The organism is Enterococcus hirae ATCC 9790, from assembly GCF_000271405.2.
Lineage (GTDB): Bacteria > Bacillota > Bacilli > Lactobacillales > Enterococcaceae > Enterococcus_B > Enterococcus_B hirae.
Genome location: NC_018081.1, coordinates 1520001 through 1577671 on the forward strand (window position 1 = coordinate 1520001; position 57671 = coordinate 1577671).

The following is a 57671-nucleotide window of genomic DNA, read 5'->3' on the forward strand; positions in this document are numbered from 1 at the left end:
TTGCTGGGTAGCTATGTAGGGAAGGGATAAACGCTGAAAGCATCTAAGTGTGAAGCCCACCTCAAGATGAGATTTCCCATTTCTTTAAGAAAGTAAGATCCCTGAGAGATGATCAGGTAGATAGGTCAGGAGTGGAAGTACAGTGATGTATGGAGCGGACTGATACTAATCGATCGAGGACTTAACCACATTGGTAAAGAAAAAAACTCGGTAGAGTTTACGAAATACTTCAAATCCAGTTTTGAGTGAGCAAAAGCAAACTCAATAATGATAACACCACAGTGTGGTGGCGATAGCGAGAAGGATACACCTGTAACCATGCCGAACACAGAAGTTAAGCTTCTTAGCGCCGATTGTAGTGAGGGGTTGCCCCTTGTGAGAGTAGGACGTCGCCACGCGGTTTATATAAACCCCATAAGTTTATCTTATGTGTGTGTTCGTTGTAAAAAACGAACAAGGTGATTCCGGCATAGCTCAGTTGGTAGTAGCGCATGACTGTTAATCATGATGTCGTAGGTTCGAGTCCTACTGCCGGAGTATTTAGACACGATAGAATTTCTATCGTGTTTTTTTGTCTTTATATATTTTGGGCACAGTATAGGACTAGTTAATTTATCAGTGCGATTGAACAATAGGTTTTTCTTACTGGATGCGATTAGTCTGGTATTTCAAAAGATAACTTTTAACAAAAGGAATAGTTTAGGCGGGAACTGAGCAGATGGTTCGCTTCATAGAAAGAAACGTGCTAGCATCGTAAGGTAATGAGAGTTGGAGGTGGAAGGTAATATGTATTTAAAAATCTCTGAAAAAGCGCAGGAAAGATTAGAAAAGTATATCCAAGAAGGTGCCACCATCATTCTTGACCTAGATGATGGTGTGGGTAAGTATTCTAAGATGGGTGTGTGTTCGTTAGATACGAGCTTCCGTCTATTGTTATTAGCTAGCAAACAAGAGAAAACAGACTATCCAATGAAGATTGACAGTGATATGGGAGCCATTTATATCAAAGACTATTCAAAAATGTACATGGATGAAACGATGACGTTAACTTTAGACCCCCGTTTAAATAGTTTTAAACTTGAATCCCCTAGTGGAACTTTGGATAACCAAGTCCCTCTAGTTGATTTACGCCCTTAAAGACATGCAGTTGTGACAGCAGTGTTTAGCACTGAGAAATAAGCTGGAGAATCCAAAAATAGTTCTTCTTATTTTTTGGATTCTCCAGCTTATTTTCGATACTACTTGGAACATCGTAGATCAGAGGATGCGAAAAGAGCGTTTTGATCTGAGCGCTCACTAAGTAGAAACTGCGATGAGTAATTGCAGGGCCAATAAGGATGGGGATCTTGAAACAGCTTCTCATATTATGAAAAATTCAGGCTTATTGCAAGGAGTGGTTGATTGAACACTGTTTACTCGTTATTAGAGTAAACGTAAGATTTATATCTAAGGCTCTAGTCCTTTACGTTTATTTACAACTATCTATTCATTACAGCTTAGTTTTATTAGCTATAAAATCATATAGTATTTAAAAAAATGAAGATAAAAAACAACGTAACCTTATTGTTAAAACAACAGGTTACGTTATCTAAGTAAGCCACTTGCCGGGCTTGAACCGGCGACCTCTTCCTTACCATGGAAGCGCTCTACCAACTGAGCTAAAGCGGCATGATTTCTTAATACAAGTAATAGAATAACGAAAATAATCAATTTTGTCAATATCTAAAACAAAAAAATTTGGTTTCATAGGATGATCATTCTAAATTGTATAAATAACAAATTTTGTGCAGTGATTTTTGTGAAAAAACAAAAAAATATGTAAAAAAAGTATTGCGTTATTTAAGATAAATTGATATTATATACATGTACTTGATTCCGGCATAGCTCAGTTGGTAGTAGCGCATGACTGTTAATCATGATGTCGTAGGTTCGAGTCCTACTGCCGGAGTACTTCAACCACAGCCTCTAAGCTGTGGTTTTTTTGTTATTCTCAAAAACTTTTGAGAATAACAAAAAAGGGTTGTCGTGAGGGGGATTCAGTCGATTTGTTGTAACGATTAAAAGTGAGTCGTTGTATTTCAAACCACTTAAGGGTAGAATTAAAGATATATTTTTGATTGGAAGGATGATTGGATGAAAGCTATTACACCTGAAATGACGAAAAAATTTGCAAAAGGTTTTGAAGAAAACAACAAGCAACAAGCTCTACAAAGAGCGGTAGTAAAAAATGGGATCACCGCTTCTGCTGAAAATGTGGCTGCCCATGTGTCTAATACACCGGTTTTTTCAATTGATTTATCAACGGGAAAGGTTTCAAATCAGAAACAATCTGGTCGTTGCTGGATGTTTGCAGCATTAAATACTTTCCGACATAAATTGCTCAATCAATTCCATTTGAAAGAATTTGAATTATCACAAAACTATACGTTTTTCTGGGACAAATATGAAAAAGCTAATTATTTTTATGAAAATATTATCGCAACAGGGAATGATGCCTTAGATAGCCGAAAAGTAGCCTTTTTATTAACAACCCCACAACAAGATGGCGGACAATGGGATATGATCGTTTCCCTCTTCCAGAAATATGGTGTAGTTCCTAAATCTGTTATGCCAGAAAGTGCAAATAGCTCAAATTCACGAGATTTAAATAATTACTTGAATAAATTGTTGCGTAAAGATGCGACGGTCTTACGTGAAATGATTGCTGGTGGTGAAACTGCTGAAGCGATTCAAGCAAAAAAAGAGGAAATGCTAGAAGGAATCTATCAATTTTTAGCCATCTCCTTAGGAACACCACCAAAAGAATTTGATTTTGAATACCGTGACGAAGAAAACAATTATCATATTGACCAACAGCTTACACCTCAACTCTTTTATGATAAATATATTGGTGTAAAACTAGATGATTACGTTAGCATCATCAATGCACCGACAAAAGACAAACCTTTTGATCGTTCTTACACTGTAGAAATGTTAGGGAATGTGGTTGGCGGGAAAGAAGTTCGTTATTTGAACGTAGATATGTCAACGTTTAAACAGTTGGCTATTGCCCAACTGGAACAAGGAGAGTCTGTTTGGTTTGGTTGTGATGTCGGACAATCTTCAACTAGAGATAGTGGGGTCATGGCACTGGATGTTTACGACATGGATGACTTATTCGATGTAGATTTTACGATGACTAAAGCACAACGTTTAGATTATGGTGAAAGCTTAATGACCCACGCGATGGTATTGACGGGAGTCGATCTTGTTGATGGGAAATCAACGAAATGGAAAGTCGAAAATAGCTGGGGAGAAAAAGTTGGCAATAAAGGATTTTTTGTAATGAGTGACGATTGGATGAACGAATACACGTATCAAATCGTTGTTCGCAAAGATTTGTTGTCGAAAGAGCAACTCCAAGCCTTCAATGAAGAACCAATCGTTTTAGCTCCTTGGGATCCAATGGGCGCATTGGCTTAAAAAAACTGATTCTACTCAAAGTATGAAGAAAATAGACGAATTGGTGTTTCAGATTACTGAAAAAGAAAGTAAATGAGGGATTGAAAGAAAGAGAGGTTAGTCTTCGAAATTAGTAGGATTGCTAATTCTGAAAGAAGCCTCTCTTTTTTTGTCTATAAATATGAGCAATGGACTTTTACTGTTGAACAAAGAGTTACTAGACTCATTTTCTTTGTTTTAGATTCTCTGTGATATAATGATAGCTAACAAATAGGTTGGAAAAGCATGTAAGGAGGAGTAGAGATGAATATTCAGTCGGTGTTAGCAGAAATCCAATTAGAAGGCAAAGTGATACCTATCACTGGTGGGGACGTTAATCAAACGTATCGAATTGAAGAGCAAAATAAATCATATTTCTTAAAGCTTCATCCTAATATTGGAAAGTCTTTTTTTGAAGCGGAAGTGGATGGGTTAAAAGAACTAGCTCCCTACGTTCGAGTACCTGAAACTTACATGCTGGGTGAACAAAAAGATGGTGCCTATCTTTTGATGGAATGGATCGAACCTGGCAAAGGAGATCAAAAAGATCTAGCCGTTTCTTTGGCGAAATTGCACAAGGTAACCGCTCCTCAATTTGGGTATCGAAAGGATAACTATTTAGGGACCGTTCCGCAATTCAATCATGTGGAAGAAGATTGGTGGCTTTTCTTCTTTAAAAATCGTCTAGAAAGTCAAATTGCTTTGGCACAAAAAAACAACCATTGGAATCAAAACCGCCAAGAAACATTTATTTCTTTTAAGCAATACGTGTTAGAAAACTTTAGTGATAAAAAGATTGTCCCTAGCCTCTTGCATGGCGACTTGTGGAGTGGTAATGTGTTCTTTGATCAGCAAGGAGAACCAGTCTTCGTTGATCCAGCCGTTTCTTACGGTGATCGTGAGCAGGACATAGCTATGAGCCAGCTGTTTGGTGGGTTTCGTCCAGAGTTTTTACAAAGTTATCAAATGGTCTATCCTTTGGAAAAAAATTGGGAAAAGCGATTGCCGATTTACCAGTTATATTATTTGTTAGCCCATCTAAATATGTTTGGGGAAAGTTATGGTTCACAAGTGGATCAATTATTAGCGAAAAGATAAGAGGAGGGTGTTTTTTTGGCAAAGAGATATACAAAAAAACATGAAGTTTCATATTATGAATGTGACATTAATCAGACCATGACATTTCCATCAATGTTAGGAATCGTGATCAAGACATCGGAAGATCAAAGTGATGCGCTTGATTGTGGTAGTAAATTTGTCAATAGTTTTGGACTGACTTGGGTCATTACCAATTATTCAATGACAATCACTCGTTTGCCAAAAGTAGGAGAGACGATTTCTATAACAACACAAGCCATGGAGTACAATAAATTCTTTTGTTATCGTAATTTTTGGATTCATGATGAAGAAGGCACAGAACTGGTGAAAATAGAATCAGTTTTTGTATTAATGGATTTTGTGAATCGGAAAATGAGTAGTGTCAATGAGGAAATTATTGCGCCGTTTGAAAGCGAAAAAATCAAAAAAATCAAACGGCAAGAAAAAATAGAAAAGATCGAATCGGGCATGATGTTACCTTATCGCGTGCGTTTCTATGATATCGATAGTAACCAACATGTGAACAATGCCATGTATTTCAACTGGATTATTGATGTCTTAGGCTATGATTTCTTGACGACACATGTACCAGAAAAAGTTTTGATCCGTTTTGACAAAGAAGTGGAATATGGCAATGAAATTGAAAGTCATTATGAACAAGTAGAGATGGAACATGGTGTGAAAACAAGACATGAAATCAGAATGCAAGAACAACTCTATTGTGAAGCAAATATCACTTGGAAAAATAAATAAACAGCTAATAGCAAACGATGTTCCAATCGGAAAGAAGTTGTCGCAGAAGTGTCTAGCTCTGGGAAATAAGCAGGAACAACAAGCGGAAAAGAGAGTGGGACAATAGTCAGAAAAAAATCTGATTATTGCCCCATTTTTTTTTTGATTTTAAGGTACACAAAAAGCACACAACCTTGTATGATTAAAGTGCCTAAACAAAAATCAAAGGAGTGTGCCTTATGTTTAAAAAATTATACCATCAACCAAACAACTTTACCACTAGATGTAGAACATTATATTCCAGAAACGGATGTTGCCTTTGCGGTTCACTCGTTAGTAGAAGCAATCCCGCAAGCGCTCTTCAACCAAATTGAACAACAGCTGGGACGTCCAGCCTATCACCCCAAAATGATGTTGAAAATTCTTCTTTATGCCTACACGCAACGTGTTTTTTCTGGCAGAAAGATCGAATTTTTATTAGACGATAGTTACCGTATGCGTTGGCTAGCCAATCATGAACAAGTGAGTTACCGCACGATCAATCGATTCAGAAGTCAGGAAACGACAGCTCAGCTTCTAGCAGAGGCTTTTTGTGTTGTTTCGCCGTCAACTGATAACCAATCAAGTGTAGATAATGAAGCCATCTTCGTTGACGGTACGAAAATTGAAGCAGACGCCAATAAGTTCAGCTTTGTTTGGCGTAAAGCCACCACTCGGTATGAACGGTTGTTAGATGAAAAATCAGAAGCTTTTTATCAAACGCTTTATCAAGAGGAAATTCTTCCTTGCTTAAAAGAAGAAAGTCAATCCGATGGATTGACGAGCGGACCAGTTAGAAGAAGTCGCTCATCATTTAGAAGCTGAACTCCATGAAACACAAGTACAATTAACACATGAAAAAATGCAAAGAAAAGCAAAAGTMMAACTAAAAGAAAAAAARRAAGAATAGTATAAAAATATCTCCGACAGGTACAAACGGATTATCTGCCAAGAAAACAAAAGTATGAACGGTATGCTCAACTATTTCAAGAACGAAATAGCTTTTCAAAAACAGATACTGATGCCACCTTTATGCGGATGAAAGACGATTATATGCGAAATGGACAGCTCAAGCCAGGTTATAATTTACAAATCGCCACCGAAAATCAGTATGTTTTGAGCTATGAATTATTTCCAAATCCCACAGACACCAAAACATTGAATCCATTTTTTAGACAGTTTTTTAGACCGACATAAGGAGTTACCGGAGTACATTGTGGCAGATGCAGGGTATGGTAGCGAAGAAAATTACATGTATATCAACGATGTTCTACATAAAACTCCCTTAATTACATATGGCAGTTATCACAAAGAAAATAAAAAGAAGTACAAGGATAATCCGTTTAACGTGGAGAATTGGCGTTATCTTGAAGAACAAGACACCTATATTTGCCCAGCGAATCGTCCGGTACCGTTCAAAAATTATAGTCGCAGAAAAGATAAAGGTGGCTTTATTCGAGATTTCAAAATCTATGAATGTGAGGATTGTCGGAACTGTTCAGTTCGTCGTCAATGTACGCGTGCGAAAAGTGAACAAAAGCGAAAAATTCAAGTAAATAATAATTGGCGCTATTTCAAAGCAGAATGCAGAAAAAAGCTTTTAGAGGAGAAAACTGGTTCGATTTATCGGAAACGAAAAATGGATGTCGAACCCGTGTTCGGACATCTAAAGGCTCATTTGGCGTTCCATCGTTTCCATTTGCGTGGGAAACAAGGAGCAACGATTGATATTGGTTTGGCACTGATGGCATTAAATTTAAGAAAATTAGGAAAATATATGGAGAGGAAAGTGCGCAAAAACAGAAAAAATAAGTTCGATTTTGACAATAAACATCAAAATCGAACTTATTTTCTTTTTGAGAAAGAACTATTGTCCCACTCTCTTTTTTGATTGATTGCCGAAGTGCTGAATAATAAAGAATTCTTTAGGTGTTCATACTTTTGGACATTCTAACATGGAAATAAGACTTTTGGATATCCAGTAATAGGTAAGGATCGATAACCTTCCATGATTGAAAAAAGAATGCGCAAAATTGGTTCAATTGCTAAACGAACTCTGGATTTTTTTAGAACGGAATTTTAATGTCAGGAATTTTCGTATGTGATTTAGCTATAACTTATTGAGTAATAAACGAAATCAATGATTGATCTTTTAACCCGTGATTCAAGGCAATCAGTAGTTTGATGCGAGCTTTTTGGCTATTGATGCTATTACAAAAAATAATCCCCATGTTTGCTAATTCTTTTCCGCCACCCTCGTAGTCATAAACAGGTTCTGCTATCCCATTAAAACACCGGGAAACTAAGACCACTGGGATTTTTTGTACTAATAATTTTTTCAAAGCTGTTACAGCTTGTGGTGGTAAATTGCCAGCTCCTAAAGCTTCGATCACTAGGCCATCTACTTTGGTATGGGCGATAGCTTCTAATAGATCACCTTGCATCCCCGCATAAGCCTTAACGATTGGGATCGTACCATTGACTGAAGTGATATCTAAGCGTGTAGTTTCTAGTAATTCTTGCATAAATAAGATCCGATGTTTTGTTACTAGACCAATTGGACCTAATGTGGGTGTACGAAAAGTGGCAACATTTGTCGTGTGGGTTTTGGTCACGTAACGTGCGGAGTGGATCTCATCGTTCATTACGACCAATACACCTTTTCCATTTGCTTCCTTACAACTAGCGACTCGAATAGCACTCTCGAAATTGTACAGCCCATCGCTCCCTAATTCGTTGCTGGATCGCATAGCGCCAGTTAGTACGATCGGCAGTTTATCTCCAATCGTCGTGTCTAAGAAAAAGGCGGTTTCTTCTAACGTATCTGTTCCATGAGTGATTACAACACCGTCAAACCCCAAATGATAGGCTTCATTAATCCGATTTTTTAAAATTAACATATGTTTAGGCATGATATGAGGTGAAGGAAGATTAAAGATATCTTCTATTACTAAATCAACATCTTCTGGAATTTCAATTTCAGCATCTAGCAAAGGATTCACAACATCAGGACTCACTCCACCAGTTAAAAGATTTTCTCTCATGGCAATCGTTCCGCCAGTGTGTAAAATTAGAATTTTTTTCATTTTTTTTCGGACTTCCTTACATATAATTTTGCATAGGCTTTAACGCTTATTGTATACTATATGAAAGAGTTTTGCTATCCGTGGCATTGAGCAATGAGTAGTAAATCTCACTATACATAGTTGATTTTTGGATGGAAAAGCAAAGGTGGCTTGAAATGATACGAATCGGATTAACCTCATTTAAAGAACATGATAAATTGACTGGAAAAAAGAATAACACACTTTATGAGTATGCTAGATATTTGCCATTAGTGGAGCTTGATACAGCTTACTATGGAATCCCAAGACGAACTTCGGTAGAAAAATGGGTGCAAGAGGTTCCAAATGATTTTCGTTTTGTTGTTAAGGCGTATCAAGGGATTAGTGGTCAAAGAGACTGGGAAAAATATTATCAAACAGAAGAAGAAATGATTGCTAAATTTCTGGAAGTAATGAAACCAATGAGTGATGCGAACAAGCTTTTTTGTTTTTTAGTCCAATTTCCAGCTTCCTTTAAATGCACCAAGGAAAGTGTACAATACCTACGTAAGCTTCGAAAATGGTTTGCTGGCTATCCGGTAGCAATCGAACTTCGGGACTTTTCGTGGTACAGCGAGGAATTCGTTGAGCGCACGAGAAGCTTCATGACTCGAGCAGAATTTTCTTTGGCAGTAATTGATGAACCACAGTTGTTAAACACAACAGTTCCTTTTGACCCATTCATCACGAATCCAGACTTTGCTCTTTTCAGGTTTCACGGAAGAAATGCTCAAGGTTGGCAGGCCAATGATAAAGATTGGCGTAAAAAAAGAACTCTTTATCGCTATTCTGAGCAGGAACTGAGAGAACTAGCAACTGCTATTGACTCTGTTAGCTCAAAAACGAAAGAAATCGGAATTATCTTTAACAACAATTCTGGTGGAGATGCTGCAGAAAATGCGTTAGCTTTACAAAAAATATTAAAAATAAAACCGGAAGGCTTAAACCCACAACAAATGGATTTATTTTAGAGAGGGAGCGTTGAATGATCAAAGCAATTTTTTTTGATATTGATGGCACATTAGTCAACGACCGTTCAAAAGCACTTGCTTCGACTAAACGTGCGATTAGCTATGCTAGAAAAAATGGGATATTGTGTGGTGTAGCAACTGGGCGGAGTCCAGTTAAAATCAAAGAAGTGATTGATGAATTGGAATTAGATATGTATGTTGTCTATAATGGACAATTGGTATTTACTGCCGAACGAACGATTGTAGATCAACCATTTGATCAAGTCGTTTTAAGTAAGATCGTGGAATATGCTGATAAGAACCATCGCCAGATCATTTTTGGTGGAAGAGATCAACTAGCTGGTTCGACCACGATGCTATTAGGACAGTCGATTTTAATCAAACGTTTAGTTAGTTTATTACCAAAAAAATTTCCCGTTCGATTGATGAAAAAAGGACTGCAAATGTTTAGCCCACATCGACAGAAAAAGCGATATGAGGCACTGGAGATTCTTGATGAGCCAATTTACCAATGTATTTTATTGAGTCAGGAATCAGAACAAGAAAAATTAGAAGAGCGGTTTCCGGAGTGCAGCTTTCAACGGTCCAATGCGTATACCGTTGATATCATTCCAAAAGGTGGCTCAAAGCTTTCAGGAATTGCAGCCTTTGCCAAAGACATGGGGATCGAAATGACCGAGATCATGGCATTTGGTGATCATTATAACGACATTGAGATGCTGGAAGGTGTCGGAATCGGGGTTGCTATGGGGAATGCTCAAAAAGAAGTTAAGCAAGCTGCTGATTATGTGACGGATACCAATGAAAAAGACGGAATTTATCAAGGACTGAAGCATTATGGTTTGATTTACTAAAACAGTTGATAGACTAGACTTCAGTAAAAATGTTAAGAGAAGTAAGAAAAGAAGGTAGAAAAAGATGTCTGAGAAAACACCCTTTCAACAAGTAGAAGAGTTTCATAAAATTTTTGATCCTCGTTCACCTGATGTACCGACTGCATTTTCGAAACAAGCAGCCATTTATCGTGCAGAATTTAAAATCGAAGAATTAGTCGAATTGATTGCGGCCAATTGTCAGGGAGATCAGGAACAATTACACGAAGGAGTAACAGCTCTTCACGAAGCATTAGAGAAAGCAGAACAAAAAATGTTGACTAAAAAAGAATGGGGACAAGCACCTTTGATCGAGCAAGTCGATGCTTTAACCGATCTTTTATATTTTACTTATGGTTCTTTTTCATTATTGGGTGTTGATCCTACGAAGATATTTGAGATCGTTCACCAAGCAAACATGGGGAAATTATTCCCAGATGGTAAACCACATTATCATCCGGTCACGAGTAAGGTATTAAAACCTGATAACTGGGAAGAGCAGTGTGCCCCTGAACCTAAGATCGCCAAAGAAATTCAACGGCAAATCGCTCAAGCGACTCGAAAGAAACAGTCTTGAATAGACGAAACAAACCAAAATAAACCGGCGTTTCATACTGGTTATGCTATTTTCTAGGTAGGAATAAAAGATTTTCGATGAAGTTAGTGAATGCTTAAAAATTGTGTGTTATAATTTACAATAGATGTCTTTTGCACGGAAGACGTATTTATTGTTTTATGCACACAAATTATTTAACTAAGCATAAAAAATAGATGCATATTGAAAACGGAGGTACCTTAAATGGGAAATAATGTTATCATCGGAATCGTCATAGCAATCATTATAGTCGCCCTAGTCGTCTTTTTGGTTAGTTACTATATGAAGAAAAAAACCAAGATCGATTGGACGCCTTGGAAAAGCGCAAGGAAGAATTATTCGACTTGCCTGTGATTGAAGAAGTCGATGATGTTAAAAAAATGCATCTGGTGGGGCAAAGCCAAAATACCTTTCGTGAATGGAGTCAAAAATGGAATGACATATCCACTTCCTCGTTTGCTGAGTTAGAAAGTCAAATTTTTGAAGTAGAAAATCTTAATGAGAGTTTCCGATTTTTAAAAGGTAAAAAAGCTGTGATCGAAGCAGAAAAAACCATGGACCAAATGGAAAAGAAAGTTTCTGAGATTCGTGATGGACTAAAAGAGTTACGTGAAACAGAAGAACGTAATTCACTAGCGGTTCAGCAAGCTTTGGATGTCTATGAAGAACTGAAAGAAACAATCAGAGAAGATGAGCAAGAATACGGTCCTGCGTTTCCTGAATTACAAAAGCAAGTCAAGATGATCGAAAATGAATTCACGCAATTTGTTGCATTGAATACTTCAGGTGATCCTGTTGAAGCTCGAGAAGTTTTGGATAAAGCAGAAAAACATACGTATGAAGTTGAAGCTTTGATGAAAAAAGTTCCGCCGCTATTTGAAGATTTGAACACTACTTTCCCAGAACAACTGGAAGAAATCCAGCAAACTTATGAAAAATTGATGCAGGAACAATATGTTTTCCCAGAAGAAGATCTTGTTGGTGAGATTGAAAAAGTAAGCCATCGTATTGAAAGTTCATTAGCAAATCTTGAAAAAACAGAAGTTGAAACGGTTGAATTCGAGAATCGTGAAACTGCTAGTATGATTGATTCGCTCTACGACATTCTAGAGCGGGAAATGGAAGCCCAAAATTATGTCACAACCAATCAAGCAACCATTGAACAATACATCAAACATGCCACAAAAAACAATCGTCAATTATTGATTGAGTTAGATCATACTGCTCAAAGTTATGCGTTGAATCATAATGAAATTGGTCGAGTACGCGGATTCCAAACAGAAGTGGAAGAAATCGAACGTCAAAACGAACAGATGAAACCACAAATCCAGCAACACTTGCTACCATATTCTGAAGTACGGACTTTCTATAAAAAAGTATTCAAAGTTTTAGAAGATATCGAAAACCAACAAGTTGAAATCGATGACTCACTACACGAGTTAAGAAAAGGTGAAAAAGAAGCGCAAGAAAAAATCGATACTTTCGAATTTAAATTGCGTAATTTAAAACGTTTTGTGGAACAACAACGTTTGCCTGGTCTACCAAATGATTATTTAGAATTTTTCTTTGTGGCAACTGATCGGATTGAAGAGCTAAGTATCGTGCTAAATAAAATCAGAGTCAATATGGAAGAAGTCAATCGCTTAGTTACGTTATGTGAAGAAGATTTAGACTTACTTGATAAGAAAACGCATGATTTAGTGGATGCTGCAGCACTGACAGAACAAATGCTACAGTATGCAAATCGTTATCGCCACACACATGAAGAAATCAGAGAAGCAATTGATAAAAGTTATTACTTATTCAATAAGGAACATCATTATCAAGAAGCTTTGGACGAGATCGGTACAGCACTCGAACGTGTTGAACCTGGTGCTTTCAAGAGAATTGAAGATTTTTATTTTAAGAATCCTGATTTAGTTTAATAAAACTAACTAAAAAGGCAACACTGGTCAATCCACCAAGTGTTGTCTTTTTTCGTGTTCAATTACACGAAACTTTCTGAAAAAACAACCTCCTCTTGAAAGCAATTGGGACAACCGTTATAATAGTAAAGAATTTCAAAAAAGAGGGGTTTCTTATGATATATTTTGATAATAGTGCGACAACCCCAATCTTTCCGCAAAGTTTAGATGCCTATATAAAGACAAGTCAGCGGATTATTGGGAATCCGTCAAGTTTGCATGATTTAGGCAATCAAGCAAACCGTTTGTTACAACAAGCTAGAAAACAAATTGCTGAGCTGATCACTGTTACTCCAGATGAAATTTATTTTACTTCTGGTGGGACAGAAGGCGATAATTGGGTACTTAAAGGGACGATGATTGAAAAACGTGAATATGGAAACCACATGATCATCTCTGGGATAGAACATCCTGCTGTAAGTGAAACAGCTGAACAACTTAAATCTCTAGGGGTAGAAGTTAGTATAGCGCCAGTAAATAATCAAGGATTTGTCATTGTTGATGAATTGAAGAAACTAATTCGTAAAGACACGGTGTTGGTTTCAATCATGGCAGTCAATAACGAAATTGGATCAATCCAACCAATTTTAGAAATCAGTGAGTTGCTAAAAGAATACCCTAAAATCCATTTTCATGTGGATGCTGTGCAAGCAATCGGAAAAGTTTCTTTATCTGAATGGCTGACCGAAAGAGTTGATTTTGCGACGTTTTCAGCTCATAAATTTCATGGACCACGGGGTATAGGTTTTATTTATTGGAAGAAGGGACGACGTTTAGCACCGCTTCTTAATGGCGGTGGCCAAGAAAAAAATCAGCGAAGTGGAACAGAAAATGTTCCTGCGATTGTCGCAATGGCGAAAGCCTTACGAATTGCACTGGATCGAAAACTTCAAAAGCCAGATCACACCAAACATTTAAAAGAGGCATTGATCAACGCTTTGAAAGCCTATGAAAAAGTGACTATTTTTTCAGAGGGAGAAGATTATGCACCACATATCTTATGTTTTTCACTCAAAGGGATTCGAGGAGAAGTCCTTGTTCATGCGTTAGAAGAAAAACAAATATTTATTTCTACAACTAGTGCTTGTTCTTCTCGTAAACACCTTGCAAGTAGCACGTTGCATGCCATGCATGTGCCTGATGATTTAGCTACGTCAGCTGTTCGCATTAGTTTAGATGAAAGTAATTCTATGGCAGAAGTAGAACAATTTATGATCATTTTTAAACAATTATATAAGAAATTTTCAACCATCAATTAATCAATAAGGAGTGTTTTTGTGAAATATAGTGAAATCATGGTCCGCTATGGTGAACTGTCAACAAAAGGAAAAAACCGTAAAAGTTTTATTATGCAACTTGCTCAAAATGTTCGTCAAGCATTGAGTGATTTTCCCGAAATCAAGATCCATGCTGATCGTGACCGGATGCACCTACTGTTAAATGGTGCTGATAGTGCGTTAGTTATACCTAAATTGGCTAAAATTTTCGGTATCCAAAATTTCTCACCAAGTATTCGAATCGAAAAAGATGTTCAAAAGTTAAAAGATGCAGTTCAAGCTATCATGAAAGAAGTCTATACAGGAAAAGAAACCTTTAAAATTATTGCGAAACGTAGTGACCACGACTTTGAATTAACAAGTAATGAATTAAATCAAACGTTAGGAAATGCGGTGGTAGATATCTTCCCTGATATAGAAGCACAAATGCGTAAACCAGATATTCCACTACGGGTAGAAATCCGTCGAGATGCTGCTTACCTATCCTATGAAACGATTAAAGGAGCAGGCGGGTTGCCAGTGGGAACAAGCGGTAAAGGCATGTTGATGTTGTCTGGTGGAATCGATTCACCTGTGGCTGGTTATTTTGCCATGAAGCGTGGTGTCGAAATTGAAGCGGTCCACTTTGCTAGTCCACCTTACACGAGTGAGCAAGCATTACAAAAAGCAAAAGATTTAACAGCAAAATTGACTCCTTATGTCGGTAAAATCGAGTTTATCGAGGTACCGTTTACTGAGATCCAAGAAGAAATCAAGAAAAACATTCCACAAGGGTACTGGATGACGATTACTCGACGGATGATGCTGCGATTAACGGATGAGATCCGCCGATTACGCCATGGTTTGATTATCCTTAATGGGGAGTCTTTAGGACAAGTAGCTTCGCAGACCTTACAAAGCATGGTTGCTATCAATGAAGTAACGAATACGCCTATCATTCGTCCAGTTGCTACGATGGATAAATTAGAAATCATTGAAGTAGCTGAACAAATCGATACCTTTGAGCTTTCAGTCCAACCATTTGAAGATTGCTGTACGATTTTTGCCCCACCTCAACCAAAGACTCGACCACGCCTTGATAAAGTTCATCAATACGAAGAACGTTTACCAATCGAAGAAATGATCGAACGAGCTCTTTCTGGTTTAAAAATGGAAACGATCCATACAGCTACCGAAGCTGAACAAGTAGAAGAATTTGCTGATTTGTTATAAGAGTCTTGAAATTATCGTGGAGCTTTGACAAGAATAAGAAAGTAGATTGAACCGTTTTTTTATGTTTAATAAAACATACTTTAAAAACATTACTTTTTATTTGTTCTTACACTTATTTGAGGTTGAGACAAAAGTGTTCAGCATCAAGAAATAAGAAGGAATTTCCGAAAATTGATTCTCAAATTTTTGGTCAATTTCGGCTTATTTCCGAAGATGCTACTTTTGTCTCACCGTTTATTCGTTTTTAGAGATACTAGTAGAGACTGAGACAATTTTTGTCCCAGTCTTGTTGCTCTAAGAGAGGATAAATGATAAACTGACTATGTGAAGAAATTAACAAAGGAGTTTGAAGATGGGAGAAAAAATAGCGGTTTTACCAAAAGCAACAGCTAAAAGACTACCTTTATATTTACGTTATTTAAAAATGCTCAATGATTCAGGTGTGAAGCGGATTAAATCAAATGAATTTAGTCAAATCACCCAAGTACCTTCTGCGTCGATCCGTAGAGATTTTTCATATTTAGGTGAATTGGGGCGCAGTGGCTATGGTTATGAAGTGCCTTATCTGATCGAAGTATTTGATCGGATCTTAAAGACGGAAGAGGAAAAACGAATTGCCTTAGTTGGGTATGGGAATCTAGGGAAAGCTTTAAAGCACAATAATTTTAGAAGAAATGAAAATTTGAATATCGTCTGTGTATTTGACAATGACCCTAAAATCGTCAACCAAGAAATCGATGGTCAATTTATTTATCCAATCGAACAGTTTGGCGAAATCGTCAAAAAAGAAAAAGTAACAGTTGCGATTTCAACGGTTCCAAGTAAACACTCCCAGTCAGCAATCGATGAAATTGTGAAAGGTGGCGTATCAGCGATCTTAAACTTTGCTCCTGACCGAGTGATCGTACCCAAGCATGTGAATATTCAATACATTGATTTGACGACAGAATTGCAAACGCTTATATTTTTTAACGAGAAATATTCAGAAGTTTTTTTATGACAATCCATAGTTTTAGCGCTTAGAGCCAATGTTTCTAAGCGTTTTTTTATAACGCATGTTTATATCTATTTTTGTTTGTTTACAATCATAATACTGATATAATAGCTTTCAGTTCATTGTATCATCGTGTGCAGGGATTATAAAATAACTGGTTTTTTTGAAAGAAGAAACCTTTTTTTAGGAGTGAATGACAGTAATAAAGATGAATGCAATGGATAGAATCACTGTTGTAAGAAAAAAGTTAATCTGAAGGAGGCGGTTATGAAACAAGTTGGAGTAAAAAATACTAATGAAGTTTAAGATTTGATTGAATGTACATAAAAGGAACAATCCTTAATTCTTATGATTCAGGCTAGATATGAATGTCTAGCAAAACAGACAAGCCACGGATGCTATAACAAAAAAATGTAAAGGATGGTAAAAATGAATCAAGAGAAGGTAAAAAATACAATTCTTATGGAAATGGAACGGTTTTCGGACAAAACAAGTGAAGGATACCACCAAATGAAAGCAGTGTTGAATAAATTCCCTTACAAAATAACTGCAGACTATCAGCAATTACTGGATACATTAAGAGGGGGGACGGCAATTAACAGATTTGAAACTCTTGATGAGCTGATAATGATGCTGAAACAAGAGAGAGTAATAACGAGAGAGATCGTGGAATCTTGTCTCTATTTTCAACAAAATTCTGATAATGTAATAAATCAGATTCATCTTTTTGATCTTCTAATGGTTCCAACTAGAAATCTGACAGAACAGCTCAACTTATTAACATCTTTAACTAATAGTTTATCTGTGGATGGTGATAAATTTTTTCATGAGAATGTTTTGTTTAGTATTAATAAAATAAAATTATCGACAGATGAAATCGAGAAAAAAATTAAAGAGATATGTATAGAATTACAATATGGCATGGACTCAGCTAAAGTCAAAGAGGATATTTTAGCTCGTACATTTGAACTATTAAACGAGGGCAGTGTAAAATACCAACAATTAGTCAATATGGAGCTAGATTATGAAGAAGGATGTAGAGAAATCGTAATTGATGGATTTTTTGGAATGATGCCTGACCCTGATGATAAGTATAAATGGTTTTTTGACTTTTTGAGAGATGATAAAATAATTTCTAAACTTCTCCAAAGAAAGAATTTATCAGAAGCTGAAAAAAAACATATATTTCTATAGCTACAAATCATAGTGATTCGCCGTTTATTGGTAATAGCATTCCATATTTTAAAAAAATAAATATAAAAGAAAGTACCATAATCACAAAAAAAAGAATCCTTGATCAAGAGCTCGTTTATTTGATTGCTAAAGAAGTAACCCCAGAGTTGGCTGTAAAGTATGATGAAATATTAAGAGGAGAAGAACAAGGAACAGTTGAGGTGATGACACAAATTTATGTTGAGTCTCAGTCCACATTAGTAAAAGAGTCTGTTAGGCAACATGTCAATACTTCCTTCAAAGAAACGGACCGTTTAGAATTTTATAAAAAAAGTATCATCGAAAAACTAAAAAAGAAAATCGATTAGATTTAGGGGATCAATTAGAAGATTTATTGAATAGTGGGGCAAAAATAGACCGATTTGATAGATTCTATAGATTATTGAATTCCCCAGAGTCAAAAAAACAGTTATCCTATTTAGGGAGACTTGTTTTTGGTGAAAATCAATGGCACAAATTTGAAACAGTTCAGGCATTTAAAGAAGAATTAAAGGAGACAGAAGCAAAAAAAAATAGTTCCTTATCGGAAATGATGAAAAAAGATCTGAGTGAAATCGAAAATCAGCGATACATGAATGGACTTCGATCAATTGATAATAAACTGGCGAACAATGACTATCTCAAGCAATTAAAACCCGAGCAGATCGCAACGATTATGCTTCAGTTAAAAGTTAATTACCCAAACTGGACGGAAAAAACTTTGAACAAGTCAATAATCAATTAAGCACTTATTTAAATGAAGAGGATAAGATTCAAACAAACAAAATTTTGAATGAAAAAGAAGTGATCTTAAGAATATCCGCAATAAGCATGGAAATGGGAGAAAAAGCACAAACTATAATACTTGCCCCTACTGATAAAATAAAAGCTCTTGATATAGTGGGGGAAGTAAGAAAAGATTTAAAAAACAAAAAGTAGATTACCTTTTTCCTATAATACTGGAAACGATTAATCATACACTAAGTGAAGAAGGAATTGATTGTTCGAATCGTTCGGATAGGGAAAAAGTATTAAATCTATTACAAGATTATCAGACAAAAAAAGAAATACTTCCAAAAATCGAAGAAGCACTCCAGCAAAAAAAGGAGGGAGAGACTTTATCAACAGTCATTTATTCTGTAATGAGTAGAGAATGGGGAAATTCAAGTGATGTAACTGATTTAAAAAAAAGGTTTGGGGATGACGGAGAAGGACTATTAAAGGAAACCAAGGACCTTTCACAAGCTGAGTCTCTTCTTCAATCAATTAAAGAAGCACTTCGTTCACAAAATATTAATTTTACTGAATCGGATGTCATCAATTGGACGGAAAAATGTTTATCAATGGATGAAAAAAAGCGGCAAAGTGAATCCCAAATTGTAATAAATAAGATTAAAAATAGTTTATTGAAGATAAAAAATAAAAAAATACAAAACAAGTCAGAGTCAATAAAGTAATTGAGACGTTTCAAAAAGATTTAAATAATAAAAAAGAAGAAATTAAAAAACAAATGAAATATAGTGTGATTGAGGTGTACGAATTTAGAGATGATCGACTTAGTATAGAGGAGCAATTTTCAAATATCCTTAATCAAAAAGAAAAGATACAACATTTTATACATACATATCCCAAATTAAAAAGTGTCATTGACGAGTGTAGCAAACAAATTCCTTTAGTTTCTGTTGATCTTAAGAAGGTAACGATTAATGAAGTTGAGGGTAACAATAATAAATATTTTAAGAATCTTAATCAGGTGCTGACTCCATTCGAAAGGGAGTGGTGGCAACAGGAAAGCGATAAGATTAAGCAGTTTATAAATACTTACGTAAGTCCGAATAACCTATTAGTGTCTGATGTGAATCGACAGATTGAAGAATTACTAATCAAGGATGAGCATTGTTGTTCCCAGGTTGTTTTGTCTTTCTTGGTATATTCATCTGGTGTATTTAAAAATATAAATCCTAAATACACGGCAGGGTATCTTAATAAAGACTCAGAACACCAACAGAATCGAGGGAAAATTAAAAGACTAGTTGAGAGTTTCGAGAAATTACACTCACATAGACAGGAAATGAAGCAACTTAAAGAACTGAATATAGATGTTGAACCAACTCCAATGCCTCAGGGAACAAGTAATCAGTCTCTAATAAGTAATTCAGTAAAGGAACCAGAGAGAAAAAAGGAGCAACCTAAAGAAAAGTCTGCAGGTATTGAACCAACATTAACACCTCTCGGAATCAGTAATCACTCTCTAACAGATAAACAAACCAAAACGCCCCTTGTAATAAAAAATCAAACATTCGAGGAGCAAATGAATCAGTCTACAAATGTGGCTGATAGTCTAAATCAGGAGAAGTCCGCTGGTATTCAATCAATACCAATTCCCAAGGAAATCAGGGATCAATCTCTAACAAATAAATCACCTCAAACGCCCAATAGTCACCCTGTAATAAAAATTCAAACACTAGAGGAGCGAATGAATCAGTCTACAAATAAGGCTAATAATCTAAATGAGATGAAGGAAGAAGGAAAAAATCAGTCTTCTGTAAGAGAGTTAAAAAATTAATTTGAACAGTCACGTTCTGAATAAGCAAACATTGTCACTACTGCTTATTGTTTAGTCAATTATTTATAATAGGCGAATCATAAGCCTGAAGAGGTACTATTTAGGGAAATACGATTCTTACCGTCTTTTATTGACTTTAAAATTGAACCATTGTAAAATGAGGCATGACGTTGATCAAGAGGAGTAACTAGTTACAGCCTTTTAGAGAGAGAACGAGATGGTGAGACGTTCTTAGGAGAGACTAGTGAAGGTAGCTTGGGAGTTTTTATCTTGAACCCTTTATCGTGTACAGCAAACCGATAAAACCTAGAGATAAACGAGTCGTGATCGTTAACTCACATGAGAGGTAGTAGGAAACTGCTACAAATTAGGTGGTACCGCGTAAATCAATACGTCCTAAAATACGAAAGTATTTTAGGACTTTTTTTATTTTTAAGGAGGACATCAGTATGACGGAAGAAAAAAATCTATCAACAAAATACAATCCGCAAGAAGTTGAAGCTGGCCGTTATGAAAAATGGTTGGAACAAGATTTGTTCAAACCAAGTGGCGATCAGAAAGCAAAACCCTATTCAATCGTAATCCCCCCACCAAATGTTACAGGAAAACTTCACTTAGGACATGCCTGGGATACGACTTTACAAGACATGCTGATTCGTCAAAAACGGATGCAAGGCTTTGATACCTTGTGGTTACCTGGGATGGACCATGCAGGGATCGCTACACAGGCAAAAGTAGAAGAAAAGCTTCGTCAACAAGGGATTTCGCGTTATGACTTAGGACGTGAAAAATTTGTGGATCAAGTATGGGAATGGAAAGAAGAGTATGCAAGCCATATCCGTGAACAATGGGCAAAAATGGGCTTATCTCTCGATTATAGTCGTGAACGTTTTACACTAGATGATGGCTTGTCAGAAGCTGTTCGTAAAGTATTCGTGACACTTTATGAAAAAGGCTTGATTTACCGTGGTGAATACATTATTAACTGGGACCCACAAGCACGCACTGCTTTATCGGATATCGAAGTGATCCACAAAGAGATTGAAGGTGCTTTCTACCACATGAGCTATGAACTGGCTGATGGTTCGGGTGTAGTGGAAATTGCAACGACTCGTCCAGAAACTATGCTAGGTGACACAGCGATTGCTGTACACCCAGAAGACGAGCGTTATCAAGCGTTGATCGGCAAAAAAGTAATTTTACCATTAGTAAATAAAGAAATTCCGATTATTGCAGATACGTATGTTGATATGGAATTTGGAACAGGCGTAGTGAAAATTACACCTGCGCATGATCCAAATGACTTTGAGGTAGGTAACCGTCATGATCTGCCACGTGTAAATGTGATGAACGAAAATGGAACGATGAATGACTTAGCTGGAAAATATGCAGGTATGGATCGTTTCGAAGCACGTAAAGCGATTGTCTCTGATTTGAAGGAAATCGGACGATTGATCAAAATTGAAAAAATGATCCATAATGTTGGGCATTCAGAACGTACGGGAGTAGTCATTGAACCACGCTTGTCCACACAATGGTTTGTTAAAATGGCTCCATTAGCTGAGAAAGCAATGAAAAATCAAGAGACTGATGATGCAGTTGAATTTTTCCCACCACGTTTTAATCAAACATTTTTACGTTGGATGGAAAATGTTCACGATTGGGTTATCTCTCGTCAATTGTGGTGGGGACACCAAATCCCGGCTTGGTACCATAAAGAAACGGGTGAAATGTATGTAGGGATGGAAGCTCCAGAAAATAGTGAAGAGTGGGTACAAGATCCAGATGTATTAGATACTTGGTTTAGTTCAGCATTATGGCCTTTTTCAACGATGGGATGGCCAGATGAAAATAGTGCTGATTATCAACGCTATTTCCCAACAAGCACATTAGTAACTGGCTACGACATTATCTTCTTCTGGGTTAGTCGAATGATTTTCCAAAGCTTAGAATTTACAGATCGTCGTCCGTTTGAAAATGTTTTGATTCATGGGTTGATTCGGGACGAACAAGGACGTAAGATGAGTAAATCTCTTGGAAACGGCATTGATCCAATGGAAGTGATTGAAAAATATGGCGCTGATGCCTTACGTTGGTTCTTATCAAACGGTTCAGCACCTGGTCAAGATGTCCGTTTCAGCTATGAAAAAATGGATGCAGCTTGGAATTTCATTAATAAAATTTGGAATGCTTCACGTTTTGTTATTATGAACAGTGAAGGCATGACAGTTGAAGATATTACGCTAACTGGCGAGAAAACTGTGGCAGACCGCTGGATCTTGACACGTCTAAATGAAACGATCGCTAAGGTTACTGAACTCTTTGATCATTTTGAATTTGGGGAAGCTGGGCGTCAGTTGTATAACTTTATTTGGGATGATTTTTGTGACTGGTATATCGAGATGAGTAAAGAAGTCTTGTATGGTGATGATGCTGTCTCAAAACAAACAACACAAAGTATTTTGGTGCATACGTTAGATCAAATTTTACGTCTATTGCATCCAATTATGCCATTTGTTACTGAAGAAATTTGGCAACACATCCCACATCAAGGTACTTCTTTAGTAGTTGCTGATTATCCGGTGGTTCATCCGGAATTTAATGATGAAACAGCTTCAAAAGGGATGGAAGTACTCAAAGAACTAATTCGTTCCGTACGTAATATTCGTTCTGAAGTGAATACACCATTATCCAAACCAATTACATTAATGATTAAGATCAATGATCCGAAAATCGGTCAATTCTTAACAGAAAATACCAGCTACATCGAGCGTTTCTGTAATCCAGAAGAGCTAACGATCTCAAGTGAAATCGTTGCGCCTGATCTAGCAATGTCAGCTGTATTGACAGGGGCAGAAATTTTCTTACCATTAGCAGGTTTGATCAATATCGAAGAAGAAATCAAACGGTTAGAAAAAGAACTAGCGAAATGGACAGATGAAGTGAAACGAGTACAAGGAAAATTAGGCAATGAACGCTTTGTTGCCAACGCGCCAGAAGAAGTGGTTGAAGCAGAGCGGGCAAAAGAAAAAGATTATTTGGACAAACAAGCAGCAGTTACAGAAAGAATCCGCAGCTTAAGAACCATCCAGTAATCTGACATTCGAACAATCGTACAAATGCAAAAGAGAGCGGAAAGTAGTTGAAAAACATTTCCGCTCTCTTTTTAAGTAAAAAGCAAGACGTCAGCAAAAATAAGTAGAATCAGAATTGGCTATTCAGTATTTCTTCTTCTTTTACATACACTACGTCTTTTCCTGTGTTTCCGGTTGCTTTTTGCTATAATAAATATGGAATGGGGGAAACGTTGATGAAAATAGAAGAAGCAATCGCCTGGATCCATAGCCGCTTGCCATTTGGCTCTCGTCCGGGACTAGATCGAGTGGAGGCATTATTAGAGATAGTCGGGCATCCTGAAAAACAGGTGAAAACGATCCATATCGCAGGAACCAACGGAAAAGGTTCGACGGTTACGTATCTGAGATGTCTACTAGAAGAAGCAGGTCTGACAGTGGGGACATTTACTTCGCCGTATATTGAATCTTTTAATGAACGAATCTCGATCAATGGACAAGAAATTCCAGATCAAGACTTAATCAAGCTTGTACAAAAATACCGACCACTTGTTGAACATTTGGATCGATTTGAAGCAGTTGCCGGAATCACTGAGTTTGAAACGCTGACAGCAATGGCATTTGATTATTTTTTGTGTCAAAAAGTCGACGTTGCTATTATTGAAGTTGGGTTAGGCGGTTTACTAGACTCAACGAATGTTGCCGTACCATTACTTACAGGAATCACCACGATTGGCTTGGATCATACGGATATTTTAGGAGAAACAATTGAAGAAATTGCTGCCCAAAAAGCAGGAATAATCAAGCAAGGGGTGCCTGTCGTTACGGGAAATATCGAAGAAAGAGCTTTAGAAGTAATCAAAAAACAGGCTAGACTAAGAAATGCCCCCCTTCATATTTTTGGCGAAAACTATCAAGTTACTTATCAACATCCAGCTGAGCAATGGGGAGAAGTATTTTCATTTCATAATGAGCATGGAAAAATGACCTCGCTTACGATTGGCATGATTGGACAACATCAGACAGAAAATGCTGGTATGGCAATTGAACTATACCAAGTTTACTGCAAGATGACAGGAATACCATTTAGTGAAAAAGAAATTCGCAAAGGGCTGAAAAAAGCGCACTGGCCTGGACGAATGGAAAAATTAAGTGAAGAACCTTTTGTTATTTTAGATGGCGCTCATAATACACATGCAGTCAGCCGTTTGGTTCAAAATTTGAAGAAAGAGTTCAAAGATTATCGGATCAATATTTTATTTTCTGCACTAAGTACAAAAGATGTAGAAGCAATGCTAACCCAATTAAAAGCAGTTCCTAATGCGCATTTGTATTTGACGACGTTTGAACACCCGAAAGCATTGGATTTAAGTACCGTGACTGATCTTGTAGATGAAACAGTTTCAATTGTTTCATTATGGCAATTTGGTTTAGCTGAAATATTAGAAAAAATGACCAATGAAGATGTCTTAGTGGTTACAGGTTCCCTTTACTTTATTTCTGAAGTACGAACACTATTGTTACAGTTAGGAGGAAAAAATGAATTATAAAGCTGTCATTTTTGACATGGATGGGTTACTCTTTGACACAGAAATCGTCTACTATGAAGCCTCGCAAATGGTTGCTGATCAAATGGGCTTTCCTTACGACAAAGAATTGTATTTAAAATATCTAGGTGTATCAGATGAAGAGGTTTGGGCAAATTATCATCAGATCTTTGCAAGTTTTGGGAAAAACAATGTTCAAAAATTCATTAATGATGCTTATGAAGAAACGATCAGACGGTTTTCCTTAGGTGCAGTGCAATTAAAACCAGGAGTAATCGAATTACTGGACTTTTTAGAAGAACACCGAATACCTAAAGTTGTCGCTTCTAGTAACCAACGTCATATTATTGAGCTATTATTGGAAAAGAACCAACTGACAAACTATTTTGAAACGATTGTTTCAGCAGAAAATGTCAAACGTGCTAAACCTGATCCAGAAATCTTTTTGCTTGCCCATGAATATCTAGGAACGAAAAAACAAGAAACATTGGTTCTGGAAGATTCTAAAAACGGGATACTTGCAGCAGCAAGTGCGGAGATCCCAGTGATCATGATCCCAGATTTGTTGGCTCCTTCAGAAGACTTGCAACAAAAAACGTTAGCAGTTTTATCTTCTCTACACGAAGTACCAGGATATCTAAAAAAATAAAAATAGCTCCCCCTTTTTCGTATCTTATTAGTGAGAAGAAGAAAGGGGGGATTTTATGGAAAAAATTTGCTGGATGCTGTGCCAGCAACCTCACTTCCAAGGGAGCGAATGTTGCTTTACGGAGAGAAAGCACTCTCTGGTCAAGAATTACTTGCTATTTTATTACGCACGGGACAGCATCCCTATAATGTCTTGGAACTAGCAGGTAATTTGTTGAAAACATTTGGTGGACTTGCACTGTTAAGACAGGCAACGCTGTCTGAGCTGGAAAAAATACGAGGAATTGGTCAGGTTAAGGCTCTTGAAATCAAAGCACTGATCGAGCTAGGAAAAAGAATCCAAACACAGCATGTAGCGGTACAACCCACGATCCATGCCAGCTATGAATTAGCGCATCAATTAATCATAGAATTAAAGGATCACAAACAAGAACATTTGATTTGTATTTATTTGGATACTAAGAATCAAGTATTGTTGAAAAAAACGCTATTTATTGGTTCCCTGGATCAAACGATTGCACATCCAAGAGAAGTGTTCCATTATGCTGTTCGATATTCTGCAGCGAGAATTATTTTAGTTCATAATCATCCATCGGGGAATGTTCTTCCATCTAAACAAGACTTGCTTTTTACTAAAAGAGTTCAAAAATGTGGGGAGATGATGGGAATCGATGTCTTAGATCATTTGATCATTGGATGCAAACAGTATTTTAGTCTGAGAGAGGAGGGATTGATGGAAGAGGAATAAATTGAATAAGTGGAAGTAGCTTTCTTGCAAAAAAAAGAACCAAGTGTACAATTATATTGTAATTTTGTTTGGGAATAGAAGTTGAAACATCTGTTGCACCTCTATCGTACGCGAGCAATGTTACAATCAATTAAGTGCTTAGGCACGAGGAGGGTATTATTAATGGAAAACGGAACAGTTAAATGGTTCAACGCTGAAAAAGGATTTGGTTTTATTTCACGTGAAGACGGAAGCGATGTTTTTGTTCACTTTTCAGCTATCCAAGGTGACGGATTCAAAACTTTAGAAGAAGGTCAAGCAGTGACTTTTGATGTTGAAGAATCAGATCGTGGCCCACAAGCTGCTAATGTTGAAAAAGCTTAAGTAGAGCGAGTAAACTAAATAAGTGTTGTTCACCTATTTAAACATGTTAAGAGCGTAAGTGATTACGCTCTTTTTTGTTACAAAAAAACTTATAATGGACAACTGCGCCGAACTTTACCCATCTATGTAGGTAGTCGGCGCATGCAGCCATCATAAGTTTTTCATTTATTTTTCTTCATCAGGTGTCATCACCATTGGAAGGATCATTGGATGTCTTTCTGTTCGTTCAAATAAGAAAGGTTGTAAAGCGCCTGTCATGGCTTCTTTCAGTTTATGTTCAGAGCAATCAGGAGCATTTAACACTTCACGCAATGCATGAAAAAGGATGCGTTGCGCCTCATTGATCATCTCACCTGATTCACGCATATAAACAAAGCCACGTGATAAAATATCAGGTCCCGCTAAAATTTCTTTCTTTTTGATGTCGACAGTAGCAACTGCCAGAACTAGTCCTTCTTCAGATAACAAATGACGGTCTCTCAAAACAACATTTCCAATGTCACCGATCCCGCTACCGTCGATATAGACGTCACCGGCAATAAAATGTCCGGCTGGACGAGCGGTTTCGCTAGTCAAAGCCAACACATCTCCATTTTCCATAATAAAGCAATTTTCAGCAGGTACACCGGTATCTTGAGCAAGGGAAGCATGGATCTTCAACATTCTGAATTCTCCGTGGACTGGAACAAAGTATTTAGGCTTCATCAAACGAAGCATCAGCTTTTGTTCTTCTTGACCACCGTGTCCAGAAGTATGGATATTGTTGATTTTCCCATGAATGACTTCTGCACCAGCTTCAGATAATAAATTGATCAAATGGTTGACGCTGGTAGTATTCCCAGGAATTGGTGAGCTTGAGAAAATGACGGTATCATCTGGTTGGATCTGGATTTGGCGATGGGTACCATTAGCAATACGACTTAAAGCAGCCATCGGTTCACCTTGAGAACCAGTACATAAGATCATCGTTTCATTCGCAGGTAATCGATTGATTTCATGTGCATCAACGAAGGTTCCTTCTGGGACTTTGATATAGCCTAAACGTTGGCCGTTAACGATCGCATTTTCCATACTGCGTCCAAAAACAGCAATTTTTCTGCCGGTAGCAACCGCTGCATCTGCTGCTTGTTGTAGACGGAAGATGTTTGAAGCGAAGCTGGCAAAAATGATCCGACCTTCGATTTTCTCAAAAATCTTTAGGATCGAAAGACCAATCGTTTTTTCTGATTTTGTAAATGTTGGGATCTCAGCATTTGTACTGTCTGATAGCAAGCAGAGTACGCCTTCTTCACCGATCCGTGCCATTTTGTGCAGGTTAGCAGGTTCACCGACTGGGGTGAAATCAAATTTAAAGTCACCTGTTGCAACGATATTACCAGAAGGTGTTTTTACAACGACACCCAACGCATCAGGGATACTATGGGTTGTTCTAAAAAAACTGACCGATGTTTTTCTGAAACGAATCACGGTATCTTCATTGATTTCATGCAATTGTGCATCTCTAAGCAATCCGTGTTCATCCAACTTATTGGTAATCAGTGCAAGCGCTAATGGCCCAGCATAAATAGGGATATTCGCTTGTTTCAACAAATAAGGAATGCCACCGATATGGTCTTCGTGTCCATGCGTGATCACCAGTGCTTTCACTTTGTGTATATTTTGAACGATATAGTTGTAGTCAGGAATTACGTAGTCAATCCCAAGCAGATCATCTTCTGGAAACTTGATTCCAGCATCAATGATAATAATCTCATCTTGGAATTGTACCCCATACGTGTTTTTCCCGATTTCACCTAATCCACCAATAGCAAAGACGCCTGTCTCATTATTTTTGATGGAAAGTTTCATTTTAAAACTCCACTAATGTGAATTTAGCATTTTCTTTTTCGTATTCTAGATGACTGCCTTCTAGAAGTTGAACGAATTCAATGTTGTATGGGGTATTTTCTTCCACTTGTTGACGTGCGTCAACATCACTATTTGCTTCAATGTAAAGTGATTTTGTTTCTTCCCGTTTAGGATTACGGATTTTTGATTCTTGATAATATACTTTGTAAATCATGTTTATGTCTCCTTTATCTGCATGTCGCAGTAATTTAGCTAGTTGATTTTTTTTAGACAACACAAAACGAGGGGTCAAGCCACCTGTTTTTTGATATGCTTTGATTAAAATGAGCGATTCTAATCAAAGAGACAAGCCTCGTTTTGCTTCTCTGTTCGGAAATTTTTTCAACCGTACCTTCTGTATGAATTCATACAATAGTTAATTGCTATTTTAGCATAAAAAAGTGGATAAGTATAGAAATCAACAAGGTGGAAAGGAAAAATGTTTTTTATCATTTAAATGTAATAAAAAAAATTTTTGATGAGAGAGGTGTTCTATATACTATAGGAGTGTGCTATTATTTTTATTAATAGCTAAATTTATTCTAATTAAAAGGAGATGAGAGTTTGAAGTTGATGTGGCACTATACCATGCGCTATAAGAAATATTTGTTATTAAATTTCATCTGCGTATTTGGTTTTATTTTAATTGAGTTAGGCTTACCAACGATTTTAGCTCGTATGATTGATGTGGGGATTCGTAACAACGATTTTGGTTATGTGAAACAACAAGGGATCTTGATGGTTGTAATCACTGTGGTTGGGATCATTATGAATATTCTATTAGGCTATTTTGGTTCACGGATCACGACGAACATCGTTGCGGATATTCGTGACGATCTATTCAAGAAAATCCAGAGTTATTCTCACCAAGAATATGAAACATTAGGGGTTGCTTCGTTGATCACGCGTACGACGAACGACGCTTATCAAATTATGCTGTTCTTACAAAATATCTTACGGATCGGATTTATGACACCGATGATGTTTGTTGTCAGTCTTTATATGGTTATGCGGACCAGTGTTTCATTGAGTTATTATGTGATCGGAGCGCTACCGTTTTTACTACTTTCAGTGGTTGCGATTGCGAAATTTTCTGAACCGTTATCAAAAAAACAACAGAAAAATTTGGATAAGATTAATAGTATTTTACGTGAAAATCTTTCAGGATTACGTGTTATCCGGGCATTCGTTAATGAAAAATTTGAAGAAAAACGATTTGCGAAAGTTAATGATAACTATACAAAAAGCTCGAAAAGCTTGTTTCGTTTAATGGCTGTTGCACAGCCTGGATTCTACTTCCTGTTTAACATTGTAATGGTCTTGATTATTTGGAGCGGAGCGGTTCAAATCGATGCTGGTTCTCTTCAAGTGGGGGATCTGATTGCATTTATTGAATATATTTTCCATGCATTGTTCTCCTTCATGCTGTTTGCAAGTGTCTTTATGATGTATCCACGGGCAGCTGTTTCAGCAGGGCGTATCCAAGAAGCATTAGATGCCTCACCGTCGATCAAAGAAGATCCAAATGGTGTATCTGAAACAAAAACCAAAGGATATATTGAGTTTAAGAATGTGACATTTGCTTACCCTGGACATTCACAAGAACCCGTGATCCGTAATGTGAGTTTTACTGCTTCGCCAGGAGAGACAGTCGCATTCATCGGTAGTACAGGTAGCGGGAAGTCAACGTTGATTCAATTGATTCCTCGATTTTACGATGTAAGTGATGGGGAAATCCTTATTGATGGCGTAGATGTCAGGGACTATCGCTTGAGTAAATTAAGAGATAAAATTGGCTTTATTCCTCAAAAAGCATTGTTATTTACTGGAACGATCGCAGATAATTTAAGATATGGAAAAGAAGATGCTACGCAAGAGGAGATGGAGCGAGCAGCTGAAATCGCACAAGCAACGGACTTCATTTCGAAGAAAACGGATGGGTATGATGAACTTCTTTCCGAAGGTGGAGCTAATTTCTCTGGAGGACAAAAGCAGCGTTTAGCGATTGCCAGAGCTATTATTCGACGTCCGGAAATCTATATTTTTGATGACAGCTTCTCGGCACTTGATTATCAAACGGATGCAAAACTTCGAGCTCGCTTGAAAAAAGAAACGACCGAATCAACGGTGTTAATCGTGGCGCAGCGAGTGGGTACGATCATGCATGCTGATAAAATCATCGTCTTGAATGAGGGAGAAGTCGTAGGTATCGGGACACATCGTGAATTATTAGAAAACTGTCCAATCTATTATGATATCGCAGCTTCGCAATTATCGAAGGAGGAATTAGCATGAAACAAACATTATCTTCCTTAAAACGATTAGCTCGATACATCAAACCTTATCAGTTAACATTTTTCTTTGTGCTGTTGTTTACTGTTTTGACGGTGATTTTCAACGTTGCTTTACCCTACGTTGTCGGATTGCCAACTACTGAGATCAGTCACAATATTGCAAACAACGAAGCGATTAATTTTTCTTATATTTTCAATTGTTTGATTTGGATCACGATCGTGGGCGTTGGTTATTGTGTTTCGCAATTACTTTCAGGTGTTTTGATGACGAATGTCGTGCAAAGTGCAATGCAAGATTTGCGAAGAGATATTGAAGAAAAAATCAATCGATTGCCTGTTTCTTATTTTGATAAAAATCAACAAGGAAATATCTTATCTCGGGTGACGAATGACGTAGACGCAGTCAGTGGAGCGTTACAGCAAGCGTTTATCGGTGTGGTGAATGCTATTTTAGGGATCACACTGGCAGCAGCGATGATGTTTTATATCCAGCCATTGATGGCGTTGATCTCGATGATCATGATTCCTGCATCTATCTGGATTTCAAAACGTGTGATCAATGCTTCGCAAAAATATTTCCAAGAAATGCAAAATTCGTTAGGGGATTTAAATGGTTATGTCCAAGAAAATATGACTGGTTTTAGTGTGTTAAAAGTTTATGGACGTGAGCAAAAAACGTTTGAAGGATTCAAACAAGTCAATCATCGATTGAAACATTATGGATTTAGAGCAGCCTTTATATCTGGATTGATGATGCCCTTAGTTCAGTTGACCGCATATGCTACTTATATCGGTATGGCTGTATTGGGAAGTTTTTACGTCATTACGGGTGTCATCGTTGTGGGGCAATTACAAGCATTTATCCAATATATTTGGCAAATCAGCCAGCCAATGGGGAATATCACACAGTTATCTTCTGTATTGCAAAGTGCATCTGCGGCTACCAGACGTGTCTTTGAGATTTTAGATGAACCAGAAGAAAAAGAAAATAAAGTGGATGTCACTTTACCAGAAACAGTAGCAGGAAATGTTTCATTTGAACATGTTGATTTTGCTTATGACCCTAAAAAACCGTTGATTCAAGATTTGAACTTTGAAGTAAAAGCTGGTCAAACAGTTGCGGTAGTCGGACCAACCGGTGCAGGGAAAACCACTCTGATTAATTTATTGATGCGTTTTTATGATGTGAGTCATGGGGCAATAAAAATCGATGGTATTGATACTAAAACGATGAGTCGTAGTGATGTCCGCTCATTATTTGGGATGGTTCTTCAAGATGCTTGGCTCTATGAAGGGACAATCGCTGATAATATTCGTTTTGGTAAATTAGATGCGACGGATTATGAAGTCGTTGACGCAGCAAAAACAGCTAACGTTGATCATTTTATTCGGACAATGCCTGATGGGTACGAAATGGAAATCAACGCTGAAGGTGACAATGTTTCGTTAGGACAAAAGCAATTATTGACTATTGCCAGAGCCGTGGTTTCTGATCCTAAAATCTTGATACTTGATGAAGCTACTAGTTCTGTCGATACTCGTTTAGAAGCATTGATCCAAAAAGCAATGGATCGTGTAATGGAAGGACGAACAAGTTTTGTTATTGCTCATCGCCTTTCAACGATTCGTGATGCGGATTTGATCTTAGTGATGGATCAAGGACAAATTATCGAAAAAGGAACGCATGAAGGGCTGTTAGCTCAAGGCGGATTCTATGAAAAACTGTACAATAGCCAATTTGCTGAAGATGTTGCTGATGCTTGATACCGATTAAAACACGAGGTTGTGAAAGAAGCGAACAGCTCCGATGACAATAAGAAAGAATTTTTTGAAACAGCTTCTCATGTTTTGAAAAATTCAGGCTTATTTCAAGGAGTTGCTTCTTGAACACCGTTTAAACCAAGAGGTTGTGAAAAGAGTGTTTTGACCTGAGCGTTAAGGATGAAAATCTCGAAACAGCTCTCCATGTTTTGAGATTTTTTGACTTATCGCCGAAGGTCAGCTCTTTGAACACCGTTTAAACCAAGAGGTCGTGAAAGAAGCGAACAGCTCCGAGCAAATAAGAAAGAATTTTAGAATAGAGAGACTGAGGAAAAACTTTCCTCAGTTTCTTTTAGTATCTCTAAAAATCGAATAAACAGTGAGACAAAAGTAGCATCAAGAAATAAGAAGCACCAAGTAGGTAACAATCAACAGCAAAAAACGAGTGTTTATGCTTCTTGTCAATTTTCGGAAATCCCTTCTTATTTCTTGATGCGAAACATTTTTGTCTCACCTCTTTTTTTATTTGTTGGACTACTATACAAAATAAAAATAATAAGATCTGAGCGTTACGATAATTTTGTAGTAGAAAAAAGATCAAGGGAGGCGAAATAGCATTCAAAAATGCTTCTACTACTGGATGCTTGCTAGTAAATGAATTTTACGCGTAATTGTTTACTAAAAGAATGAAAAGAGATGGTGAAATGCAGATAGAACGGAAAAGGATAGTGTATAAAAAATAACTATATGAATGGGAGTGTTATTTATTATGAACAAAAAGACCTTTTATAAAAAAGTATGTGCAGGAACTATTGGATTAATTGGGGTAAGTGTTGTTGGATTGTCAGTAAATGCAGAAACTAGTAATGTTTTAGTCAATAAAAATATTGCTATCTCCCAAAATGTGGATCAAAATAATTTTGATTTGAAAGACATCGTCGCATTTAATGGAAATGCCGTCCAACTTGATTCCCATACAGCTCGTCTTACTCAATCGAAACAATTTCAAAAAGGAACAATATCTGGAATCGTCTCCCTTGATATGAACTATGATTTCTTGTTGGATATGGATGTCAATTTAGGTGATAATGTAAATGGTGCTGATGGGGTAGGTGTGGCTTTCCACCAAGGAGCAATTGGCGACATTGGAGCTAATGGTGGAGGTCTAGGTATCAGAGGCCTGAAAAAGGGAATTGGATTTGAATTGGATACCTATTCTAAAGCGCCAGATAGAGATGATGCGGATACTTCTTTCAACCATGCTCAAATGGTTGGTGCTCATGGAGGCTTTGTTTCAACAGATGCCAACAGCGGATTTTTAACCGCTTTAGCTCCTATGCAACAAATTAAATTCACGCCAAATACTTTTAAAAAATTAACGTTAAAATGGAATAGCAAGCAACAACTTATTACTGCAGATTATGATGGGCAACATTGGGAATTGAAAAATCCAAACATCGATAAATCAAAGAAATATACTTTTACGATTGGAGCTGCAACAGGAGAACATTTCAATACGCATACTGTCAGAATCAATCAATTTGCAGCAGTTTTTGAAAAACCAGAGTTACATGCAAATGATATTGAAATTTTGCACGATGAGTTATTTGATCCATTTGACAAACGAATCAATCTAAGTGCTTATGATCGTGTTGACGGAGACATCACAGACAAAATCAAAGTGGTAGAAAACAACGTTGATTCCTCTATTCCTGGAAAATACCAAGTCACTTATGAAGTGAAAAATAGTGTAAATGAAGTGGCTAGAAAAACGATTAATGTAACGGTGAAAATCAATGATACTTGGCCTGACGGACAAACTGCTGGATGGAAAATGTTCTCAGGAGATGACATTGAACTAGTGAAAGACCCTGTGAATGCTTTAGTTGGTGACTATACTTTCTTTGCTGATCAGCATGCTAGTGTATATAAAATCTTTAACGGTAGTGAAGCTTTAGAAGAAAATGCTACTTATCGAGTAACTGTTTATGTGAAACCAGTGGTCGATATGTTGAGTGACCATTATGTAAAAGTGGCATTGAAGGAAGATACTTCGTCTAAAGATAGTCGTGAACTCCTTAACACCACATTGATGAGAGATGGGGTTTTAGAAGAAAAAGGATACTATCGACTTACAACTACTTTTAAAGTAAATAAAGGAGAAACAAGCCCACTAATCAATGTAGAAAACTATAAAGCTGGCTATATCGGCTCAATCAATATTTCTAAAGTAAATGGATAAAATTTAGCTACCAGTTTAGATAGCATATAGATAAAAGGAAAGAGCTTGGAACACGAAAGATTGTTCTGAGCTCTTTAGTTGTGTAAAAACGAGAGGTTGAGACAAAAGTGTTCAGCATCAAGAAATAAGAAGGAATTTTCGAAAATTGACAAGAAACACAAAAACTCGTTTTTGATGTTGATTGTTACCTACTTGGTGCTTCTCAAATTTTTGGTGAATTTCGGCAAATTTTCCGAAGATGCTACTTTTGTCTCACCGTGAATAAGAGGTCGTGAAAAGAGTGTCTTGACCTGAGCGCTAAGGATGAAAATCTCGAAACAGCTCCTCATGTTTTGAGATTTTTTGACTTATCGCCGAAGGTCAGCTCTTTGAACACCGTTTAGCAAGAGGCTGTGAAAGAAGCGTTCAGCTCCGAGCGAATAAGCGATGATTTTTTTAAATAGCTCCTCATATTTTAGAAAATCATCGCTTATTGTTGAGGAGTTGCTTCTTGAACGCCGTTTATTCGTTTTTAGAGATACTAGACTGAGACAACTTTTGTCTCAGTCCCTAGAGAGTAGGCGTGCTTTAAGGGACTATGAAATAATAGCTGCCAGTCTTTTTGAAGGAGAAATCCATCTTCTGCTATAATTGGAAATAAGCCAAAAAAGGAGATGTGTAAAAATGAGTCAAAAATTTATTGCACCGAATGCAACTGTTGTTGGCGATGTAGAGCTCGCAGAATCGGTCACAGTTTGGTATCAAGCGGTGATTCGTGGGGATAGCAATACGGTTAAAGTTGGAGCAAGAACGAATATTCAAGATGGTACTGTTATTCATGTGGACCATGATGCACCAGTTGAAATTGCTGAAAATGTAACGGTAGGACATCAATGTATGCTTCATGGTTGCACCATCGAAAAGGGCGCGTTGATTGGTATGGGATCAACTATTTTGAACCATGCAGTGATCGGTGAAAATAGTTTGATTGGTGCTGGTTCTTTAGTGACCGAAGGCAAGGTCATTCCGCCCAACGTATTAGCGTTTGGTCGGCCAGCTAAAGTCATTCGTCCTTTAACGGAAGAAGAGATTGAAAAGAATCGCCAAAATATTCAACATTACGTTGAACTTGGAGAACAATATAACGAAGGAAAGTTTAAAGAACAGCATTGAAAAACCGTGCTTTCGTTCCAACTGAAAAAAGGACGATGAGCCGCTCAATCGAGCAGTCCCATCGTCCTTTTAGTTTACAAATGATATTAGTTTAATCCAGCACTGTTTTCCATCACTTCATCAATCAAACCGTATGCTTTCGCTTGTTCAGCAGTCATGTAATTATCACGGTCGGTATCTTTTTCGATCACTTCAAGAGGTTGACCAGTACGTTCTGCTAAAATTTTGTTCAAGCGTTCTCGTGTTTGTAAAATGTGACGAGCAGCGATTTCGATTTCTGTCGCTTGACCTTGTGCGCCACCAAGTGGTTGATGGATCATGATTTCAGCATTTGGTAAAGCAAAACGTTTGCCTTTTTTACCTGCTGTCAGTAAGAAACTACCCATAGAAGCAGCCATACCCATCACAATGGTTTGGACATCTGCTTTAACAAAATTCATCGTATCATAAATCGCCATTCCAGCAGTAACAGAACCGCCAGGAGAGTTGATATAAAGATAAATGTCTTTTTCAGAATCTTGTGCATCTAGGAAAAGCAATTGAGCAATGATCGAGTTTGCAAGATCATCAGTCACTTGACCACTTAACATGATAATGCGGTCTTTTAATAAGCGTGAATAAATATCATAAGCTCGTTCGCCACGAGAGGATTGCTCAATAACTGTAGGGATTAAATTCATAATTTGGTTCCTCCTTAAGTTCTTTACAAATAGTGTAACACAAATTCATTTCTTCTACCTAAAAAGTAGTATACATTCTTGGTCAATAAAGGTCAAATAAAAAAATTTTAGAAAATAGTCTGTGCTTGCACGTTTATGTTATGATGAAATAGAAGAATACAGCAAGGAGGAACACTAATTGGTAGTTGGCATCGTAGGCTTAATTGGCGTTTTATTAGGAGCTATTTTAGTATATATCGGGATGGTTGTTCAGATGCGCCATCTTGAAAACAAAGAGCAACGAAGACGGGAGTTAGAATTAAAAGTCAAAGAGATTGAGACTTTGAATCAACTAAATAAAAAAATCAATGAAATCTTGCAAAAAAGAGCAACACTGTTAGATGAATATGTCAGCTTTGATGCATTTGATGATTGTTATATCACTATTGATGATTTTGCTTATTTACAGTCATTTGCTGCACAAAATAATTTTTATCTTCCAAATTACATCTTAGAGGAGTTGTTTAAAAACATTGCGCACCGTAAAGTCGTTCTTTCTCCTGACGAAACGATGAAAATAGGCGGTTATGCTTATAAAGGTGGACGTGTGATCTTAGAAAACTTCACGGATAATCTGACGGAAATGATCAATGAAAAAAAAGCGCAATTAAAAAGTGTCACGCGACAACCCATTGGCTTTTTCTCAAATGATAATGTGTGGAGCTAATTGTTTTTTGAGTTGAGATCGAAGAGGATCAAAAAACTTTTATAATTTGTAAAGGCAAGGTTGTGACAGAATTGTCTAGCTTTTAGAAATAAGCCGAAGAATCCAAAAGTAGTTCCTTATATTTTTGGTTTTTTCGGCTTATTTTCGATAGAGGGAACACTATGAATGAGAGAGGACTTTTTTATAGCTTTTCATATTTTAGAAAATCATCGCTTATTGCTGAGGAGTTCTTTATTGAATACCGTTTACTCATTTTTTAGAATGACAAGTCAACCTCATTCTTAGACATTCGAAGTATTACGACTTTTTCACAGCCTTTTTCCTATGGTACAATCAAAGAGACTGAAAGTGGTGATGAAATGGTTCAGATTTTTGCGCATCGTGGAAGTAGTGGTACCCATCCAGAGAATACATTGCCTGCGTTTGCCGAAGCGGTTCGAATAGGTGCAGATGGGATTGAACTAGATATTCATTTGACGAAAGATGAGCAGATAGTGGTGATTCATGATGAGGAAGTGGATCGGACGACGGATGGCAAAGGATTGGTACGGGAAAAAACATTAGCAGAGATAAAAAAGTTGAATGCAGGAAAGTGGTTCAATACAGAGTTTCAGGCAACAAAAGTGCCAACTTTGAAAGAGGTCCTGCATCTTTTTTGGGAAATGAATTATCGTGGAACGGTAATGATCGAGATTAAAACAGATAAATATGAGTATGCTGGCATCGAAGAAAAAGTAGTTCAACAATTAAAAGCAGTGGAATGGCCTTTTCGACATGCGTACTGCAGTTTTAACTTTCATACATTGGAACGAGTAGTAAAAATTGATCCTCAGGCACAGCTGGATCTTCTTTTAAGTACGTCACAAAAGAAAGTACAGTTAGCTGAAGATACTCCTTGGATAGAAGGGATTCATCCTAGAGGTGACTGGTACTTGGAGCATTTGCCATCCATGGAGACATTCCCCAAATCGATCAGATGCTGGACCATCAACGACGACCAGCAGATGGCACGATGTTTCGATCAACAACTAGATGCAATAATCACAGACTTTCCCCAAAAAGCATTTTGGATAAAACAAACAATGAAAAAGTAGGATGATAATGGAAAAAGTATTAGTAATCGTTGGACCTACAGCGGTAGGGAAAACAGCGCTTAGCGTGGAATTGGCTAAAAAATTTCACGGTGAAATTATTAGTGGGGATTCACTGCAAGTGTACAAAAAATTAGATATCGGGACGGCTAAAATAAAAACGTCAGAAATGGAAGGTATCCCTCATCATTTGATTGATGTCATCGAACCGAATGAAACTTATTCCGTAGCAGATTTTCAAAAAGCTGGACGAAAATTGATCACAGAAATCACAGAACGTGGTCGTTTGCCGATGATCGTTGGCGGAACAGGGTTGTATATTCAATCTTTACTTTATGATTTTCAATTGGGTGCAAAAGAGGAAAGCGTCACAGCAGTACGAAAAAAATATGAAGAATTAGCTGAAACACTCAGTAAAAAAGAACTTTGGGAGTATTTGAAAACAAAAGATCCGCTAGCAGCGGAAAAAATTCATTGGAATAACCAACGAAAAGTGATTCGAGCTTTAGAAGTATTTGAAGTGACTGGCTACAGTATCACAACACCGCAAGAGGAACCCGCACGTCTTTATGATTATTGTATGATTGGTCTTAATACCGAGAGAGCCTTGTTATACCAGCGCATCAATCAACGTGTAGATAGTATGTTAGAGGAAGGCTTATTAGAAGAAGCACATTTTGTGTATGAACTTGGTGAAGTCCAAGCGAGTCAAGGTATTGGATACAAAGAATTTTATCCGTATTTTAAGGGAGAAGAATCTTTAGAAAACGTTGTGGAGCAGTTGAAGATGAACTCGAGACGGTATGCAAAGCGACAATTAACATGGTTTCGTAATCGTCTTGATGCACATTGGTTTGACTTATTAGCAGAGTCCAGTAGTATGGAGCAAATTGATCAATTGATCAGAACGTGGTTGGAGGAAAAAGATGACAAATAAAAAGAAAAAGTGATCATCGTAGGCGTTGAGACAGAACAGAATCAACGATACTTCACAGAGTCGATGGCAGAATTAAGCAAGCTGACCAATACAGCTTCTGGGGAAGTTGTATTTACATTGACGCAAAAACGACCGCAAGTCGATCGTCAAACCATTATCGGTAAAGGTAAATTACAAGAATTGATCCAACAAGCGGATGCTCATGAAGCGGATCTGATTATCTTTAACCATGAAATGCCCCCTCGGCAGAGTCAGCTAGTCTCAGAAGCAGTAGGAATCCCCATCATTGACCGAGTCCAGTTGATTTTAGATATTTTTGCCATGAGAGCCCGTTCGAAAGAAGGAAAGTTGCAAGTAGAGCTAGCTCAATTAGAATACCTTTTACCACGCTTAGCTGGACAAGGAAAGTCATTGTCTCGATTAGGTGGTGGAATTGGAACGAGAGGACCTGGGGAAACCAAATTGGAAACGGATCGACGTCATATCCGTAATAAAATATTAGGGGTAAAACGTGAGTTGAAGGCTGTAGAAGCGCATCGAGCGAGAAACCGCCAAAAAAGACAGTCTAGTGAAATCTTTCAAATTGGTTTGATTGGGTATACCAATGCGGGGAAGTCAACCATTCTTAATTTGCTTACGCAAGCGGATACGTATTCTAAAGATCAGTTATTTGCTACTTTGGATCCCTTAACAAAGAAATGGCGATTTGCAGAAGGATTTGAGATTACGGTTACTGATACGGTTGGATTTATTCAAGATCTTCCGACACAATTAATTGATGCGTTCCATTCAACATTGGAAGAAAGTCAATCCATGGATCTATTGTTACATGTAGTTGATGCAAGTTCGCCAGATCGTATTTTGCAGGAGCAGACTGTATTACAGTTGATGGCGGAACTAAAGATGGAAGAGATGCCTGTATTAACAGTCTATAACAAAGCGGATCAAATTGAACCAGCTTTATTTACGCCTTCACTCTTTCCCAATGTATTGATATCGGCGCAAAGTGCCGATGGGAAAGAAAAGCTCGTGCAAGCGATCAAACAGCAGTTGTTGGAATTAATGGTGCCATACACGCTCTTTGTACCCAGTCAGGATGGGCAAACGTTAAGTGCTTTACGAAGACAAACCCTCGTTTTGAAAGAGCATTTTGTAGAAGAAAAAAATGGATATGAAGTAAAGGGCTTTGCAAAGTCCACTTCAAAATGGCTGAACAGTTAAACGGTCATTGCCTCTTTCTTATCAGTGACCTTCGCATTTTATCTTTTTAAAAAAGTTAGAAAACTTGAGCAATCAATCGTTGCTCAAGTTTTTTTATAAAAAATTTTCTCTCATGTTAGAAAACCTAACATATGCGGTTGACAGCTGTTTTTTTGATTGGTATACTTTACCCAACTTGTTAAACGAAAGGGGACGTCTGATGGGAGAAAAGGAATTGCGCCGTTCAATGTCTGTATTTCCAATTGGTACAGTAATGAAATTGACAGATTTAACTGCACGACAAATTCGTTATTATGAAGAACAAGATTTTGTTCATCCTGAAAGAAGCGAAGGAAATCGTCGAATGTATTCATTAAACGATATTGACTTGTTGTTAGAGATCAAAGATTATCTTTCTGATGGATTAAATATGGCTGGTATCAAACGAGTTTACGAAATGGCTCAAGCCAAAAAACAGGAAGAAAAGAGCAAAAAACCGCTAACTGATCATGACGTTCGACAAATTTTTCGTGATGAGATATTGGCGCAAGGTGGGCTAAGTAAAACTGGGCATTATCAGTCGCAAGGAATGCAACGACAATTCTTTGACTGAATAATATAAAGAAAAAGAAAGAGGGATACCATGGTAAAGAAACAAATAACTGGTGATGAAATTAAACGAATCATTGAAGAAGAGAACGTTCGATTTTTAAGATTAATGTTCACAGATATCTTAGGAACGATCAAAAATGTCGAAGTACCCGTTAGTCAAATCGATAAAGTACTTGAAAACAAAATGATGTTTGATGGTTCTTCGATCGAAGGTTTTGTTCGTATTGAAGAAAGCGATATGTATTTGTATCCTGATCTTTCAACATGGATGATCTTCCCTTGGGAAAGTGATCATGGCAAAGTAGCTCGTTTGATTTGTGATATCTATAACCCAGATGGCACACCTTTTGCAGGTGATCCACGCGGGAATTTGAAACGTGCATTAAAAGATATGCGCAACCTTGGATTTACCTCTTTCAACTTAGGTCCAGAACCAGAATTCTTCTTATTTAAGTTAGATGAAGATGGTGGAATCACGACCACGTTAAACGATAAAGGTGGATATTTTGATTTTGCACCAACAGATTTAGGTGAGAACTGTCGTCGTGATATTGTTTTAGAATTAGAAAGCCTTGGGTTTGAAGTAGAAGCTTCTCACCACGAAGTAGCTCCTGGGCAACATGAGATTGATTTTAAATATGCAGACGTTGTGGATGCTTGTGACAATATTCAAACATTCAAACTAGTCGTTAAAACAATTGCTCGTAAACATGGGTTACACGCAACGTTCATGCCTAAACCATTATTCGGGATCAATGGTTCGGGGATGCACTGTAATATGTCCTTGTTCAATGATGAAGGAAATGTCTTTTATGACAAAGATGGCGATTTAGAACTTAGCCAAACAGCGTATCATTTCCTAGGTGGGCTATTGAAACATGCTCGTGCCTATACAGCGGTTTGCAATCCGACCGTCAACTCATATAAACGTTTAGTTCCAGGCTATGAAGCACCAGTATATGTGGCATGGAGCGGTCGCAATCGTTCACCATTAGTCCGTGTTCCAGAATCTCGTGGCTTATCCACACGTTTGGAATTGCGTTCAGTTGATCCATCTGCTAATCCATATCTAGCAATGGCTGTTTTATTACAAGCTGGATTGGATGGCGTTCGTAATGAAATCACGCCACCAGCAGCTGTAGATCGAAATATTTATGTGATGAACGAAGAAGAACGAGAAGAAGCACACATTCAAGATCTTCCTTCAACGATCCATAATGCAATCAAAGAATTAAGAAAAGACAAAGTGATGATCGATGCTTTGGGACAACATATCTTTTCAAACTTTGTCGAAGCAAAACGCTTAGAATGGGCGGCGTTTAGACAAACTGTTTCAGAATGGGAAAGAGAACAATATTTGGAATTGTATTGATTATCGCTACCCCATTAGAATATGAATAACTGGAGTTGGAGAGATCAATCTCACTTCATTCTAAAAACGAGTAAATGGGTTTTTAGCATCAGCTCCTTGAAATAAGCCTGAATTTTTCAAAACATGAAAAGCTGTTTCGAGATTTTCATCCTTAATACTCAGGGCAAACCGCTCTTTTCACAACCTTCTTATGCTTGATAAACAGGACAATAAGCCAAAATTTTACGAAAAATGAGTACGACTGAAAAGAAAGACAGTTTGTTTTAACTGATTTCTTAGTCGCTGAAGACTTATTTTAGGAAATTTTGGCTTATTTTGTTCGCGCATTGTTTGGTGAGTAACTTATGTGGTGGGACAACAAAAAACTCCTGAAGAATACTCTTCAGGAGTACGAGAATGAGAAACGGATGATGTTAAGTTATTCTGAATCACAAATAACTGGTTGGATTGTGTAATGAAATCATTCTCTACGAGTAGTATACAGCTATTTCTGATTGAAATTTTTTTTAAAATTTTAATGGAAAGAAAATTATTTGCAAAATATGAATAACACACCTATTCTATAGTATAAAAAAATTTTTTTCATTTTTTTTGTGTAGAATTTTTCTAAGAATATTCTTGTTTTACAGTGATTATTGCACTCCTTGTTGATACGCACAAGTAAAAAATGAGTTCATTGAAGATTGTATATGATGATAAATAATTGAATTTTTTTAATTTGAGCATACCTATTTCTTCTGGGGGGAAAATTAGGTATGCTCAAATTAAAGTTATTGCCTTATTATTATATTATAAAGGAGGCATAAATTTATGAATAAAGTTGAATTAGATCAAATAATCAAAGATATGAATGAAGGATTAGAGGAAGATGAAGAAGAAATATTTTTATTAAACCTACGTACTTATTCTAAAGATGAAATCAATTACGTAGTAGATCGTCTTAATCTGGATGATCATACTCGTGAACAGGTTAGAACATCACAAATTAATTCAATGAAAAAACATCAAGTGCGAAAAAAAATTTATTAAGAGACGAAAAACTTAGAGCTGTTCATAAAAATTTAAACAAACAAAGTGAGGAAGTCAATTCATTCTCTGATCGCTCAAAGATGATAGATACAGTTGTTGCATCTATCAATCAATTGATTCATGATCCGGAAATTAATGTTATTCAACCAATAGACGATATTGATATAAGTGAGGCATTAGACGTCTTCTTTGAAAAAACCTATTTTACACCAGATGAAATAAATTCTACTATTGATAAGCTAGAACTAGCAAATAAAGAAAATCTTCGTGAAACAATTAGAAAAAGGGAGATTGAAGAAGAACCTCGACGTAAAATCAAGTTTTTAAAAGAAGAACGAATACAAAAAATTAACGAAATGGTGCAACAGTCGATGACATCAAGGACGTTCACAGAGGTTGCAGATAGTCTTAAAAAAATGTATTCAGAGTTACCTTACAAAGTTAATGAGGCTGATTTAAGTGAGGATATAGAATTTGTAATAGAAAATTTTAAGATGAAACCTAATGATATTGGTTCTTTCGTGGACTTGTTTGACCTCAGTCCTGATACTCGTAATAAAATTAAAGAATCACAAAAGAAAAGAATTGAGGAGATGAAGGCAATAAGGGATACTGAACTTTCAATAAAAATAGAAAGGTTGAGAATGCGCCGTCCTTTTACCCTGATACAGGATATCACTTCAGTACTTCGTGAGCAAATGAATGACCCAGTTATTCCACTTGCACAACACGAGGTTGTATCTATATTAGAAGAGAATTTAGATATACCACATAGTACAACAATAGAAGGTACTTCAAGACGTGTTTTGCCTCTTAGGCAGAATGAATATAGGGAAATTATACATAATCTTGGTTTGAGCGTGGAAAACGTAAATGAACGTTGGCAGTTTAACCGCCATGCTGTAGAACTGCTGACTAACTATGCTGAATTCAATATGTTACAGTATCCACAAACAGATCTTGTGCATGGCAATCCACAGGAACTTTCAAACCTTGAATTATATAAAAGAGAATTTAGAGGGTTGGTTAAAGAAAGTGTAGGCAAGGTGGGAACTAAAGCTGAAGATAAATTAGGTTTTCAAGCTGAATTTTCTAATTTGACCTCCGAACAACAGGAACAGGTAATGAAAAAAGTGGAGGATTTGAAGAAAAGAAGACAAGAAAACTGGAAACAATTAGATGTAGAAAAATTGTTACCGTTAAAAAATAGGACAGAAAAATTCAATGCTGCAAGAACGAGAAGTACAAATACATCTGAAAAACAAGGACAAAAATCTTCTAGAGATCATCAAAGATAGTCTAGTGAATGAGTAAAGAAGTCGTATGGCTAATCGTTCTTACTAAAAGAATGAGTGTACTATTTTTCGTGCAGTTTTTTTATTAGAGAGTGAACTACCTGTTTTCATTTATCAATGACGTTGGATTATTCTTATGACTAACGACATCTGCAACGTTAAATTAGAGGCTTGACTTTCTTCAAATTTGCTTGTAGTATACTCATTGGGCACCCTTTTAAAGGGTCAGAAGTTCACAGAAATTTTGCTCCCTATTCTAACTAGAATAGGGAGCTTTGTTCATTTTCTGGGACTTTTCCTGCAGATAAAAGAAGAAGGAGTTTTTGAACTTATGACAAAATACATTTTTGTAACGGGCGGCGTAGTTTCATCGATTGGTAAAGGAATCGTTGCAGCTTCTTTAGGTCGTTTGTTGAAAAATCGTGGCTTAAAAGTAACCATCCAAAAATTTGATCCCTACATCAACGTAGACCCGGGAACAATGAGTCCGTACCAACACGGAGAAGTTTTTGTAACAGACGACGGAGCAGAAACTGATTTGGATCTAGGCCATTATGAACGTTTTATCGATATCAATTTGAACAAATACTCCAATGTTACTACAGGGAAAATTTATTCAGAAGTACTTCGTAAAGAACGAAAAGGGGAATACTTAGGAGCAACTGTTCAAGTCATCCCTCATATCACTAATGAAATCAAAGAGAAAATCATGCGTGCGGCAAAAATGACTGATTCAGACGTGATCATCACTGAAGTTGGCGGAACAGTCGGCGATATCGAATCTTTACCATTTCTAGAAGCACTACGCCAAATGAAGGCGGATGTTGGTGCTGATAACGTGATGTATATCCACACCACATTGATTCCTTACCTAAAAGCTGCTGGAGAAATGAAAACTAAACCAACTCAACATAGCGTGAAAGAATTACGTGGTTTAGGCATCCAACCTAATATCTTGGTGGTTCGAACAGAGCAACCTGTTTCACAAAATGTGAAAAATAAATTAGCACAATTTTGTGACGTAGAACCCGAAGCAGTGATTGAGTCACCAGATGTGGATACACTTTACTCTATTCCGTTACTTTTACAAAAACAAGGAATGGATCGCATTGTTTGTGAACATTTGAAACTAGAAACGCCAGAAGCTGATATGGAAGAATGGAAACAATTAGAAGAAAAAGTATTGAATCTGAAGAAAAAAGTCCGAATTGCTTTAGTAGGTAAATATGTAGAATTACCAGATGCTTATATCTCAGTTGTTGAAGCGTTGAAGCATTCAGGCTTTGCTTTTGATGCGGACATCGAACTTGACTGGATCAAGGCTCAAGATCTAACCAAAGAAAATGTTGCAAAATATTTGAAAGATGCAGATGGTATCTTAGTACCTGGTGGCTTTGGCGATCGTGGGGTCGAAGGAAAAATTGAAGCGATCCGTTACGCTCGTGAAAATGATGTGCCTTTCTTAGGGATTTGTTTAGGCATGCAAATGGCGTGTGTTGAGTTTGCTCGTAATGTGGTTGGTTTGGAAGATGCTGCTTCAGCAGAAACTACACCAGAAACAACGAACAATATCATTGATTTGATGGCAGACCAAGAAAATATCGAAAACTTAGGTGGAACGTTACGTCTAGGTCTTTACCCATGTAAAATTAAAAAAGGAACGAAAACAGCGGAAGCTTATGACGGAGCCGATGTAGTACAAGAACGTCACCGTCATCGTTATGAATTCAACAATAAATACCGTCAATTATTTGAAGAAAAAGGATTAGTATTCTCAGGTGTTTCTCCTGATAATCGTTTAGTGGAAATCGTGGAATTAACAGAGAAAAAATTCTTTGTTGGTTGTCAATTCCATCCAGAATTGATCTCAAGACCAAATCGCCCACAAAAATTGATCAAAGGATTTGTCGGAGCTGCTTTGTCTGAACGTGAAGGAAAATAAGCGGGACAAATACGCTTTTAATGTTTCAGATGAATTTAGAGAAAACAGTTATAAATAAATTGTTATTGTTTGAACAATAAAAAACGATAAACTAGCCATTTTTGACTAAATCAGCCAACTGAAAACCTTATTTTTTGCAAAAAAGTTCTTGAAAATTTTCATTTTCATTGATTTTAGTAGAAAACTCTGAAAATGTTTGGTAAAATAGGTTCGTTGGTTAAGGATAGTCTTAACAAATTTAGTTTTACAAAACTTAGGAGGAATTTATTATGCCAGTAGTATCAGGAGCTGAATTTTTAAAAGCTGCTCGTAAAGGCGGTTACGCTGTCGGCGGATTCAATACAAATAACTTAGAATGGACTCAAGCAATCCTTGAAGCAGCTGAAGCAAAACAAGCACCAGTACTTATCCAAACTTCAATGGGTGCGGCTAAATACATGGGCGGCTACAAAGTTGCTAAAGATATTATTTGTGACTTAGTTGAATCAATGAACATCACTGTTCCTGTTGCCATCCACTTAGACCATGGTGACTATGATGCAGCTATGGAATGTATCGAAGTAGGCTATACTTCAGTTATGTTTGACGGTTCTCACTTACCATTTGAAGAAAACTTGAAATTAGCGAAAGAAGTTGTAGAAAAAGCTCACGCTAAAGGAATTTCTGTTGAATGTGAAGTTGGTTCAATCGGCGGAGAAGAAGATGGAATCATCGGTAACGGTGAATTAGCAGATATCGAAGAATGTAAACAAATGGTTGCTACAGGAATCGACTACCTAGCATGTGGTATCGGTAACATCCATGGTCAATATCCAGAAAACTGGAATGGTTTAGCATTTGATCATTTACAAGCAATCGCTGATGCTGTAGGTTCAGATATGCCTTTAGTATTACATGGTGGATCAGGTATTCCTCAAGAACAAATCCAAAAAGCAATTTCAATGGGTGTTTCTAAAGTAAACGTAAATACTGAATTCCAATTATCATTTGCTAAAGCTACTCGTGAATATATCGAAGCTGGCAAAGATAAAGAAGGAAAAGGTTTTGACCCTCGTAAATTGTTAGCACCAGGTAAAGCTGCAATCATTAAAGATGCAGAAGAACACATTGATTGGTTCGGTTCAGCTAACAAAGCTTAATTAATCGATTAAGAATGCCGTGAAACAGGTTCAACCTGTTTTGCGGTTTTTTTTTCGTAAATTGATAATCGTTCACTTTAATAAACATTCGTCCATCTTTTTTCAGAATAGACCTTTGATTTTTGAGGAAATAAAAAAGAATGGGAACTCGTTTCTTTATTTCATCTATGATAAAATACAAGCATGTGTAATAAAATTGAACAATAACAAGGTGGAAATCAATGAAAAAAATCATAATTGAAGGAAATCGTCCGTTAACTGGTGAAGTAACGATCAGTGGGGCTAAAAATAGTGCAGTGGCTTTGATTCCTGCAGCGATTTTAGCAGATTCTCCGGTTATTTTAGAAGGCGTACCTGATATTCAGGATGTTCATTCACTAATCGAAATTTTAGAAATCATGGGAGCAAAAATCCATTTTTCACAAAATATTTTAGAAATTGATCCCCGCGGTATCGTCTCTGTGCCCATGCCAAGTGGTAAGATCAATAGTCTACGTGCTTCCTATTATTTTATGGGGGCACTGCTTGGAAAATTTGGTGAGGCAGTGGTTGGTTTGCCAGGTGGGTGCTATCTAGGACCACGACCAATTGATTTACATGTCAAGGGTTTCGAAGCATTAGGTGCTTCAGTCAATAATGAACATGGTGCGATGTATTTACGGACCGACCAACAGGGATTACAGGGAAATCGGATTTTCATGGATGTCGTTTCAGTCGGTGCAACGATCAATGTGATGCTGGCTGCTATTAAAGCGAAAGGTCAGACAGTAATCGAAAATGCCGCTCGTGAACCAGAGATCATCGATGTTGCTACTTTGTTGAATAATATGGGTGCTAAAGTGCGAGGAGCAGGGACAGATGTGATCCGAATCGAAGGTGTAGACAAACTCCATGGTTGTCGCCATTTCATGATCCCTGATCGAATCGAAGCAGGGACTTATCTAGCGCTTGCTGCAGCAGCAGGAAATGGTGTTAAGATCAAAAATGTGATTTACGAACATTTAGAAAGTTTTATTGCTAAACTTCAAGAAATGGGCGTAAACATGACGATTAGAGAAGATGAGATTGAAGTGTTTCCGTCTAAAGTGTTAAAAGCGGTGAATGTGATGACTTATCCATATCCTGGGTTTGCAACAGACTTACAACAACCATTGACTCCCCTCTTATTAATGACCAAAGGAACAGCTGAAATCACAGATACGATTTATGCTAAACGTGTGAATCATGTGCCTGAATTAGCACGTATGGGTGCTGATATATCAGTTGAAGGGAATTTGATCATTACAAATGGACCAAATAAACTTCATGGAACAGAGGTAGTCGCTTCTGACCTTCGAGCAGGTGCTTGCTTAGTTATTGCAGGTCTCATGGCTGAAGGAACAACTACTATTTATAACGTAGAATATATTTTACGTGGTTATGATCATATTATTGAAAAATTGACGGCATTAGGTGCTGAAATCCAAATGGTGGAGGAAGTGGAAGCTGAATGAGTGATTATTTAACGATGGCGGAACTGGAAAATAAGACATTAAAAGAGGTCTACAGTTACGCAAAAGAATTTAAGATTCCTTATTATAGCAAAATGAATAAAAAAGAATTATCTTTAGCTGTGATTCGGGCGCAAGCAGAAAAACAAGGGTTTTATTATATGGAAGGAATCTTAGATATCGTTGGACAAGATGGGTATGGTTTTTTACGACCAATCAATTATGGGCCAAGTGTAGAAGATATCTATATCTCTGCTTCACAAATAAGACGGTTTAGTTTGCGAAATGGAGATAAAGTAGCAGGAAAGGCTCGCCCACCTAAAGAGTCAGAACGTTATTATGGATTGATGCACGTGGAAAGTGTAAATGGAAAAGACCCAGAAGAAGCCAAAGAACGTCCGCATTTTCCAGCATTGACACCTCTGTATCCTCAAGAACAGCTTAGGTTAGAAACAACCTCTCAAAGACTAGCAACAAGAATGATCGATATCTTCTCACCAGTAGGTTTTGGTCAACGTGGCTTGATTGTAGCACCTCCTAAAGCCGGAAAAACTTCTGTGTTAAAGGAAATCGCCAATGGAATCACTGAAAATCATCCAGAAGTAGAACTGATCGTTCTTCTGATCGATGAACGCCCAGAAGAAGTCACAGATTTGGAACGCAGCGTCAAAGGAGATGTCGTTTCATCTACTTTCGATTTACAACCACAAAATCATACAAGGGTATCTGAGTTGGTCCTGGAAAGAGCGATGCGTTTAGTCGAAGATAAACGAGATGTCGTGATCTTGATGGATAGTATTACCCGATTAGCTAGAGCTTACAATTTAGTCGTACCGCCAAGTGGTCGTACATTGAGCGGAGGAATCGATCCAGCCGCACTATATAAACCAAAAAAATTCTTCGGAGCAGCTAGAAATATCGAAGAAGGTGGAAGCTTGACGATCTTAGCAACTGCCTTAGTCGATACGGGTAGCCGAATGGATGATGTGATCTATGAAGAGTTTAAAGGAACAGGGAATTTAGAACTTCAACTGTCTCGTGAACTATCTGAGCGTCGTATCTTCCCTGCCATTGATATCAAGAAATCTGGTACGAGAAAAGAAGAGCTTCTAATGCCAGAAGATCAATTAGAAGAAATTTGGAAGTTACGAAAGAATATGGTCGGCGATTCATTGGAATACACCGAACAATTGATCCGTTTTTTAAGAAAAACCAAAAACAATCAACAATTTTTCAAAGAATTCCAAGATGTCTCGTTCGGTAAAAAAAATCAGACAAGAAATCTAAAAAGATAATTGCAACGTTGTTAGAAACATGTTAAGATGTTACTGTTGTATATCGACAAATCAACTCTGGTTCAGCAAATGGGTCAGGGCAAAGGAGCGAAAACGCATGAAAGAAAACATCCATCCAGATTACCATCCAGTAGTGTTCTTGGATTCAACAACTGGCTTTAAATTCTTGTCAGGTTCAACAAAAACTTCACAAGAAACAGTTGAATGGGAAGACGGTAATACATACCCAGTCATCCGTGTCGAAGTTACTTCTGACTCACATCCATTCTATACTGGACGTCAAAAATTCACACAAGCAGACGGACGTGTGGACCGTTTCAACAAAAAATACGGTCTCAAAGACGCAAACGCTGCAGAATAATCAAAACATTGTTCATACGATGTTTAGCAGACTATCTGATAAAGGTAGTCTGTTTTTTTGTGTTTTCTGTTTCTGATAATCAAAAAATGGTCACTAAAAATTTATCATACCATATTATTTAAAAGTCTGATTTTCATTATTTCCTTCTGTTGGAAAAAAACGACAACATTTATAAAATAATGCATGTTAATGTTATATTATAAATAAAAAATAACATCAAGAGGTGCTAATATGAGTAAGAAGAAAGCAATGATTTTGGGGTCTTTACTGTTCAGTATGGTTATTTTATCAAATGACCTAAATGTTGAGGCAACAGTAAATGAACCGACTATTGGGACGGAAGTCGTTCTTTCAGAGCGAAGTAATGAAAACGTTTCAACGGTTTTGAATGCTTATCAAAGTGAGGATGTTGAGAGTTATCGGGAAGAAATCGGGAATTGGTTTGGTCCTAGTAGCAATCAATCTACAGGGATCTATAAACGTAAAAATGATACGATCGAAATTTATGTAGATGAAACGGCGAACAACTACCGACGTATACGATTACCAGGGCTAGTCTGAAAGATTATCTCGAAGGGGCAACGAAAGGGAAACGACTAAATAGAGGAAGAAACGTCATTTCCGGTACTCAAGAAGGCGTGATCCATATCCAAAATGAATCCACTCGCATCACGCAACAAAAAACGAGAATTGAAATACGTGGTGGTATTACAATTCCACGTTTTATTCTAGGAAAAATGACCAATAAAGATTGGCAGAATGAAGTAAGAAATCATCCAAATGCACCTGCTTATGAATTGGTCAGTGATCGAGTTTTGGTTACAGGATCCGACAAAACAATTAATTATGTGAAGGACCCAACTAAAATTTTAACAACGAAAGAAAAAGTAATTGATCTTCACGATCAAACAGCCGGACTCGATAATAGCGCTACAATCCATCGTCAACCAACTGGCTTAGTTCAACATATGCGTGAAACGAGTGCCAGAGAAGATTATATGTACGCGTATGAACAACATACTGGTTTTAATTATGCAGATGGGATGAGAGTCTTGTTAGATCCAGACGGTTCCTCACAGTGGGGGATTTGGCATGAATTAGGTCATACCTATCAAATTGATGATATGGGTTGGGAGGATATGACCGAAGTGACCGTGAATATCTTTTCGATGCGGGTACAAAAAGCATTAGGGCAGCGTAGTCGTTTAGAAGAAGATCGCGTATATACGGATATTTTCAATTATTTGAATCGAAGTCAATCGAAAAATTTTGATAAACAAGATGAATTTGTTCGACTAGGAATGTTTTGGCAGCTGGAATTAGCATTTGGCAGCGACTTCTATCCTAAACTACATCAGTTATATCGTGAAGAAAGTCCACAGCTATGGACAGAACAAGACAAGCGACAACATTTTATCTTATCTGCTTCAAAGATCAGTAACAAAAATCTAACGCCATTTTTTGAAAAATGGGCTATCGAAGTTACTGCTGATACTAAAAAAGAATTAGCAAGACTACCAAAATTAACGAAGAAAATCTGGGAATATCGTGATGAAATGAAAGGTGATGTAGGAAATATTACCGATGATGATAATAACAATGGCAACACGGAAGATCCTTCAATTGAAACTTGGGATAAAGATAAAGTGTATGTTGCTGGGGATATTGTCATGTATAAAGGTGTAAAATATCGTGCAAAATGGTGGAATACCGATAAAGTTCCTGGAGAAACGATTGACTGGGAAAGAATTGATTGATCATCAATAAACACAACGTATTTTGATTGTAACGGTCAAAATACGTTGTGTTTTATTTATATAAGGAACGCCTGAAACACATGAATCTCTAATTTTGATGAACGCTATCGATCATTTTTTTGACTGATTTTTTTAAAATTTGATCCATTTTTCGTTATTCGTTCAAAGCATTGAATGGCTGAATTAGGGATGCTATACTTGCCACAGTTATTAGAAAGCGTTAACAAATAGTGAAAGGAGGCTATATGGAGTGGAGATTAGTCAACTGATTTCAGAAGAATTGATTCTTTTCGATGACTCAATTCGATCAAAAAAATCATTATTTGAATATATCGGTACTACACTTGAAACCACACATAGAGTAAAAAGTGCAAAAAAAATAATCAAAGCATTATTCAAAAGAGAAGAGGAAGTGCCTACAGGGATTGAAGCTGGATTTGGTATCCCACATGCTAAAAGCAAGGCTGTCATTACACCAACCATTTGTTTTGTTCGTAGCAGCCAGATTACAGAATATCTTGGCTTAGATGGGGAGCCAATTGCATATACTTTTGCAATCGTGGTTCCTGCAAACGCTGCTGACAGTCATCTTGAGATTCTCAGTGCGTTGTCAAGGCGATTAATTGATCCAAACTTTAGAAAACAAATCAAAGAAGCAAATTCAGCCTCAGAAATTATGACCGTTTTAAAAAATGAAGAAAAAGCAATCCGTTAAATGAATCATCGAATAATGTCACACGCATCAACTGAGACCGTTATTGAATAAGCAGATAGGGGAGAATAACGATGAAAATAATTGGTGTAACCGCATGTCCTACGGGAATTGCGCATACGTATATGTCCGCTGAGAAATTAGAAGGGACTGCTAAAAAACTAGGCCATGATGCAAAGTTTGAAACGCAAGGAATCAAAACGGAAAATAGGTTAACTACAAAAGAGATTGCTGAAGCAGATGCGATTATTCTAGCAGTTGATAAAGAAATTGATATGCAACGTTTTACGGGTAAAAGAATCAAAAAAGTTTCAACGAGTCGAGCAATTAAAGAACCAGAATTGGTAATTGATGAAGCATTAAAAGGGATCAATACGTTAGAAATTGCTCAATCAGTTGAACAAACAAAAGCCACGAAACAAAAAGCCACACTTTATAACCATTTTATGAGTGGTGTGAACTATATGTTACCGTTTGTGATTGCGGGCGGAATTATTATCGCATTAAGTTTTGCTTTTGGGATCACTGCAGCGGATCCTAAATCAGCTGACTATAATGTCCTAGCTGCCGCATTTTCTAGAATTGGTGGAGACACCGCTTTTGCCATGATGGTGCCAGCTTTAGGGGCAGGGATTGCGACCTCTATTGCGGGGAAAGCTGGCTTTGCACCTGGGATCGTGGCAGGGCTACTGGCATCTACTGGTGGTTCTGGATTTCTTGGAGGAATGATCGGGGGGCTGTTAGCAGGGTATGTGACAGATTTTCTGGCAAATAAAATTCCTGTAAAAAAAGGTATCTTAGCGATGTATCAATTGATCGTCGTTCCGTTAATATCTATCTTGATCATTGGTTTAGCAATGGTTTTTGTAATCGAACAACCCATTTCGTGGTTATTAGAAGTATTAACCAATTGGTTGAATAGTTTAGGTAATACTTCCGGATTAATGTTTGGCTTGATCATCGGCGTGATGATGGCAGCTGATATGGGAGGGCCGATCAATAAATCGATCTCAACTTTTTCCATTGGTTTGATGTCGGCCGGAGTCAATGCACCGATCGCAGCATGTATGGCAGCTGGAATGACCCCACCGCTGGGGATCGCCTTAGCCACACTGTTGTTCAAGAAAAAATTTACGAAAGAAGAACGGACTTCTGGTCAATCCTGTTGGGTGCTTGGTGCTTCTTATATTACAGAAGGAGCGATTCCCTTCGCAGTTTCAGATCCGATTCGAGTCATTCCGAGCTTGATTCTTGGCTCTGCTACTGCAGCGGGTATCTCAATGGCTGCCGGTGTCACATCCATTGCTCCTCATGGTGGGATTTGGGTCATGCTGATACCTAACGTGATCAATCACCTACCCATGTATTTGCTAGCGATTGGTGCTGGGACAGTAGTTACGGCTCTTTCACTTGGATTATTAAAGAAATCAAGCGAAGAACAAGTCGGAAATGAAGAAAAAATAGTGAAGCAAGAAAAAATAATAAATGAGGTGGAAGTGTAATGTTATATACAATGAAAGAGCTATTGAAAGTAGCTAAAGACAATCAATTTGCGGTTCCTGCTTTTAATATTTGTAGTTATGATATGTTAAAGGCAATCATGGAAGAAGTAGAACGGTTAAATGCACCAGTGATTTTAGAGATCCATCCCGATGAGATTGCTTACTTGAATGATGAATTTGTTGCTGCTGTTCGAGCTTATGCGCATAAAAGTAAAGTACCTGTAGTGATCCATCTTGACCATGGCGGTAAAGTAAGTGATGTGTTACGGGCTATCCGCAATGGCTATACCTCGGTTATGATTGATGCCTCCTTGCAATCCTTTGACGATAATATAAAGATAACTAAAGAAGTGGTGGCTCTAGCTCACGAGGTAGATGTGTCAGTCGAAGCAGAAATTGGTACGATTGGGAATAATGGGTCAGCAGAAGGTGGGTCAGCTAATATTATTTACACAGATCCTGAACAAGCAAAACAGTTTGTTGCAGAAACGAATATTGATACATTAGCTATCGCTATTGGAACAGCACATGGCTTATATCCTAAAGATAAAACACCAAAATTGAATATCGAGTTATTGAAAGAATTGAATGAGACCATCGATTTGCCATTTGTTTTACATGGTGGTTCAGGAAATCCGGATAAAGAAGTAAGCGAAGCAGTTAAATATGGTGTAGCTAAGGTCAACCTTAGTTCGGATCTTAAAAGTGTCTTTTTCGATGCATTAAGAGAAATCTTAAATGAAAACCCGGAAATGTATGAACCGAATATGATCTACCCTTATGCGAATCAAAAAGTACAGGAAGTAGTGAAACATAAAATGACGATCTTAAACACGATCGATCAAGCCAAGTGTTATAAATAAGACGAATTTCTCACCGTTTATTCGTTTTAGAGATACTAGAAGAGACCGAGACAAGTTTTGACACAGTCTCCAATGAAATCGAAATCGAGTGGTCATGAAAAAATGCTCAGTATTTCTAGGAATAAGCCAATGAATCGCTAACTTTAGTTGTTTCGGCTGATGTCCTATAGCGAAGCATTTTCATTCTAACCACTCGATTCTGTTTTTGGATGTAGGTGGAGGCATCTTTGTTTATGGTAAAATAAAGCGAAAGAGAAAGGAGTGGGGAAGATGTTAAGTGACGTAGAAGAGCGACAACAAACGATTGTCAATCATTTGAAAATCAACCAATTTGCCAGGATTACTGAATTGATCGATTTAGTAAATTACAGTGAAGCGACAGTGAAACGAGATCTTGTTGTCTTAGAACAAAGTGGTCTGATCCGCAGAGTCCGTGGTGGGGCTATGTTAGTAGATAATCAGAAAATCGATGTACCATATATGATGAAAATCACCCATTTAGAGGAAGAAAGTGAAAAACGTTATATTGCGGATATTGCAGCTAATTTGATCAAAGATGATATGGTTTTATTTTTAGACTCTAGTACAACTAGTTTGCATTTAGTTCGAAATTTAGGTCGATTTGAGGGGCTGCAAATCATTACGAATGGGGTCATTACTGCTGCTATGTTAAGTGAATTTACTTCAGCAAAAGTATCGATCGTCGGTGGTAAAATCGTTCAAAAACGAGCAACGATCAACGGAGCAAAAGCGTATAATGATATTTTGACTTATGCTGCTGACCTTGCAATCATCAGCTGTCGAGGATTTGATTTTAATCAAGGCGTGACGGAAACGCATGAAGGAGAAGCGTTAGTAAAAAGAGCGTTTCGTAAACAAGCCAATCATTTGATGGTGTTAGCTACACAAGATAAATTAGAACAACGCTTCATTCATCAAGCAATTGCTAGTCATGAAATCGATTATTTAGTGACCAGTCAGAAATTAACGAACGAACAATTGAAAAAAATCTATGAACACCACACAGAGTGTTTTTATTAATCAGAAAGACCAATAAAAGTGGATGTTCTCATAAAATTCATTCATTGATAACACCTATAATTTGTATCAAGAAAGCTATAGTTTGTTCATGTACACCCTTTTTAGTAAGCGCTATCATAAATTGTGGAAGATAATAATTGAGAAAGGAGTAACGAGTGAACAGTTGCAGCAAGCGATTAGATAAGAACAAATCATAGGAGGTAGCGATGAAGAAGTTAGAAGGTACTTTAGCTGGATTGTTGGTAACGGTGATGATGGGAATTGCTCTGAAAGAACCGGTCGTTTATGCACAAGTAGATGCCACAAATCCCGAGGTAAGGGTTTCGATGGATAATCAACCGGAGTCCTCTTACTGGTTCCCTGATGAATTGCTTAAATGGACGTTTGATCAGGATACAGATGCGAAATACAATGTTAGTGTTGAGCCTTTAGCCACACGAGTGGAGAAATCACACTTATTAAAATCGAATACTACCCAAAACGAAAAGATGAAGGTTGTCGCACTTTCGATCATGAATAATAGCACTAGTGGAAATGCACCAAGAGGGAGCAATCAGTTTGATGCAAATGTTTTTTCGAATTGGCAATATATTGATCAATTGGTTTATTGGGGAGGCTCAGCTGGCGAAGGTATCATTGTTCCGCCAAGCCCAGATGTTACCGATGCGGCGCATAAAAATGGTGTGCCTGTTTTAGGCACGATCTTTTTTCCACAAGGGGCCCATGGCGGAAAAATCGAATGGTTGAATACCTTTTTAGAAAAAGATGCTCAAGGTCATTTTCCAATCGTGGACAAGATGATCGAAGTCGCACAA

Annotated in this window: 49 protein-coding genes, 3 tRNA genes, 2 rRNA genes, 2 pseudogenes and 1 other annotated feature (2 of these 57 cut by a window edge); of the genes and pseudogenes, 51 read left to right on the plus strand and 5 right to left on the minus strand. The window is 37.3% G+C overall.

Annotated elements, in window-relative coordinates; translation table 11 throughout:
• The 4 genes from EHR_RS07215 to EHR_RS07230 form a co-directional block, all read left to right on the plus strand.
• A 23S ribosomal RNA gene (locus tag EHR_RS07215) occupies positions 1-189 on the plus strand; it begins 2725 nt to the left of the window's first position.
• A 93-nt stretch (positions 190-282) separates the two neighbouring features.
• Positions 283-398 (plus strand): 5S ribosomal RNA (rrf, locus tag EHR_RS07220).
• Between the two features lie 65 nt (positions 399-463).
• Positions 464-537: transfer RNA gene (locus tag EHR_RS07225), tRNA-Asn, on the plus strand.
• Between the two features lie 249 nt (positions 538-786).
• Positions 787-1137, plus strand: coding sequence for an iron-sulfur cluster biosynthesis family protein (locus tag EHR_RS07230; RefSeq protein WP_010718741.1), 351 nt, complete (start codon positions 787-789; stop codon positions 1135-1137).
• A 458-nt stretch (positions 1138-1595) separates the two neighbouring features.
• Here EHR_RS07230 and EHR_RS07235 read toward each other — a convergent pair.
• Positions 1596-1668, minus strand: a tRNA-Thr gene (locus EHR_RS07235).
• A gap of 206 nt (positions 1669-1874) precedes the next feature.
• On the opposite strand from EHR_RS07235, the gene EHR_RS07240 reads away from it, so the two are divergent.
• From EHR_RS07240 to EHR_RS07260, 5 genes and pseudogenes are all read left to right on the plus strand, one after another.
• Positions 1875-1948: transfer RNA gene (locus tag EHR_RS07240), tRNA-Asn, on the plus strand.
• Between the two features lie 185 nt (positions 1949-2133).
• Entirely contained in the window at positions 2134-3462 is a 1329-nt protein-coding gene (locus EHR_RS07245) for a C1 family peptidase (RefSeq protein ID WP_010718740.1), read from the plus strand.
• Positions 3463-3744: 282 nt separating this feature from the next.
• Positions 3745-4578 (plus strand): fructosamine kinase family protein, encoded by an 834-nt coding sequence (locus EHR_RS07250; protein ID WP_010718739.1) that lies wholly within the window; start codon positions 3745-3747, stop codon positions 4576-4578.
• 15 nt (positions 4579-4593) lie between these two features.
• Positions 4594-5331 (plus strand): acyl-ACP thioesterase domain-containing protein, encoded by a 738-nt coding sequence (locus tag EHR_RS07255; protein WP_010738075.1) that lies wholly within the window; start codon positions 4594-4596, stop codon positions 5329-5331.
• A 177-nt stretch (positions 5332-5508) separates the two neighbouring features.
• Positions 5509-7244 (plus strand): annotated as a pseudogene (locus tag EHR_RS07260) (IS1182 family transposase).
• A 222-nt stretch (positions 7245-7466) separates the two neighbouring features.
• Here the strand turns inward: EHR_RS07260 and EHR_RS07265 are convergent.
• Positions 7467-8435 (minus strand): asparaginase, encoded by a 969-nt coding sequence (locus tag EHR_RS07265; protein ID WP_010718737.1) that lies wholly within the window; start codon positions 8433-8435, stop codon positions 7467-7469.
• Positions 8436-8590: 155 nt separating this feature from the next.
• Between EHR_RS07265 and EHR_RS07270 the strand changes: the two genes are divergently transcribed.
• The 18 genes and pseudogenes from EHR_RS07270 (at position 8591) to EHR_RS07350 (ending at position 26496) form a co-directional block, all read left to right on the plus strand.
• Complete coding sequence (locus EHR_RS07270; protein ID WP_010738073.1) at positions 8591-9424, plus strand: DUF72 domain-containing protein; 834 nt, start codon at positions 8591-8593, stop codon at positions 9422-9424.
• Positions 9425-9438: 14 nt separating this feature from the next.
• Positions 9439-10278, plus strand: coding sequence for a Cof-type HAD-IIB family hydrolase (locus EHR_RS07275; RefSeq protein ID WP_010738072.1), 840 nt, complete (start codon positions 9439-9441; stop codon positions 10276-10278).
• A 64-nt stretch (positions 10279-10342) separates the two neighbouring features.
• Entirely contained in the window at positions 10343-10873 is a 531-nt protein-coding gene (locus EHR_RS07280) for a pyrophosphohydrolase domain-containing protein (protein WP_010738071.1), read from the plus strand.
• Between the two features lie 222 nt (positions 10874-11095).
• A pseudogene (locus EHR_RS07285) lies at positions 11096-12816 on the plus strand (septation ring formation regulator EzrA).
• 155 nt (positions 12817-12971) lie between these two features.
• Complete coding sequence (locus EHR_RS07290) at positions 12972-14114, plus strand: cysteine desulfurase family protein (protein ID WP_010738070.1); 1143 nt, start codon at positions 12972-12974, stop codon at positions 14112-14114.
• 18 nt (positions 14115-14132) lie between these two features.
• Positions 14133-15344 carry a tRNA uracil 4-sulfurtransferase ThiI gene (gene thiI / locus EHR_RS07295; RefSeq protein ID WP_010718731.1) on the plus strand — a complete coding sequence of 404 codons (1212 nt, stop codon included), beginning with the start codon at positions 14133-14135 and terminating at the stop codon, positions 15342-15344.
• Positions 15345-15696: 352 nt separating this feature from the next.
• Positions 15697-16344 carry a redox-sensing transcriptional repressor Rex gene (locus EHR_RS07300; protein WP_010718730.1) on the plus strand — a complete coding sequence of 216 codons (648 nt, stop codon included), beginning with the start codon at positions 15697-15699 and terminating at the stop codon, positions 16342-16344.
• Positions 16345-16767: 423 nt separating this feature from the next.
• Complete coding sequence (locus EHR_RS07305) at positions 16768-17532, plus strand: hypothetical protein (RefSeq protein WP_014834480.1); 765 nt, start codon at positions 16768-16770, stop codon at positions 17530-17532.
• Between the two features lie 119 nt (positions 17533-17651).
• Positions 17652-17879: a hypothetical protein gene (locus EHR_RS07310; protein ID WP_014834481.1), complete on the plus strand. Its 228-nt coding sequence runs from the start codon at positions 17652-17654 to the stop codon at positions 17877-17879.
• A gap of 74 nt (positions 17880-17953) precedes the next feature.
• Positions 17954-18295: a hypothetical protein gene (locus tag EHR_RS07315; protein WP_148282902.1), complete on the plus strand. Its 342-nt coding sequence runs from the start codon at positions 17954-17956 to the stop codon at positions 18293-18295.
• A 44-nt stretch (positions 18296-18339) separates the two neighbouring features.
• Complete coding sequence (locus EHR_RS14240; RefSeq protein ID WP_014834483.1) at positions 18340-18489, plus strand: hypothetical protein; 150 nt, start codon at positions 18340-18342, stop codon at positions 18487-18489.
• A gap of 203 nt (positions 18490-18692) precedes the next feature.
• Positions 18693-19007: a hypothetical protein gene (locus EHR_RS07320; RefSeq protein ID WP_014834484.1), complete on the plus strand. Its 315-nt coding sequence runs from the start codon at positions 18693-18695 to the stop codon at positions 19005-19007.
• Between the two features lie 53 nt (positions 19008-19060).
• Positions 19061-20116, plus strand: coding sequence for a hypothetical protein (locus tag EHR_RS07325; protein WP_014834485.1), 1056 nt, complete (start codon positions 19061-19063; stop codon positions 20114-20116).
• Between the two features lie 161 nt (positions 20117-20277).
• Positions 20278-20518 (plus strand) — a binding site (T-box leader).
• A 47-nt stretch (positions 20519-20565) separates the two neighbouring features.
• On the plus strand, positions 20566-23211 hold the full coding sequence (locus tag EHR_RS07330) for a valine--tRNA ligase (RefSeq protein ID WP_010738067.1): 2646 nt from the start codon (positions 20566-20568) through the stop codon (positions 23209-23211).
• A gap of 215 nt (positions 23212-23426) precedes the next feature.
• Positions 23427-24740 carry a bifunctional folylpolyglutamate synthase/dihydrofolate synthase gene (locus EHR_RS07335; RefSeq protein WP_010738066.1) on the plus strand — a complete coding sequence of 438 codons (1314 nt, stop codon included), beginning with the start codon at positions 23427-23429 and terminating at the stop codon, positions 24738-24740.
• Positions 24730-25386 carry an HAD family hydrolase gene (locus EHR_RS07340; protein WP_010718726.1) on the plus strand — a complete coding sequence of 219 codons (657 nt, stop codon included), beginning with the start codon at positions 24730-24732 and terminating at the stop codon, positions 25384-25386. Before EHR_RS07335 ends, EHR_RS07340 begins: the two co-directional genes overlap by 11 nt.
• A gap of 108 nt (positions 25387-25494) precedes the next feature.
• Entirely contained in the window at positions 25495-26133 is a 639-nt protein-coding gene (gene radC, locus EHR_RS07345; RefSeq protein WP_052312487.1) for a RadC family protein, read from the plus strand.
• A gap of 162 nt (positions 26134-26295) precedes the next feature.
• Entirely contained in the window at positions 26296-26496 is a 201-nt protein-coding gene (locus tag EHR_RS07350; RefSeq protein WP_010718724.1) for a cold-shock protein, read from the plus strand.
• Between the two features lie 165 nt (positions 26497-26661).
• Here EHR_RS07350 and rnjA read toward each other — a convergent pair whose 3' ends face one another.
• Together rnjA and EHR_RS07360 are read right to left on the minus strand one after the other, a co-directional pair.
• Entirely contained in the window at positions 26662-28344 is a 1683-nt protein-coding gene (rnjA, locus tag EHR_RS07355; RefSeq protein WP_010718723.1) for a ribonuclease J1, read from the minus strand.
• A 1-nt stretch (position 28345) separates the two neighbouring features.
• Entirely contained in the window at positions 28346-28558 is a 213-nt protein-coding gene (locus EHR_RS07360; protein ID WP_010738064.1) for a DNA-directed RNA polymerase subunit epsilon, read from the minus strand.
• Between the two features lie 389 nt (positions 28559-28947).
• On the opposite strand from EHR_RS07360, the gene efrA reads away from it, so the two are divergent.
• The 4 genes from efrA to EHR_RS07380 all read left to right on the plus strand — a co-directional run bounded on the left by efrA (position 28948) and on the right by EHR_RS07380 (position 35832).
• Positions 28948-30678, plus strand: coding sequence for a multidrug efflux ABC transporter subunit EfrA (gene efrA / locus EHR_RS07365; RefSeq protein WP_010738063.1), 1731 nt, complete (start codon positions 28948-28950; stop codon positions 30676-30678).
• Complete coding sequence (efrB, locus tag EHR_RS07370) at positions 30675-32441, plus strand: multidrug efflux ABC transporter subunit EfrB (protein WP_010718720.1); 1767 nt, start codon at positions 30675-30677, stop codon at positions 32439-32441. The genes efrA and efrB overlap by 4 nt, the downstream gene beginning before the upstream one ends.
• A 766-nt stretch (positions 32442-33207) precedes the next feature.
• Complete coding sequence (locus EHR_RS07375; RefSeq protein ID WP_010738062.1) at positions 33208-34680, plus strand: lectin-like domain-containing protein; 1473 nt, start codon at positions 33208-33210, stop codon at positions 34678-34680.
• A gap of 663 nt (positions 34681-35343) precedes the next feature.
• Positions 35344-35832, plus strand: coding sequence for a gamma carbonic anhydrase family protein (locus tag EHR_RS07380; protein ID WP_010718718.1), 489 nt, complete (start codon positions 35344-35346; stop codon positions 35830-35832).
• 86 nt (positions 35833-35918) lie between these two features.
• Here EHR_RS07380 and clpP read toward each other — a convergent pair whose 3' ends face one another.
• Positions 35919-36512: an ATP-dependent Clp endopeptidase proteolytic subunit ClpP gene (gene clpP, locus EHR_RS07385; protein ID WP_010718717.1), complete on the minus strand. Its 594-nt coding sequence runs from the start codon at positions 36510-36512 to the stop codon at positions 35919-35921.
• A 178-nt stretch (positions 36513-36690) separates the two neighbouring features.
• Between clpP and EHR_RS07390 the strand changes: the two genes are divergently transcribed.
• From EHR_RS07390 to EHR_RS07485, 20 genes are all read left to right on the plus strand, one after another.
• A complete protein-coding gene (locus EHR_RS07390) occupies positions 36691-37218 on the plus strand; it encodes a hypothetical protein (protein WP_010718716.1) in 528 nt (175 codons plus the stop codon).
• Positions 37219-37577: 359 nt separating this feature from the next.
• Positions 37578-38312 (plus strand): glycerophosphodiester phosphodiesterase, encoded by a 735-nt coding sequence (locus EHR_RS07395; protein ID WP_010738061.1) that lies wholly within the window; start codon positions 37578-37580, stop codon positions 38310-38312.
• A gap of 7 nt (positions 38313-38319) precedes the next feature.
• The gene (gene miaA / locus EHR_RS07400) at positions 38320-39246 is read left to right on the plus strand and encodes a tRNA (adenosine(37)-N6)-dimethylallyltransferase MiaA (protein ID WP_010738060.1); all 927 of its coding nucleotides are present in this window, start codon (positions 38320-38322) and stop codon (positions 39244-39246) included.
• A 9-nt stretch (positions 39247-39255) separates the two neighbouring features.
• Positions 39256-40467 (plus strand): GTPase HflX, encoded by a 1212-nt coding sequence (gene hflX / locus EHR_RS07405; RefSeq protein WP_014834488.1) that lies wholly within the window; start codon positions 39256-39258, stop codon positions 40465-40467.
• A gap of 199 nt (positions 40468-40666) precedes the next feature.
• On the plus strand, positions 40667-41059 hold the full coding sequence (locus EHR_RS07410; RefSeq protein WP_010738058.1) for a MerR family transcriptional regulator: 393 nt from the start codon (positions 40667-40669) through the stop codon (positions 41057-41059).
• A 30-nt stretch (positions 41060-41089) separates the two neighbouring features.
• The gene (gene glnA, locus EHR_RS07415; protein ID WP_010718711.1) at positions 41090-42430 is read left to right on the plus strand and encodes a type I glutamate--ammonia ligase; all 1341 of its coding nucleotides are present in this window, start codon (positions 41090-41092) and stop codon (positions 42428-42430) included.
• A gap of 810 nt (positions 42431-43240) precedes the next feature.
• Entirely contained in the window at positions 43241-43459 is a 219-nt protein-coding gene (locus tag EHR_RS07420; protein ID WP_010738057.1) for a hypothetical protein, read from the plus strand.
• Between the two features lie 80 nt (positions 43460-43539).
• Positions 43540-44757 (plus strand): BamA/TamA family outer membrane protein, encoded by a 1218-nt coding sequence (locus tag EHR_RS07425; RefSeq protein WP_010738056.1) that lies wholly within the window; start codon positions 43540-43542, stop codon positions 44755-44757.
• Between the two features lie 328 nt (positions 44758-45085).
• The gene (locus EHR_RS07430; protein ID WP_010738055.1) at positions 45086-46696 is read left to right on the plus strand and encodes a CTP synthase; all 1611 of its coding nucleotides are present in this window, start codon (positions 45086-45088) and stop codon (positions 46694-46696) included.
• A 269-nt stretch (positions 46697-46965) separates the two neighbouring features.
• Positions 46966-47835: a class II fructose-bisphosphate aldolase gene (locus EHR_RS07435; protein ID WP_010738054.1), complete on the plus strand. Its 870-nt coding sequence runs from the start codon at positions 46966-46968 to the stop codon at positions 47833-47835.
• A 221-nt stretch (positions 47836-48056) separates the two neighbouring features.
• Complete coding sequence (locus EHR_RS07440) at positions 48057-49328, plus strand: UDP-N-acetylglucosamine 1-carboxyvinyltransferase (RefSeq protein ID WP_010738053.1); 1272 nt, start codon at positions 48057-48059, stop codon at positions 49326-49328.
• Positions 49325-50620, plus strand: a complete 1296-nt coding sequence (gene rho / locus EHR_RS07445; RefSeq protein WP_010718706.1) for a transcription termination factor Rho — start codon at positions 49325-49327, stop codon at positions 50618-50620. The genes EHR_RS07440 and rho overlap by 4 nt, the downstream gene beginning before the upstream one ends.
• A 97-nt stretch (positions 50621-50717) precedes the next feature.
• Positions 50718-50981: a type B 50S ribosomal protein L31 gene (locus EHR_RS07450; RefSeq protein ID WP_010718705.1), complete on the plus strand. Its 264-nt coding sequence runs from the start codon at positions 50718-50720 to the stop codon at positions 50979-50981.
• A gap of 231 nt (positions 50982-51212) precedes the next feature.
• Positions 51213-51542, plus strand: coding sequence for a hypothetical protein (locus EHR_RS07455; RefSeq protein ID WP_010738052.1), 330 nt, complete (start codon positions 51213-51215; stop codon positions 51540-51542).
• Positions 51543-51619: 77 nt separating this feature from the next.
• Complete coding sequence (locus EHR_RS07460; protein WP_010738051.1) at positions 51620-52738, plus strand: M60 family metallopeptidase; 1119 nt, start codon at positions 51620-51622, stop codon at positions 52736-52738.
• Between the two features lie 250 nt (positions 52739-52988).
• On the plus strand, positions 52989-53453 hold the full coding sequence (locus tag EHR_RS07465; protein ID WP_010738050.1) for a PTS sugar transporter subunit IIA: 465 nt from the start codon (positions 52989-52991) through the stop codon (positions 53451-53453).
• A 71-nt stretch (positions 53454-53524) separates the two neighbouring features.
• Positions 53525-54952, plus strand: coding sequence for a PTS fructose transporter subunit IIC (locus EHR_RS07470; protein ID WP_010738049.1), 1428 nt, complete (start codon positions 53525-53527; stop codon positions 54950-54952).
• The gene (locus EHR_RS07475) at positions 54952-55815 is read left to right on the plus strand and encodes a ketose-bisphosphate aldolase (protein WP_010738048.1); all 864 of its coding nucleotides are present in this window, start codon (positions 54952-54954) and stop codon (positions 55813-55815) included. The genes EHR_RS07470 and EHR_RS07475 overlap by 1 nt, the downstream gene beginning before the upstream one ends.
• Before the next feature lie 270 nt (positions 55816-56085).
• The gene (locus EHR_RS07480) at positions 56086-56856 is read left to right on the plus strand and encodes a DeoR/GlpR family DNA-binding transcription regulator (protein WP_010738047.1); all 771 of its coding nucleotides are present in this window, start codon (positions 56086-56088) and stop codon (positions 56854-56856) included.
• A gap of 206 nt (positions 56857-57062) precedes the next feature.
• Positions 57063-57671: the 5' portion of an endo-beta-N-acetylglucosaminidase gene (locus EHR_RS07485; protein WP_010738046.1), read on the plus strand. The gene runs 2142 nt beyond the window's last position; 609 of the gene's 2751 nt are visible here — the first part of the coding sequence; it begins with the start codon at positions 57063-57065; its stop codon lies off the right edge, out of view.

Excerpts from the sequence above, each read along its gene's own strand:
- EHR_RS07375 (WP_010738062.1), top strand. The coding sequence starts at position 33,208 with ATGAACAAAAAGACCTTTTATAAAAAAGTATGTGCAGGAACTATTGGA.
- EHR_RS07480 (WP_010738047.1), top strand. The coding sequence starts at position 56,086 with ATGTTAAGTGACGTAGAAGAGCGACAACAAACGATTGTCAATCATTTG.
- EHR_RS07425 (WP_010738056.1), top strand. The coding sequence starts at position 43,540 with ATGATAGATACAGTTGTTGCATCTATCAATCAATTGATTCATGATCCG.
- EHR_RS07435 (WP_010738054.1), top strand. The coding sequence starts at position 46,966 with ATGCCAGTAGTATCAGGAGCTGAATTTTTAAAAGCTGCTCGTAAAGGC.
- EHR_RS07275 (WP_010738072.1), top strand. The coding sequence starts at position 9,439 with ATGATCAAAGCAATTTTTTTTGATATTGATGGCACATTAGTCAACGAC.
- EHR_RS07250 (WP_010718739.1), top strand. The coding sequence starts at position 3,745 with ATGAATATTCAGTCGGTGTTAGCAGAAATCCAATTAGAAGGCAAAGTG.
- EHR_RS07440 (WP_010738053.1), top strand. The coding sequence starts at position 48,057 with ATGAAAAAAATCATAATTGAAGGAAATCGTCCGTTAACTGGTGAAGTA.
- EHR_RS07330 (WP_010738067.1), top strand. The coding sequence starts at position 20,566 with ATGACGGAAGAAAAAAATCTATCAACAAAATACAATCCGCAAGAAGTT.
- EHR_RS07245 (WP_010718740.1), top strand. The coding sequence starts at position 2,134 with ATGAAAGCTATTACACCTGAAATGACGAAAAAATTTGCAAAAGGTTTT.
- EHR_RS07475 (WP_010738048.1), top strand. The coding sequence starts at position 54,952 with ATGTTATATACAATGAAAGAGCTATTGAAAGTAGCTAAAGACAATCAA.
- EHR_RS07410 (WP_010738058.1), top strand. The coding sequence starts at position 40,667 with ATGGGAGAAAAGGAATTGCGCCGTTCAATGTCTGTATTTCCAATTGGT.
- rnjA (WP_010718723.1), bottom strand. The coding sequence starts at position 28,344 with ATGAAACTTTCCATCAAAAATAATGAGACAGGCGTCTTTGCTATTGGT.
- EHR_RS07280 (WP_010738071.1), top strand. The coding sequence starts at position 10,343 with ATGTCTGAGAAAACACCCTTTCAACAAGTAGAAGAGTTTCATAAAATT.
- EHR_RS07230 (WP_010718741.1), top strand. The coding sequence starts at position 787 with ATGTATTTAAAAATCTCTGAAAAAGCGCAGGAAAGATTAGAAAAGTAT.
- EHR_RS07300 (WP_010718730.1), top strand. The coding sequence starts at position 15,697 with ATGGGAGAAAAAATAGCGGTTTTACCAAAAGCAACAGCTAAAAGACTA.
- EHR_RS07380 (WP_010718718.1), top strand. The coding sequence starts at position 35,344 with ATGAGTCAAAAATTTATTGCACCGAATGCAACTGTTGTTGGCGATGTA.
- efrB (WP_010718720.1), top strand. The coding sequence starts at position 30,675 with ATGAAACAAACATTATCTTCCTTAAAACGATTAGCTCGATACATCAAA.
- EHR_RS07420 (WP_010738057.1), top strand. The coding sequence starts at position 43,241 with ATGAATAAAGTTGAATTAGATCAAATAATCAAAGATATGAATGAAGGA.
- radC (WP_052312487.1), top strand. The coding sequence starts at position 25,495 with ATGTTGCTTTACGGAGAGAAAGCACTCTCTGGTCAAGAATTACTTGCT.
- EHR_RS07430 (WP_010738055.1), top strand. The coding sequence starts at position 45,086 with ATGACAAAATACATTTTTGTAACGGGCGGCGTAGTTTCATCGATTGGT.
- EHR_RS07450 (WP_010718705.1), top strand. The coding sequence starts at position 50,718 with ATGAAAGAAAACATCCATCCAGATTACCATCCAGTAGTGTTCTTGGAT.
- EHR_RS07470 (WP_010738049.1), top strand. The coding sequence starts at position 53,525 with ATGAAAATAATTGGTGTAACCGCATGTCCTACGGGAATTGCGCATACG.
- EHR_RS07320 (WP_014834484.1), top strand. The coding sequence starts at position 18,693 with ATGAGTAGAGAATGGGGAAATTCAAGTGATGTAACTGATTTAAAAAAA.
- EHR_RS07325 (WP_014834485.1), top strand. The coding sequence starts at position 19,061 with ATGAAATATAGTGTGATTGAGGTGTACGAATTTAGAGATGATCGACTT.
- glnA (WP_010718711.1), top strand. The coding sequence starts at position 41,090 with ATGGTAAAGAAACAAATAACTGGTGATGAAATTAAACGAATCATTGAA.
- miaA (WP_010738060.1), top strand. The coding sequence starts at position 38,320 with ATGGAAAAAGTATTAGTAATCGTTGGACCTACAGCGGTAGGGAAAACA.
- EHR_RS07340 (WP_010718726.1), top strand. The coding sequence starts at position 24,730 with ATGAATTATAAAGCTGTCATTTTTGACATGGATGGGTTACTCTTTGAC.
- EHR_RS07335 (WP_010738066.1), top strand. The coding sequence starts at position 23,427 with ATGAAAATAGAAGAAGCAATCGCCTGGATCCATAGCCGCTTGCCATTT.
- EHR_RS07360 (WP_010738064.1), bottom strand. The coding sequence starts at position 28,558 with ATGATTTACAAAGTATATTATCAAGAATCAAAAATCCGTAATCCTAAA.
- EHR_RS07270 (WP_010738073.1), top strand. The coding sequence starts at position 8,591 with ATGATACGAATCGGATTAACCTCATTTAAAGAACATGATAAATTGACT.
- clpP (WP_010718717.1), bottom strand. The coding sequence starts at position 36,512 with ATGAATTTAATCCCTACAGTTATTGAGCAATCCTCTCGTGGCGAACGA.
- rho (WP_010718706.1), top strand. The coding sequence starts at position 49,325 with ATGAGTGATTATTTAACGATGGCGGAACTGGAAAATAAGACATTAAAA.
- EHR_RS07305 (WP_014834480.1), top strand. The coding sequence starts at position 16,768 with ATGAATCAAGAGAAGGTAAAAAATACAATTCTTATGGAAATGGAACGG.
- EHR_RS07350 (WP_010718724.1), top strand. The coding sequence starts at position 26,296 with ATGGAAAACGGAACAGTTAAATGGTTCAACGCTGAAAAAGGATTTGGT.
- EHR_RS07265 (WP_010718737.1), bottom strand. The coding sequence starts at position 8,435 with ATGAAAAAAATTCTAATTTTACACACTGGCGGAACGATTGCCATGAGA.
- EHR_RS07395 (WP_010738061.1), top strand. The coding sequence starts at position 37,578 with ATGGTTCAGATTTTTGCGCATCGTGGAAGTAGTGGTACCCATCCAGAG.
- EHR_RS07455 (WP_010738052.1), top strand. The coding sequence starts at position 51,213 with ATGAGTAAGAAGAAAGCAATGATTTTGGGGTCTTTACTGTTCAGTATG.
- EHR_RS07290 (WP_010738070.1), top strand. The coding sequence starts at position 12,972 with ATGATATATTTTGATAATAGTGCGACAACCCCAATCTTTCCGCAAAGT.